Below are 57,671 nucleotides of genomic sequence, written 5' to 3' on the forward strand. Positions count from 1 at the left end.
TCTTTAACAGTATCTTTGCCAACATCATCAAGCGCTCTTTCCGAGGTCAAGCCGTTAAAGTGATGCTAGAAGAGGGACGGGACATTGTCTCACTCAGCTTTTTGGATTACGGAACGCAATTGCCAAATAAACTTTCTCTAAGTCGTCCTGCTAATAACAATGTGGACTTGAGTATCGACAATCTTTCGCAGTTGGTTACGGTGAGTGGAGGGCACTTAGCGGTGTTCACTTCTGATGCGCAGAATAAAATTGAGATTACTTGGCCGATGGCCAAAGAGTTGAGCCATGTTGAGGAAGTTTTACCAGAATTTGTGCCAGAAAACATCGTCGAAGAGAAAGCCAGTCCAGAGAATGAGTGGCTACAAAAGGTTTATCAGTTAGTTGCTGAGCATTACCATGACCCTGATTTTGGTACTGCGACAGCGGCTAAGATGTTATTTATGTCTGAACGTAGTTTACAACGCCGCTTTAAGTCGGCCTCGTCAAGAACGTTAAAAGATTATTTAACGGAGGTACGGTTAGAAACTGCTTGTGAACAGTTACTCGCAGGTGAAAAAATCAGTGAAGTGGCTTTCAACTGCGGTTTCAATGATCCTTCTTACTTCAGCCAGAAGTTCAAGTTACACTTTGGTTTACCTCCATCAAAGTTCGCGATGGAACAAGACAATCACGCAAATTAGCCTCCAATCTTTCGAACATCGTTAATAGTTACAACACGGATGTTATCTAAGTCACCTCCTCTCGTTTAATGGCGTGATTCGTTCTGATACCGCAACTAAACCATTCTAGTCGCCTCGGGCTACGCAGCGTTCTGTTTTTTTGAGTTGTTCTGAGTAAGTAAAGCATCTGTACTTTCTTATGTAGTTCGCAGCACCAAAGAGCTGCAATGCCTTTGTGTTGTTAGGCTAGAGTTTTTTTGCCTAATTTAGGCGTTGTGATAGGTAAGTGAAACATCAATGCACAGCGTTGTAGCAGTTTGTTTTCGCCAAACAGCACATATAAATAGGATATAGAAAGCTTAACTAAAGTGCTTCTAGTTACAGGAGGTTGGTTGTTAAAGGTTTAAATCGGGAGTAGAAAAGAAGTGAAAAAAAATATCGTGGTATAGCCGGGGGGACTATACCACGGGTGTCAATGACACCTTCGCTTGCTGCCGGAGTGACATGTTGCCATGCCACCTCTGGAATTCTTTTAAGAGGTTGCCCTCTCGATGGAATAACTATACGAGACCTTACTTATTTTTCTTATAAAAATAACGACAGGTTGATATGAGAAAAGCGACAATGTTGATTTTTGATTTTAAATTGTTGATTTTAGAAGATAATATTTATTCTGCTTAGGCGGTGTTAAGTTTTTGTTTCTTTTTTATGGTTTTCAAAATGTCGATTTTGACGAAAATGACGAGGTGAAACTTAACGGAGTTAACGTTCAAAATATGAAAGGCAATTATGGAATCTTTGATTTCACACAATGAATGGAAGGGTATAGAGGAGTATTATCGCAGCCTAAATAGTCTTAAATAATAATATTTATCATTAGCAATACTCTTAAGGGCCACTATGAAATTATCAGAAATTAAACCTGGCGATACGGTGACAATTCGTTTGTTAGATGGTCTTTCATCAGATATTAGAAAAAAGCTTATGGTAATGGGGCTACTTCCGAACACAGAAGTTAAGGTGATCAGACGCGCGCCGATGGGAGACCCACTACAAGTTGAGGTACGCGGTGTATCTGTTGCGTTAAGAGAAACCATTGCTCAAAAAATTGAAGTGGAGCGAGTGTAATGCAGTATCAAGTTCTTACCGTAGGTAACCCAAACAGCGGTAAAACCACTCTTTTTAATGGTTTGACTGGTGCCAAACAGCAAGTCGGTAACTGGGCGGGTGTGACTGTTGAGAAAAAAACGGGTCAATTTAAGCACGCGGGTGATGAGTTTTTACTGACGGACTTACCGGGCATTTACTCTCTGGATAGCGGTAACGATAGTAACAGTATCGATGAATCCATCGCTTCTCGTGCGGTGTTGACGCACCCAGCTGATTTGATCATCAACGTGATTGATGCCACCAGCTTAGAGCGCAGTCTATATATGACGCTGCAACTTCGTGAGCTTGGTCGTCCGATGGTTGTTGTTCTCAACAAAATGGATGCGTTAAAGCGTGAACGTCAGATGATCAACATTGCTGAGTTAGAAAAGACGCTAGGTTGCCCAGTGATCAGTTTGTCTGCCACTAATAAAGCACAAGTTGCTGAGTTTAAAGAAAAGCTCCACAAAGCCATAGTTCAGGGTGTTGCGCTAAAAGACCGCTCTTTGAATTACGGCGATAAGATGGAAGCAGCGATCGAGCATATTTCTTCTCTATTTAACGATCAAACCGTTTCTCATCGTGCATTAGCGATCCGTGCTCTAGAAAAAGACACGATGGTTCTCAATAGCCTTTCCGATCTTGATAGAAGCAAAGTACTGGAAGCGATTGCGACTTTAGATTTGGATATTGATTTACACGTTGCGGATACTAAATACACTCATCTGCACGAACAATGCAAAAAAGTTCGCCGCAGTGAAGGCAAACTCAGCCGCAGTGTTACCGAAAAACTTGATCAGTTTATTTTGAACAAGTGGGTGGGGATTCCATTCTTCTTTGTTGTGATGTACCTAATGTTTATGTTCTCGATTAACATTGGTAGTGCATTTATCGATTTCTTTGATATCGGCGTTGGCGCACTTTTGGTTGATGGCGGTCATCACCTATTGGATGGTCATTTGCCAGTTTGGCTTGTGACGGTTATTGCCGATGGTATTGGTGGCGGTATCCAAACGGTAGCGACCTTTATTCCTGTCATTGCGTGTTTGTATTTGTTCCTAGCTGTGCTTGAGAGTTCGGGTTATATGGCTCGCGCTGCGTTTGTACTCGATAAAGTGATGCAGAAAATCGGCTTGCCGGGTAAAGCGTTTGTGCCGTTGGTTCTTGGTTTTGGTTGTAACGTGCCGTCAATCATGGCAACACGCACTCTAGACCAAGAACGTGAGCGTAAGTTAGCGGCATCGATGGCGCCATTTATGTCATGTGGTGCTCGTTTACCTGTATATGCACTGTTTGCGGCGGCGTTCTTTCCTGGTTCTGGTCAAAACATTGTCTTTGCACTTTATCTATTAGGTATTGTGGCTGCGATCTTCACCGGTCTTTTCTTAAAGCACACTCTTTACCCTGGCAGCAGCGATAGCTTAGTCATGGAAATGCCGGACTACGAATTGCCAACATTGCAAAACGTCGTGATCAAAACTTGGCAAAAGCTTAAGCGCTTCGTGCTAGGTGCAGGTAAAACCATCGTTGTGGTTGTTGCTATCCTAAGTTTCCTAAACTCGTTGGGTACAGATGGCAGCTTTGGTAATGAAGACAGTGAAAATTCTGTACTTTCTAAAGCGGCACAAGTGGTAACGCCAGTGTTTGCGCCAATTGGTATTCAAGAAGATAACTGGCCAGCAACAGTTGGTATTATTACCGGTATTTTCGCCAAAGAGGCGGTCGTTGGTACGCTAAACAGTTTGTACACGTCGCCAAGTGATGGTGAAGAAGCAGAGTTCGATCTGATGGGTAGCCTAAAAGATGCGGTAATGAGTATTCCTGAGAACCTTGCGGGCTTGAGTTACTCTGATCCATTAGGCATTGAAGTGGGTGATCTAACAGATTCAAATGCAGTTGCAGAAGAACAAGAAGTGGATGAGTCTATCTTCGGCAACATTAAGTCTCAGTTTGTTTCTGGTCATGCAGCGTTTGCTTACTTGATCTTCATCTTGTTGTACACACCATGTGTTGCTGCGATGGGGGCGTATGTACGTGAATTTGGCCATAACTTCGCACGCTTTATTGCGGTATGGACGATGGGTTTAGCTTACCTATGTGCAACGTTCTACAATCAGTTGACGCATTTCTCTGAAAGCCCAATTACTAGTGGTGTCTGGATGGCAATTATTGTTGCAATCTTCATCGGAACTTATCACGTATTCAAACGTATTGGTAAAAAACAACATGGTGCGTTAGAGGCGCAAGTCGCATGATTTTAAATGAGCTTTATCAATATATTGCAGACAAAGGGACGGTCTCACAGTCTGAGCTGGCTAAGCAGTTTGGAATGAGTGAAGATGGCGCGGATGCAATGTTAAGCGTGTGGATCAAGAAGGGTAAAATTAGCCGCTTGGTTGATACCAATAAAGCTCGAGATGTGATGCGTGTGCGTTATGCCGTGACAAAACAAGACGAGTTGTCACTCACTGTTACTATGTAGTGGCTCATCAACCAAAGTTTACAAATAATAAAGCCGCGTCATTTCTGATGCGGCTTTTTCGTTTCTAATCAATAGCCTTGTCGCTGGCAAGCAAATCTCATAGCGGCTGAATATTAATTAAGCTTTATGGAAGATCGAGCTTAGCGACAATACATTTCCAATACGTTTGAGAATCTCATCTTGTTCTTTTTCGCTACGAAACTCGCCGCTTGTGTTTCCCCAAATCGGCTCTGGCCATGCAACGTCGTCCTTAAAGCGTGCGATATGATGAATGTGTAGCTGCGGCACCATGTTACCAAGTGCGCCAAGATTCAACTTGTCAGGGCGGAAAGTCGCTTCGAGCGCTTGGCTTACCGCTTGTGACTCAAGTAAAAACTGTTGCTGCTCTTTCATCGGTAAGTGGTGCAATTCTTTTAAGTTGGCACGTTTAGGAACTAAGATGACCCACGGCACTGCATTATCTTTATGTAGAAGTGCAACGCAAAGAGGGAAGTGGCCGATTACTGTGGTGTCTTTTGCCAATTGAGGGTGCAGTTCAAAACTCATTGTGGATATCCGATTCATTTCAATTTGAATTAGTATACGTCATATAAAACAAAAGGTTGACGCTTTCACGTCAACCTTTGCAATCATTCAGCTTGTGCTACTTAAGTTATCAACTTAAAAGCGGCTTACATGCGTTCTAGCGTTTCGATACCTAGTAGCGATAAACCTTGCTTGATGGTTTTCGCTGTTAGGGCTGCCAGTTTTAGACGGCTTTGCTTAACGGCTTCATCTTCTGCTACTAGAATTGGGCATGCTTCGTAGAAGCTTGAGAATTGACCCGCTAGTTCAAATAGGTAGCTACACATGATGTGCGGTTGGCCTTCACGAGCAACAGATTGAACGGCTTCTTCAAATTGTAGAAGTTTAGCGATAAGCGCTTTTTCTTTTTCGTCAGTGATTTGGATATCACCTTGAAGTTCATCCATCGCTACACCAGCTTTAGCAAAGATAGAGGCAACGCGAGTGTATGCGTATTGCATGTATGGCGCTGTGTTACCTTCAAACGCTAGCATATTGTCCCAATCGAACACGTAGTCAGTAGTGCGGTGTTTAGATAGGTCAGAATATTTAACCGCTGCCATCGCAACTGTTTTAGAGATCTTCTCTTTCTCTTCAGCATCTAGCTCTGGGTTCTTAGATTCGATCAACTGTGCAGCACGAACTTCGGCTTCATCAAGAAGGTCCGCCAAACGAACTGTACCGCCCGCACGAGTCTTGAATGGTTTACCGTCTTTACCAAGCATCATGCCGAAAGCGTGGTGCTCAAGAGATACAGACTCAGGTACGTAGCCTGCTTTACGAACGATAGTCCAAGCTTGCATTAGGTGCTGGTGCTGGCGAGAGTCAATGAAGTAAAGTACGCGGTCTGCGCCTAGTTCTTCGTAACGGTATTTCGCACATGCGATATCCGTTGTGGTGTATAGGAAGCCGCCGTCGCGTTTCTGAACGATAACGCCCATCGCTTCGCCGTCTTTGTTCTTAAACTCTTCTAGGAATACAACTTGCGCGCCGTCATCTTCAACCGCAAGACCTTGTGCTTTTAGGTCCGCTACGATCTTAGGTAGCATGTCGTTGTACATGCTTTCGCCCATTACGTCATCACGAGTTAGAGATACGTTTAGACGATCGTAGTTGCGTTGGTTTTGGATCATGGTTATGTCAACCAGCTTCTTCCACATTTCTGCGCAGAATTCATCGCCGCTTTGCAGTTTCACTACGTAGTTACGTGCTTTCACCGCGAATTCTTCATCTTCGTCGTACAGCTTTTTAGATTCACGGTAGAAGCCTTCAAGGTCCGCCAGTTCCATAGAAACTTCGCCAGACTCTTGTTGTACACGCTCAAGGTTTGCGATAAGCATACCGAACTGAGTACCCCAGTCGCCGATGTGGTTCGCGCGGATCACTTTGTGACCTAGAAACTCAAGCGTACGTACTACCGCATCACCGATGATGGTTGAACGTAGGTGACCAACGTGCATTTCTTTTGCAACGTTTGGTGCTGAGTAGTCAGCGACGATAGTTTGAGCTTCTTCAGCTGCAACGCCAAGGCGTGAGTCAGCCAGTGCTGCGTCAGCTTGTTTCGCTAGGAACTCTTCGCTTAGGAAAATGTTGATGAAACCAGGGCCAGCGATTTCTGTTTTGCTCGCAATACCATCTAGGTCTAGAACATCCAGTACTTTCTGTGCAAATTCTCGAGGGTTAGTACCCAGTTTTTTAGCAACGCCCATTACGCCGTTTGCTTGGTAGTCACCAAATTGTGGCTTTGCTGATTGACGAACAGCAGCAGGGCTTCCTGCAGGTGCGCCAGCGGCTTCTAGAGCCTGAGATACTTTGTCATTAATAAGTGCTTGGATATTCACACGCGTTTCCTTCAATTCAAGGACGAAGAACTCGGCAAAATAGGCGCCGAGTTCTGTTGGAGTTCACAAAAATGGGGCTAATGATAACAACTTTATTGCTTTTCATACAGAGAGGATTTGGGGAAATTTTTACTTTTTCGATTGAATGGAAATGTCACTTTGTTTGCGTTTACTATTGCGCTCAGAGTAAAGAGATAAATCGCCCCAAAAGAGAACCACAATGACTATTCAACTTGTTGAAAAACGCCTTACGCCTGAACTAATGCTCCAAGACTTAGATGTCTTCATGGGCAAGATTGAAGAGCTTGCAACCCTGTTAAAACTGGATCTGAGCTTTGCTCAAGCTGACCATATTGCATTGCGTATTAATGACCCTGAAACGGCAAAAGCTGCGCATGAGGCATGGAATCAATACGGCAAGGTGATTTCACAAGCGAAAATCAACGGTCGTCCAATTATCGTCATCGAATTCGACACAGCACTCGAAAGCCGCGGCTGGAAGATTGAGTGTCTGGAATTGCCATACCCAGCCGAAGGGAAAACCTATCCAACCGAAAGTTGGGAGCACGTGGAGTTTGTGATTCCATCTCATGCGGAAACCGCAGACGAGTTTTTGGCGGACTTGAAACACACTTATCCAGCGTTTGGCGCGCGTTTTGATGAGTTAGAAGAATTGGGTGTGAAGATCAAATTATCGAGCCCGAAAGGGGAAGGTGAACGCTTGAACAACCCAACCGTGGCGTTTAAGTACCAAGGTATTTGTATCAAGCTGCATCCGCATTCGCTCAAGCGTATAGTGGAGTCTGAGCAGGCGGAATAAGCAAATTTTGAACGACTAGAAAGAAGAAAGGGTTGCAAATGAGCAACCCTTTCTTTCATTCAAATGCGATGAACTTAAAGAATCACCGTCTTATTCCCATAAACAAAAACGTGATCGTTAATTACCTTATTCAGAGCTTTACTCAAAACATTCTTCTCAACATCGCGGCCTGCTTGAGCCATATCTTGTGCGCTGAATGTGTGATCGACTGGAATAACATCCTGCTTGATGATCGGGCCTTCATCTAGGTCGTTTGTCACGAAGTGGGCTGTTGCGCCAATAATTTTTACGCCACGGTCGTAAGCTTGCTGATAAGGCTTAGCACCGATGAAAGCAGGCAAGAAACTGTGGTGAATGTTGATGATCTTATGGCGGTATTTTTCAACAAACGTTGGCGTGAGAACGCGCATGTATTTCGCTAGCACCAAGTAATCTGCATCGTATTGATCGATCACCTCTAACATCTTTTGCTCGTGTTCTTCACGGCTTAGATCTTCGTGCGTCACATAGTGGTAAGGGATATCAAAACGTTCAGTGAGGCCTTGCAACTTATCGTAGTTACCCACCACGGCGGCGATTTCTACATCTAAACTCCCATCGTAATTTTTCATCAGAATATCACCTAAACAGTGTGCTTCTTTTGTTACGAGAATCACGATGCGTTTACGGCGAGAGCCAATGAGAGTGCGTTTTGCACCTTGCGGTAGAGCTTGGTCTAAATCGGCAAGAAACGTTTGGTCGTTGAAGTACCCCTCCAACTCCGTTCGCATGAAAAAGTGCCCACTGGTGTTATCAACAAATTCGTTATTATGAACGATGTTTAGCTGATGTTTGTAACAGATATTAGTAATTTTAGAGATCAAACCCGGTGCGTCAGAACAATGGGTCAACAGTGTTTTCTTTTCCATAAATCAGATACTTCCATGCATTATTTTTCTAGCGTACGAAATATGTGTTTTCCCCAAAAGGGTCAACCGTACAGCAATCTGACTTCATAAATAATCTATTCTTGCCATGGTTTCAACAAATTATCAGTGTTGGGCCGTAAGCTGGCCATCTTACGGGCTGATGTCTCTCCCAAACGTCTGATATACTCACGACAATTTTTCTAACCAGATGTCAGGCATGATCGCAAAAACATTTTCCTCTGATGGCGCTTTAGGTAAAGCGATTCCGGGTTTTCAGGCTCGTCAGCCACAAATAGACATGGCTGAAGCCGTCAGTAGTGCGATCAAAGAACAAAGTCAGTTGGTGGTAGAGGCAGGAACTGGTACCGGTAAAACATTTGCCTATCTTGTCCCAGCGCTGTTGAGTGGGAAGAAAGTCATCATCAGTACTGGCTCGAAAAACTTGCAAGAGCAGTTGTACCATCGTGACCTACCGCTGATGGTCAATGCGCTCGGTTTTTATGGTCAAGTGGCGTTATTGAAAGGGCGTTCCAACTATTTATGTTTGGATCGCTTAAGTCGCCAGATGGTAGAAAGCCACACCAACGAATCCGACCCAACATTGTTGACTCAATTGGTGAAGGTGAGGTCTTGGTCTTCAGAGACAAAAACCGGTGACTTAGGTGATTGTGAAGATTTGCCTGAAGACAGCATGATCATCCCAACGATTACCTCGACAAACGATAACTGTTTGGGGAAAGAGTGTCCCAGCTATACTGATTGCTTTGTCTTGAAAGCTCGTAAACGCGCAATGGATTCTGACATCGTCGTGGTGAACCATCACTTGTTTCTCGCGGATTTAGCCATCAAAGAGACAGGTTTTGGTGAGTTGATCCCAGAAGCCGATGTCTTTATTTTCGACGAAGCTCATCAGCTACCAGACATTGCCAGTGAATATTTCGGGCAATCGGTATCGAGTCGCCAAATTCATGACCTCGCCAAAGACATTGAAATCGCGTATCGCACCGAAGCAAAGGACATGCGTCAGCTGCAAAAAGTGGGGGATAAACTACTTCAAAGTGCGATGGATATGCGCATCGTTCTTGGTGAGCCGGGTTTTCGTGGCAACTGGCGAGAAGCGATGCAGTCTGAATCCATTAAGCGCGAATTGGTTCGTTTAACTGACAGCCTAGATCTGGCGATTGATGTACTCAAATTGGCACTTGGTCGCAGCCAATTGTTGGATACGGCTTTTGAGCGTGCGAACTTGATCAAAGGTCGAATCGATCGTGTGTGTGATGTTGATATCACCGGCTACTCTTACTGGTACGATACGTCACCGCGTCATTTTACTCTGCATATTACTCCGTTATCGGTGGCAGATAAGTTCCATGAACAAATTGAAATCAAGCAAGGTGCCTGGATCTTCACCTCGGCAACGCTTGCGGTTTCTGGTGACTTTAAGCACTTTACCGATCGTCTCGGCTTAAAACCTAAACAACAGTTTTCGCTGCCATCGCCATTTGATTATGAAAAGCAGGCTCGCCTTTGTGTGCCTCGTTATCTTCCTGAGCCAAACAGCCCAGGCTTAGCGGACAAATTGGTGAGAATGTTAGCGCCAGTCATTGAAGAAAATGACGGTCGTTGTTTCTTCTTATGTACTTCTCACAGCATGATGCGTGAGTTGGGAGAGAAGTTCCGTGAGGTGTTGGATCTTCCGGTTCTTATGCAAGGTGAAATGAGCAAGCAAAAGACTCTTGCAGAGTTTATGGAGCTGGGTAACGCTTTGCTTGTGGCGACGGGGGCGTTTTGGGAAGGGATCGATGTTAGAGGTGACGCACTGAGCTGTGTTATCATCGACAAATTGCCGTTTACTGCCCCGGATGATCCGCTGCTAAAAGCCCGAATTGAAGATTGTCGATTGCGTGGTGGTGAGCCGTTTGCTGAAGTGCAAATCCCCGATGCGGTGATCACGTTAAAGCAGGGCGTAGGGCGTTTGATTCGAGATCAGAAAGATCATGGTGCATTGATCATTTGTGACAATCGCCTTGTCACCCGTGACTATGGCGGCACGTTCCTTGGAAGCTTGCCACCGATCCCAAGAACACGAGATTTAGAACGTATCAAAGCGTTTCTTAAAGCAGAATAATTAGTCGCAGCCTGTGCTGTGATGTAACCAAATAAAATAGAGTTTTAGAGAGTTAAATGAGCGCAAAAATTCTTGCTATCGATACCGCAACTGAAAACTGTTCAGTTGCACTACTGGTTAATGACCAAGTGATTTCACGCAGCGAAGTGGCACCTCGTGACCACACGAAAAAAGTGCTGCCAATGGTTGACGAAGTGCTGAAAGAAGCGGGTCTAACTCTACAAGACTTGGATGCACTAGCGTTTGGCCGTGGCCCTGGTAGCTTTACTGGTGTTCGTATCGGTATTGGCATCGCTCAAGGCCTAGCATTTGGTGCAGAACTGCCGATGATTGGTGTTTCAACATTGGCTGCGATGGCACAAGCAAGCTACCGCCTGCATGGTGCAACTGATGTCGCTGTAGCGATTGATGCGCGCATGAGCGAAGTTTACTGGGCACGTTATTCTCGCCAAGAAAACGGCGAATGGATGGGTGTTGATGAAGAATGTGTGATTCCACCAGCTCGTTTGGCGGAAGAAGCACAAGCTGACTCTAGAACGTGGACAACAGCTGGTACAGGTTGGTCTGCGTATCAGGAAGAACTGGCGGGCCTGCCGTTTAACACTGCAGACAGTGAGGTATTGTACCCTGACTCACAAGACATTGTGATTTTAGCTAAGCAAGAACTAGAAAAAGGCAATACGGTTCCTGTTGAAGAATCTAGCCCGGTTTACCTGCGTGATAACGTGACTTGGAAGAAGCTTCCAGGCCGCGAATAATTAGGAAAAAAATAAAGACGGGGCGGTAGCCCTGTCTTTTTATGGAGCGTTATGGCGTCGATTAATGGTTTACCTCCTTCACTGATACCCGGTACCAACCGTACCAATAAAGTGGGTAAAAAAGGGCAGGTAAAGAAAGCTCAAAATAAGCAGTCCGTTGGTCAACCTTCAAAGGTGGCAAACGCAGTCGCGCATTCCATAAAACAAGTTGATGAGTCCCAAATTCATCGTGCTCAAGTACAATATGATTTGCCGGAAGGTAATGCTCGCAAAGCCATGGAGCAGTACATGGATGTCATGAATCGAGCAAAAAAAGAGGAACTGGCTCAACTACTGGGTGTCGATATCTATGTATGAATTTCCTCGAATTGGTATTAGTAGATTAAATGGTGGTTTATGAAGGTTTTTGGACGGTTGTTTTTGGTTTTGGTTGCCGCTTTAGGTTTGTCTGCATGCAGCTCTCTTCCTGAAGAGTTGAACGCTAGTACGGAGCAAGTCGTTACCGACTATAAGGCCTTTGCTGAGTCTCAAGGAGAGCTCACGAATGATGTTCGCCTTGGCGGTATCATTGCGAAAGTGGACAACTTCAAAGACAAAACACGCCTAGAGATCGTCAATCTACCTATCAATAAATCGGGCAAACCTGATATTGACCAAGAGCCTACGGGTCGTTTCGCCGTGTATTTTGATGGCTACTTAGAACCCGTTGCATTTAGCCAAGGCCGTTTGGTGACGATTGTGGGCAAAGGGGCCGGTGAAGAAGAAGGCAAAATCGGAGAGCATGAGTACGTGTTCCCATTAGTAAAAGGGCAGGGGTATCGCCTGTGGAAGATTGAAGAACGAGTGAGAATGTATGACTCTCCTACGTATTTCTATCCATGTTATTCCATCAACTGCCGCATGCTGCGTAATGATTTTCCACAAGATGGCAAAGTAATCAAACAGGTGAAATAAACCAGATGCATGAGCGCCGATTTACTCTCCCAACGGGAGAAATGGCCGCCCTTGAAATAGGTAATGAAAAAACGGCTGACTTGTCAGTCGTTTTTCTTCATGGGTGGTTAGATAATGCCGGAAGCTTCAAAGCGTTGATGGAGCAAATTCATCAATTGAACCCGAAGCTGCATTTGTTAGCTGTCGACCATTTTGGCCACGGCTTATCCAGTCACAAATCCCGCGACAATTATTACCCTTTTCATGATTACATTGCCGATATGTATCAGTTATTGGACGAATTATCGCCAAACAGACTCATGTTAGTGGGGCATTCTCTTGGTGCTTTAATCGCAAGTTGCTATAGTGCAGCGTTTCCTGAACAGGTCGAAGCATTAGTGCAGATTGAAGGTACGGGCCCTTTAACGGAATCTCCTTCAAATAGTTTACAGCGTCTTCGCAATGGTGTGTTAAGTCGAATCCGACAGCAAAACAAACCAGAGCGTGCGTTGGCATCTTTCGATCTGGCGTTAAAATTGCGCATGCAAGCCAACCAATTGAGTGCTGATCAGCTTTTGCCCATTGTGGAGCGAGGGACTGAGTATCGCGACAACAAATGGTACTGGCGACATGATGCCAAGTTAAAGTGTGATTCACTTTACCGCATGGCTCGCGAGCATGCGAATTCGATCACCAGTCAAATACGTTGTCCTCATCTGATCGTATTAGGCGATCAAGGATTTCAGCATTTACCATCTAGCCAAGTTGATTGGGGAGAGAATCCACCGCAAGTGGTTTCTGTCGCAGGTGGTCATCACTGCCATTTAGAGCAAATACTCGAAGTCGCAAAGCGAATTCTTGGTGTAGTTAACAAAATTTAAACAAGTGTTTGAGAGTTGCGTGCTCAAGCACGTTCGCTGTGCTGTAATAGCCCTCAAAATAAAAAGGACGCTATTTTTTAGCCAGTTATAAACGAGGAGTAACATCGTGGATAAACCATGGCTTTCACGTTATCCAAGTGACGTACCTGAAACCATCAATCCAGAGCAATATGAGTCTTTGGTAGAAATGTTCGAACAGTCTGTACAAAAGTATGCAGACCAGCCAGCATTCATGAACATGGGCTCGGTAATGACCTTCCGCAAGTTGGAAGAGCGTAGCCGCGCATTTGCCGCTTACCTGCAAAACGAACTGAAATTGCAAAAGGGTGACCGTGTTGCTCTGATGATGCCAAACCTACTGCAATACCCAGTAGCGTTGTTTGGTATTTTGCGTGCAGGTTGTATCGCTGTAAACGTAAACCCTCTCTACACTCCTCGTGAACTTGAACACCAATTGAATGACTCTGGTGCCACGACGATTGTGATTGTGTCTAACTTTGCCAATACACTAGAGCAAATCGTAGATAACACACCCGTGAAACACGTGGTGCTAACTAGCCTTGGCCAAATGCTGCCACGTGCGAAAGGTACGATTGTCGATTTCGTGGTGAAATACGTAAAAGGCATGGTTCCTAAGTACGATCTACCGGGCGCAATTTCAATGCGTAAAGCGCTGCGCAAAGGTCGTCGTCTGCAATACGTGAAGCCGTTTATGTCTGGTGATGATATTGCATTTCTGCAATACACTGGTGGTACTACGGGTGTCGCAAAAGGTGCAATCCTAACGCATCGCAACATGATTGCGAACGTGCTTCAGGCGAAAGGGGCTTACGGTCCTGTACTTTCTCCAGGTCGTGAATTAGTGGTAACCGCATTGCCGCTTTACCACGTGTTCGCACTGACAGTGAACTGTTTGCTGTTTATCGAAATGGGCGGTCGTAACTTACTGATTACCAACCCGCGTGATATTCCCGGATTTGTAAAAGAGCTGCAAAAGTACCAATTCACAGCGATCACAGGTGTGAACACCTTATTCAATGCGCTAGTGAACAATGAAGATTTCCATGAGTTGGACTTCAGTAACCTTCGCTTGGCTGTTGGTGGCGGTATGGCAGTTCAACGTGCTGTTGCTGAGAAATGGCTGAAGACCACAGGCTGCTACCTGCTTGAAGGCTATGGACTTACTGAGTGTTCACCGTTAGTTGCGGCTTACCCGCATGACCTGGTTGAGTACAACGGTTCTATCGGTCTGCCAGTTCCTTCGACAGAAGTTCGTATGGTTGATGAAGAAGGCAATGTACTGCCAAATACTGGTACAGGTGAGCTACAAGTTCGTGGCCCTCAAGTAATGCAAGGTTACTGGCAACGTCCGGAAGCAACTAAAGACACCATTAACGAAGACGGTTGGCTATCAACGGGTGACATCGTTAAGTTTGATGACGAAGGCTTCCTGCACATTGTTGACCGTAAGAAAGACATGATCTTAGTATCAGGCTTCAACGTTTACCCGAATGAAATCGAAGACGTTGTCGCTCTGCACGGCAAAGTTCTTGAAGTGGCTGCTATTGGTCAACCGCATGAAGTGTCTGGTGAGTTGGTGAAGATCTACGTTGTAAAACGTGACCCGAGCTTAACCAAAGAAGAAGTGATTGCACACTGTCGTCAGCATCTAACGGGCTACAAGGTTCCAAAACTGGTTGAGTTCCGTGAAGACTTACCGAAGACCAACGTAGGTAAGATCTTACGTCGTGTACTTCGTGAAGAGAACGACGCAGAACTGGCAAAGAAAAGCGCGTAAGCCGATTTCGTTGAGTCGCCAGAATTAAAAAATGATAGAATGCCAGCGTTTTGCTGGCATTTTTTATAGCGAGAAGCATGTGAATTATCAGATTATTACTAAAAACAAAGACCTAGAACAAGTTTGTGCTCAAGCAAGAGACGCAGATGTCGTAATGCTGGATACCGAGTTCGTACGTATCAGGACTTTTTATCCGCAACTAGGTTTGATTCAGCTTTTCGACGGCAAGCACTTGTCCCTTATCGATCCGACAGAATTAACGGACATGACATCTTTCATCGAACTATTGAAAGATGCATCGGTACTTAAAGTGCTTCACGCCTGTGGCGAAGATTTAGAAGTATTCCAAAATGCATTTGGTTGTACGCCATTTCCAATAGTCGATACACAGTTAATGGCGGCGTTTCTTGGCCACGGGCTGTCAACAGGTTTCGCAACGCTGGTGGAAGAATACTTAGGTGTTGCGTTGGACAAGAGTGAATCTCGCACCGACTGGATGGCTCGTCCTCTCACGCAAAAGCAACTTGATTATGCAGCGGCAGACGTTCACTACTTGTTGCCACTTTACGAAAAATTGCTCGATAAAGTCACTGAAGCTGGTTGGTGGGAAGCGGTGCAGCAAGAGAGCGACTTGTTGGTTTCCAAACGCATTCGCGAAACCAACGAAGAAAATGCGTACCTTGATATTAAAGGAGCGTGGCAACTTAAACCGTCAGAGTTAGCTGTGTTAAAGCCGCTAGCGACTTGGCGTTATCGTGAAGCAATCAAGCGCGACTTAGCACTAAACTTCATCTTCAAAGAGGGTGATTTGCTAACGGTTGCTCGTTTAGGTTTAACAAGCTTTAAAAAGATGGAAGCGGAAGGGATGGATAGCCGCGCGGTCAATCGTCACGGTACTAAAATTGCGGCCATCGTGAAAAAGGCTAAGCAAACGCCACCAGAAGAATACCCAGCTAAAATTGATCGCCTGATGGATTACCCTGGCTATAAGCAGGTTTTCAAAAACATGAAAGATGTCGTGAAAAGTGCTGCGCAAAAATCAGGGTTAGCGACCGAGTTTTTAGCATCGAAAAAGCAGATTAACCAGCTCATCAGTTGGGTGTGGAAGAAGGATCGTGACCCTGCGCGCTTGCCTGATGTTATGCAAGGTTGGCGTCTAGAGTTATTGGGCGAAAAAATGAATAAGGCGTTGAAATAAGCGCAAACTAAAAAGGTTGACCAAATGGTCAACCTTTTTTCGACACGTACATTGTTGTGCGCTGCGTATTGCGTTGAGAATAAAGCCTTACTTCTCGTCGTCAGGCAGTTTCACGTTGAGCTCAAGTACAGAAATGTCGTCATCCTTATGCTCAAAGGTTAAATCAACCATGTTCGGGTCAATGTCTACGTATTTACTGATCACCTTCAGAATGTCTTCTTTAAGCTGAGGTAAGTACGAAGGCGCAGGGTCATTTTGGCTGCGGCGTTCAGCCACGATGATTTGTAAGCGCTCTTTCGCCAGACTTGCAGACGTTTTTTTCTGCGGGCGGAAAAATTCTAATAATGACATGTCTAGCCTCCGAACAGTCGTTTAAAGAGTCCTTTCTTCTCCTCAGTAAGGAAACGAAATTCAACTTGATTGCCTAGTAAGCGATCAACAGTGTCAGAGTACGCCATGCCCGCATCGGTGTTTTCGTCGAATGTGACCGGCACACCTTTGTTTGATGCGTTAAGTACCGCTTGGCTTTCAGGAATCACGCCCAATAGTGGGATGTGTAGGATTTCTTCCACGTCTTCCACACTCAACATTTCACCTTGGTTTACACGCGTAGGGTTGTAACGTGTCAGTAGAAGGTGTTGCTTCACTGGCTCTAGCCCTTGTTCAGCGCGTAGAGACTTAGAATCTAGGATACCTAGAATGCGGTCTGAGTCGCGTACTGAAGATACTTCAGGGTTAGTCGTTACAATTGCTTCATCTGCGTAGTACAACGCCATGAGCGCGCCTTGCTCGATACCTGCTGGTGAGTCACAGATGATGAAATCAAAGCCCATTTCATCTAGCTCAGTGAAAACTCGTTGCACGCCGTCTTTCGTTAGCGCATCTTTGTCACGAGTTTGGGATGCTGGAAGAATGAAAAGATTGTCTGTGCGCTTATCTTTGATTAGCGCTTGGTTTAATGTCGCTTCGCCGTTAATGACGTTCACAAAGTCATAAACTACACGGCGCTCACAACCCATGATTAGGTCGAGGTTACGCAAGCCGATATCGAAATCGATCACCGCGGTCTTATTCCCTTTCAGAGCAAGACCAGAGGCGATGGCTGCGCTTGAAGTGGTTTTACCAACGCCACCTTTACCAGACGTTACTACAATAATGCGTGCCATTTTTTTTCCTTTTTAGACTAAATCGCGAGTACTTCTAAATGTAATGATTCTTCGGCTTTACTGATCATCACTTTCTTTTGCCAGTACTCACTCTCAATTTGATCGCTTAACCAGTAATCGCCCGCAATGGAGACCAGTTCAGCTTGTAAATCGTGGCAAATAATACGCGCTTCCTGCTGACCACTTGCGCCTGCAATAGCACGGCCGCGCAAGGTGCCATGAATATGAATAGAGCCATCTGCAATCACTTCTGCACCAGCGCTTACGTGCGCCAGTACGACTAAATCACCGTCTTTTGCGTAAATTTGCTGACCAGAACGAACTGGCGTACGCACAACTTTAGTCGGCGCTATTTTCGCTGGAGCTTGGCTAGGTGATTTACTTGCAGACATGATGGCGAAGCCAGCTTCTGAGGCAAGGTTTTGTACACGTTTGTCTTTACTGCCCGTTATACCGACTGGAATAAACCCAGCATCTGCGATGCCTTGTTTAAGCGCAGGGAAATCAATGTCGCCTTGTACTTTTGCTATATTGATTACCAAAGGCGCGGATGCGAAGAAAGAAGGTGCTTGAGAAACTTTTTCTTGCAAAAATTCGACAGTATTTGCGATCTCATTGTCAGAAAGGTGTAAAACTGACAAAGTAAAACTGCTACCTTTAAGGTCTGGTGAATGGGTCATCGTGGACTTCTTGCCTCTGTTGAAAGAGCGTTGCCTTAAACTAGGTCTGTCATGTTATATTTCATCCTTTGACGCAGCAAGTTCTCTAGCAGGCAAATAGGCGAATTAATCTCAAATTTGCAATTAAGTTTGCGAGAATTTTACGTTTTCAACTCAATCCGTATTCAAAGCGGGTAAATCAGCATAAAAGGCGTGTCATGCTTTGTTCTATTTATAAAAGCTCGAAAAAAGAAGGTACTTATCTCTATATCCCGAAAAAGGATGATTTTTCACAGGTTCCTGACACCTTAATGCAGATGTTCGGTAAGCCTATTCCTGTCATGACGATTAAACTTGATGGTCGTAAATTGGCACAAGTAGATATCGAAAAAGTGAAGGCTTCATTACAAAATGATGGCTTCTTTCTGCAGGTTCCTCCACCGCCGGAAAACCTATTAGAAAAGTACAAAGAACAAAAAGCTCAGCAAAAGAACGAACAGTAACTCGGCTTCTTTCTGAGACTTCTGCCTTGCTCAAGGAGGGCAATATGAAAAAAATACTGGCTACAATGCTTAGCGTTGGCGTATGTACCTCAGCCTTTGCAAGTAGCGAGGGTTTTGAAGAATACTTAGATAAATTGCGTGCAGAAGCGCGTAACCAAGGTATCTCAGAGCAGGTAATCAGCGCCGCTTTCGCAAATGTTGAATACAAACCGAGAGCAGTAACAGCAGACCGCAACCAACCAGAGAAAAAACTGACGTTGGATGAATACATTCCTCGTGCAGTCCCTGAGTGGAAAGTAAAGCAAGCCAAAGCACTATACAAAGAGCACTATGCGGAGCTTAAGCGCATAGGCGATCAATACGGCGTGCAACCTCGCTTTATTGTTGCGCTCTGGGGGGTAGAAAGTAACTTTGGCAAGTTTACGGGTAACTTCCGCGTAATTGATGCGTTGTCGACGATGGCATTTGAAGGTCGTCGTGAAGAATTTTTCCGCAAAGAGACCATGGCGGCGTTGCAAATCCTTGATCAAGGCCATATCGAGCTAGATAATTTTAAAGGTTCTTGGGCTGGTGCGATGGGACAGTGCCAATTTATGCCAAGCTCTTTCCTACGTTTTGCCGCCGATGGTAACGGAGACGGAAAAAAAGACATCTGGCAATCAGAAGCGGATGTGTTTGCGTCTACCGCTAACTACTTGAGCGAGTCTGGCTGGGACGATAAGTTTACTTGGGGGCGCCGAGTGAAAGTGCCGAAAGGGATTGATCGTAGCCTAGAAGGACGCGGGGCAGAAAAAGGCAAATATCTTCAGGAATGGAGTAAACTTGGCATCACGAAGTACGATGGCAGTCCGTTACCTAAATTGAATGAAGATATCCAAGCATGGCTTATCATGCCTGACGATGAAAACGGTCGTACGTATCTGGTTTACAATAACTATAACGTACTGATGAAGTGGAACCGCTCTTACTACTTCGCGCTTGCCGTCAGCCATCTCGCTGATCGCATTTCATTCTAGTTCGTTAGTAAATACTGTTTTATAGGGGCTCTTCGGAGCCCTTTGTTTTTCCCACATTCTTATCGAGGTACTGCGTGTTATCTGAACGTGCTGCGCAAATGGTGATCTTTTCTGCATTGATCAAACATAAAAACTTTACTGCGGCGGCGAAAAGCCTTGGAGTGTCAGTATCTCACGTCAGCAAACAGCTTAGTCAGTTAGAGGAATCTCTTGGCATCAAGCTTGTTCAACGCACCACGCGTAGTTTTACGCCTACCGAAGCGGGAAAAACGTTTTATCATCATTGTGAACAAGTGGTGCAGGCGGTGAGTAGTGCGACGTTAGAAATGGAAAGCCAAAGGGATGAAGTGGCTGGGCTGGTTCGCCTCGGGTTATCTCAATCATTTGGAACGCTGCACATCATTCCTGCGATTCAAGAGCTGCGTGAGTTGTATCCACAGCTTCAAGTGGAAGTGCATTTGTTTGACTACAAGGTCGATATGTTGGCGGAAGGGCTCGATCTGTGGGTAACAAACAATGAGCACCTACCAGAGGGCTACATTGCGCAGCGTTTGACGGACTGCCAGTTTGTGGTGGCAGCATCGCCGGATTATTTGCTTAAGTATGATACTCCGACTGAGCCGAACGACTTGTCTTTGCACAACTGCTTGATCTATCGCAGTTGGGAGCGTGATTACACAGGATGGGCATTTACCAAGGGACAACAAGAGCTAAACGTAAAAGTCTCCGGAAACTACTCTGTCGATTTAGCAGAAGCTGTCCGCGACGCCGCGATTGCTGGATGGGGGATTGCGTATCTCGCAACGTACTTGCTTGGCGATGAGTTCAGAACGGGTAAGTTGATTCAACTATTGCCAGACTGGAAAGCGAGCCAGTCGATGCCATTTTATGCGGTGTACCCGAGTCGTCAGCACATGCCGAAAAAAATATCAGCCGTTATCAACTTTATTAAACAGAAAATTGGCACCCCGTGTCACTGGGATCAGCGCCTCGCACCTTACATCTCTATTCCCAAGTAGATTCGTTAATAACGTTCAAGAGGTGTTTCTGGTCGATTTTTTCTAAGCAAAACATTTTTCGACTATTCAGTGGATGTATAAGGTGATTTGTCTCACAAAATTTTTCCAAACCTAGAAACATCTTTTCCATATGGAAATAATAAAAACAAGCAAACGTTTATCTATAATAAATTCAATTAGTTATTTGTGTGGTCAATTATTGTTCGCTTGAACTTTTCACACTGTTAACATCCTCAACTTGCGCCATTTTGAGTCCGCTATACAATCCGGTGCCTTCCATATCCCCCTTCTGTCGGATTCATTTTATGAACTCAATTATTGGTATCGTAGCCATACTATTCGTAGCATGGCTACTTTCTACAAATAGAAAAAATATAAAGCTGAGAACAGTGGCGTTTGCGTTTGCTTTACAGGTGCTGTTTGCATTGTTGGTTTTATATGTACCAGCAGGACGAGATGCGCTGAATTCAGTAAGCAGCGTCGTGTCGAATTTGATCAACTACGGTCAAGAAGGCATCGCGTTTTTATTCGGTAATTTGGCGACAGGGGGCTTCACCTTTGCGATCAATGTACTGGGTATCATCGTTTTCTTCTCCTCTCTTATCTCCGGTCTTTATCACATTGGTGTGATGCCAAAAGTTATCAACTTCATTGGTGGTGGTATTCAAAAGCTTCTTGGCATTGGTCGTGCTGAGTCTTTGTCTGCAACGGCGAACATTTTTGTCGGCACTATCGAAGCGCCACTTATGGTGAAACCCTACCTAAAGCACATGACTGATTCGCAGTTCTTTGCGGTAATGACAGGTGGTTTGGCATCAGTAGCTGGTGGTACGTTGGTAGGTTATGCCTCGTTGGGTGTTGATCTTAACTACCTTATCGCTGCTGCCTTTATGTCTGCGCCCGCAGGATTGTTGATGGCAAAAATTCTCATGCCAGAAGATGTGAACAAAGCACCAGATATCGACATTAGTCAAGTGGAAATTCCACGCGCAACTAACGTGGTTGAAGCGTTAGCCGATGGCGCAATGGCGGGTGTTCGTATCGCTGTGTCTGTAGGTGGTACGTTGTTAGCGTTCATCAGCGTAATCGCGTTGTTGAACGGGATGCTAGGTTGGGTTGGAGACCTTATTGGCACGCCACTAAGCTTTGAGCTTATCTTAGGCTACGTATTTGCACCTGTCGCATGGTTGTTAGGTGTGCCATGGGAAGAGGCGACTACGGCGGGCTCGCTTATTGGTAACAAGATTGTGGTGAACGAGTTTGTTGCTTTCATCCAACTAGCAGAAGTGAAATCTCAGCTAAGTGCTCAATCTCAAGCTATTGTGACTTTCGCACTGTGTGGTTTTGCAAACATCTCTAGTATGGCAATGCTGATCGGCGGATTGGGTTCTTTGGTTCAAGAGAAGCGTGCATTTGTTTCTAAGCATGGTTTCCGCGCGATTATTGCCGGCGTTATGGCGAACTTGATGAGTGCTTCTATTGCGGGTGTGATTTTAAGTCTGTAATTGAAATAGATATCTAAAATTAGCAAAAAGGCTCCTTGCGGAGCCTTTTTCGTACCTCAAGATTGATGTTATTGTTCAGTATGGAACTGCTCGCAAGCCAACATCGTGTTCTCAATCAAGCTTGCTACGGTCATTGGGCCAACACCACCAGGAACCGGAGTAATGAAGCTCGCGCTTTCGCGTGCTTTGTCGTATTCCACATCGCCCACTAGCTTGCCTGAATCAAGACGGTTAATGCCTACATCGACAACCACTGCGCCTTTTTTAATCCACTCGCCAGGGATGAAGTTTGGCTTACCTACCGCGACCACAACAACGTCAGCTTGACGTACGTGGCTTTCTAGATCTTTGGTAAAGCGGTGGCATGTCGTTGTTGTACAACCAGCAAGCAGCAGCTCAAGCGTCATTGGACGACCAACAATGTTTGATGCGCCAACCACAACCGCATGTTTACCACGAAGCTCGATGTTGTAACGGTCGAGTAGGGTAATGATGCCTTTAGGCGTACAAGAGCGAAGCTTAGGAATACGCTGCGCAAGACGGCCAACGTTATATGGGTGGAAACCATCAACGTCTTTTTCTGGATGAATACGCTCTAGAACGTGTGTAGTATCAATACCAGCAGGAAGTGGTAACTGAACTAAAATGCCGTCAATTTCATTGTCGTTGTTCAACTCATCGATAAGAGCAAGCAGCTCCTCTTCAGATGTTGAAGCCGGAAGGTCAAACGACTTGGATACAAAGCCAACTTCTTCACATGCACGGCGTTTGCTGCCTACGTAAACTTGAGATGCTGGGTCTTCACCAACCAGAACAACTGCTAGGCCAGGAGCACGTAAACCTGCTGCGACGCGAGCTTTAACACGTGCTGCAACTTCAGATCGAACAGTTTGGGAAATGAGAGTTCCGTCTATATTTTGAGCAGTCATGACTTTCCTTATAAATTAAGAAGGCAAATTATCTGCGGCGCATTGTCGCAGAAATTCTAATTAACATCCATACGCAAACGTTTGCCTTGTGGTGTTTTTGAACATTAAGTGTTTTAATGGACTTTTTTTAGGCATTCAGATCAGAATGTTATGAAAACCCGTTGATTTACCCGTTTGAACTCGTATAATCCTGTCCCTGTAGCGCGCCCTTAGCTCAGCTGGATAGAGCACGTCCCTTCTAAGGATGTGGTCATTGGTTCGAATCCAATAGGGCGTGCCATTTATTCAAAAGCCCCGATAACTCTTTGAGTTGTCGGGGCTTTGTCGATCTTGTCTTAAACTTATTAACTTAGCTCTCTTACACTAGCTTTATTTTTGATGCTCCAACTCATGAAAAAACTAATTTTTACTGCATTGATTGTTACTCTTTTAAGTGGATGTGTTACACGCAAAGTTCGTGTTTTACCCCAAGCAACAAATATCACCCCAATTACTGATATTGCAATTAAAAACCTTAATTGCAGAATGGTTGACTCTTACACGATCGAGGATGTTCATCCAAACAATGTGGATCGTATGCTTAAGAATCAAACTTACGCTTCTGGCGGAAACCGATACCATATTGCAACCGTTCTAGATACTAGCCGTGGACGCCCATCTAGTGTTGTTGCAGAGCTTTATGATTGTCAGGTTGCCAACATCAGCTCAGAAGCTGAGAAAGTTAAACTACTACCGGGTGCAAATGAAGTTCAACCCATCTCGTTTGCTGAAGTCGAAAACAATGAATGCAAAGTGATTGGAAACAAAGTTGTATCAGAAAGCCAGAAGGGCTCTCTTTTTGATGAGTTGTCTAACCAAGTCTACATGGCGGGTGGCAATCGATATCATGTGACTAATATTATTGAGTCTGAAGGACAAACTCCAACATCTGTTTCTGCTGATATCTATCGTTGTAAGCACCGTTCAGTTGCCTTCAACTAACAAAAAAGCGCTGGTTAACCAGCGCTTTTGCATTTACTAAGGGCATTACATCTTTTTAAAGATGATGGAGGTGTTGATGCCGCCAAAGGCGAAGTTGTTACTCATCAAATATTTCACGTCCAGCTCTCGGCCTTGTCCGGCAATGTAGTCTAAATCGCCACATTGCTCGTCGAGGTTTTCTAGGTTGAGCGTTGGGTTGAACCAACCCGTGTGCATCATTTCTAAACCTAGCCACGCTTCAATCGCGCCACAGGCGCCTAGTGTGTGGCCAAAGTAGCTCTTGAGTGAACTGATTGGCACTTTGCCTAGAGCATTCGCTGTTGCGTTGCTTTCTGCAATATCACCGCGGTCGGTGGCAGTGCCGTGAGCAGATACATAATCGATCTTCTCAGCAGGAATGCCCGCGTTTTGCAAAGCCATTTCCATACAGATTTGCATGGTTTCCATCTGTGGTTGAGTGACGTGTGCGGCATCACAGTTGCTGGCAAAACCGATGATTTCTGCATAGATTTTCGCGCCACGAGCGACGGCGTGTTCGTACTCTTCCAGAACCAGCGTTCCCGCACCTTCACCAATCACCAAACCATCGCGATCGGAGTCATAAGGTCTTGGTGTGCTTTTCGGGTCTTCATTCTTCAGACTGGTGGCAAAAAGGGTATCGAAGACAGCGGATTCCGTTGGGCACAATTCTTCTGCGCCACCAGCAACCATGACCGTTTGGTAGCCGTGTTTGATCGCTTCGTAGGCGTAGCCGATTGCTTGGCTGCCAGAGGTACATGCACTGCTGGTTGGGATCACTCGGCCTTTCAAACCGAAAAATAGACCAACGTTCACTGCCGTGGTATGCGGCATCATCTGCACGTAAGTCGTTGCGGTGATCGCTTTGGTGGTTTTCTCATTCAGCATGACACCAAATGCACCGATTGCGTCAGTACTGCCTGTTGATGAGCCGTATGCGATACCCGTTTGGCCATTGGTGAGTACGTCGTTACCAATCAAACCTGCTTGGCTCAGTGCGTTTTCTGTTGCGACGGTCGCCAATTTAGAAACGCGCCCCATGCCGCGTACTTGCTTGCGCTTGTAGTGCTTTGGCAGTTCAAAATCTAAAATTGGTGCCGCGAGCTTGGTGTTCAAACCATCATACTGTTCGTAAGAAGGCATGTATTGCGTTGCGTTCTGGCAGTCACGCAGTTTCGGCTCGACAGATTGCCAATCGTTACCAAACGCAGTCACGCCCGACATTCCGGTTACAACGACTCGACGGTTCATACTAGGCCTCCGTTTACTGAAATGACTTGGCGAGTTACATAGCCTGCGATGTCGGACATAAGGTAACTGACTAAACCAGCGACTTCTTCTGGTTCTCCCATGCGGCGCAAAGGAATTTGCGGCATCGCGTGTTCTTTTACGTGTTCGTCTACCATGCCTGTGTCGATAAGTCCCGGTGCAACGCAGTTAACGGTGATTTTGCGTTTTGCCAGTTCAAGTGCGAGTGATTTTGTTGCACCAATTACGCCCGCTTTTGCTGCGCTGTAGTTGGTTTGACCACGGTTACCCATCAGGCCAGATACTGAGGCAAGGGTAACAATTCGACCACCTTTACGCTTTTGCACCATTGGCATAACACAAGGGTGAAGAACGTTGTAGAAGCTATCTAGGTTGGTATGAATCACGCCATCCCATTCTTCTTCGGTCATCGCAGGGAAAGCGGTATCTTTTGTGATGCCAGCGTTGTTCACGACGCCATAGTAAGCGCCGTGGGCGACGATATCGGCTTCTAGTTTCTCACGGCAATCTGCGCGGTCACTGATGTCGAATTGGATAAGACGACCGCTACCCCCATGTTGTTCGATGGTGTCTAGGGTATCTTGCGCGCCTTGTTGATCGCCCATGTAATGGACAATGATTTGGAAACCATCTTTGGCTAATTGAACGGCAATGGCTTTACCGATACCTTTGCTGGCACCTGTAACGAGGACTTGTCGGGTCATTGTTGACTCCTGATTTTCATTTCTTGTAATTTTTCTTCTGATGGAACGTAAACGTTCAATTGGCAAGTCGCTACAACAGTTCCTTGTAGCTCAATACGGGCAGAAAATACCGCCATACCGTTATCTTCCATGACTTTTTCGGCATACACATCGAGCATTTGTCCGCGAGAAAACGCATCGCATTCAGACGTGTATCGACGGCTACCAAGCAAAAAGCCAATTGGTGGCGCTTGTTCTTTCATTAATGCGTGGTAACCAGACCACGCCGCGACCGATTGCGCCATAAACTCAATGCCAACGTAAGCTGGCACGGTGTGTGATGCCGAGTCGAAGAACGGGTTGTGTTCTGCGATATCAACCTGGCAGTGAATCGTATCTTGTTGAATATCCATAGCACGATCAACCAAGATCATTGGTTTGTCGTGTGGCAAAAGTTGTTCGATGGGGGGAAGTTTAGTCATGAGCGTAACCAAAAATAAGACTAATATTGTTGCCACCAAAAGCAAAAGAGTTACTGAGAATCGCTTTGTTGCCAAGTTTGGTTGGCGTCTCAACTAACGATATATGGATATCGTCTGCCTTGGTTTCGCAGTGTTGCATTGGCAAGTCAAGGTTGTACTTGAGAATATGCCAAGCGATAGCGGCTTCCGTTGCACTTGCTGCACCTAATGTGTGTCCGGTAAGTGGCTTTGTAGAGCTAACAGGAACGGAGTCACCAAAGCAGCGGTGAATGGCTTTGCTTTCCATCGCATCGTTTAACGGCGTTGCTGTGCCATGCGCGTTGATGTAACCAATGTCTTGTGCTGTTAGTCCTGCATTGGCCAACGCTTTTTTCATCGCTTCTTCTGCGCCTACCCCTTCTGGATGTGGTGCGGAAATGTGGTGCGCGTCTGAGCTATCGCCAGCTCCGAGAAGGGCAACAGGCGCGGGTGTTTTGCTTAGCAACATTAATGCTGCGGCTTCGCCGATATTGATGCCGTTGCGATGTTGGTCAAATGGTTTGCAAAGAGTATCGGATAGGGCTTCTAAACCGTTAAAACCGTTTAGCGTTAGGCGACAAATGGTATCCACGCCACCCACAATGACGGCATCAACAATGCCCGAGCGAATCAGGCGTTGCGCGGTTAAAAAGACACGACCACTAGAAGAACAGGCGGTTGAAACTGAGTAATGTGGGCCGCTCAAATCAAAGTAGGCGGCAATAAAATCGCTGCAGTTGCCAAGCTCTTGTTTGGTGTAATGGTAGTCGGCAGGAAACTCGCCGTTTGCCAGCTTCTCTCCAAACGCGATTTCGCCATCTGAAATGCCAGATGTGCTGGTGCCGATCACGACTGCGATACGGTCACGACCATATTCAGCAATGGCGTTATGCACGTCGCCTTGTTTCTCGTATCAAACCGGCTGAAAGCTGATGGTAATTGCAGTAACGGCTGTGCAATTCGACCGATTACTGTTTGTCGGCCTGAATTCAAAATGTCTTGGTCAACCACCATGTTGGATGGTTTCGCTCCCGATAAACACTGGTGGATGATGGCGTCATCTTGTCCCATTGCGGAGTGGAAACCACAGGCCTGAATATACAAAGGTTGAGGAGAGCGATTAGGCATATTGTTGTTCTAAATTGTTCTTAGTTAATCTGATGTTGCAGTGTCTGAATAGAAATTGAAAACTGATGCTTGAGGTGGTGAAAGTCAATCTTACCCTCTAATTTGTTAGAAGAACTGTATTGAATCTCAATGATCTTTTCACCGTCGCTATCAAAGATGACGCGAGAATTATTTTTATCAATCATTTGCCACCTTACCTCATTTAACGATCCTTCCCAAGCGGAACTCGGCCAGAGCGTGATCATCAGGTTAAATAATACCTGTTCTGGCTGCGGTAGCGTACCTTGCAAACCGTTGAGTACTTCGGTTTGGATTTGTTCTCCATCGTAAGACAACGAGAGCACTCGCGTCCCCCAAGATGAGAAGCCTGCCAGTACCACTTCGTTGCTAGTCACTTGCAGTTGCACCGGAAGTTGCTCAGATGTGGGTTTGTCGTCAATTACCCAAGAGGCCGTAATCAATTGGCTGGCCGTCAACTGATAGCCCAAGCTGGCTGGAGTCGGTAAGTTAACTTGGGTGTTCTCAGCAATATCGACTTGAGGTGTCGATTGGTGAGGTACCAAGCTGCATGCACTTAAAAACAGACTCAGTACGATTAACGTCGCGCAGCGAAAAGCATGGTTAAAAATCATGACGTCGTTTCCTCTGTTTTAATCGCAATCGGAGAGAGCAGCCAAGCAACAAAAATACCACTTAACACCGTAATGCCGAAACTGTGAATCGCGTGAGTTTGGCTGAGTGACAGCAACCCAAATGACAGCACAGTGGTTATTGCCGAAAGGGTGATCGCCAATAGTGTGCTCACGCTGCGGGCTTTCTCGGCAAAGAACAGAGTGTAATCGATTCCGATACCAAGAATGAGCACCAAGCCAAGCAAGTTGAACAGGTTTAATGTTGTTCCCATCGCGACAGCAGTTGCCAGACCGCACGCGCAAGCAATCAATGATGGCAGTAAAACTCGCCAACTGTGTTGCAGACCGTACCGCTTGATTAACACCAGAAAGATCACAGTACTGGCGGCTGCCAACAGCTCCATGATTTTGATTCGGTATTCACCAAATAGGGCGGAAATTTCTTCTGCTTTGTTTAGGTAGACAAGGTCAGGCTGCGATTTGGCAAAAGACTTAACAACGGCGGAGTCTTGCAATTGGTTTAACACCACTACCGTTGCCGATTTTCCTTTAATTTTACCCAAATGGAGAAAACGCACAGGCGCTGATACTGGGTTTTGCAAGTACTGATCAACCGTGACAGGGATAAAGTCGGCGTCCATTTTCGGCTTTTTATTTAAGCGCAGTCCGGATGCGAGTGGGCTGGATTGTGTCGCGTAAAGATCGCGAATCAATTGATAGTCTTGTTGCTGACGCTCCACTGAGCTCAAGTAGCGACTCAGACTCTGGTAGCTTTCGATGGTGCTGTCCGCTTTCCACGCTTCTAATGTTGGCGTTAAAGACTCCAGCTTTTTCATTAGGTTTTCGTCATCGTCGGCGGTAACGACCAACATTTGCTGCGAAGATTGCATGCCACTGAGCGTCGTAATCAAGGTTTCTTGCTGCTTGAGATCTTTCGGCATCGTTTGCAGCAGACGAATGTCGTCATCGTAGTTCAATTGCAGCAAGAAAATGCCACTCGCAACCACACATAACATCGGTAATCCGACTTTAATTCGAGGTTGATTCCAAAGCGTTAACCATTTCGCCAACAATGATTGTCCCGGTAAAGTCGAAATGGTGCGCGATGGGTTACGAGCCAGTATCGGATACCAAGCCACCACGGTGATGTAAGCGGCAATCAGACCAATGGATGAAAACAGCGCAAGCTGCTGCAAACCAGGAAACGGTGCCACTAACATGCCCAAATAGCCGATCAAACTGGTGATTAAGCCAAGTGTGATAGCTATGAAAATATGCTTTAACCCTTGCTCGCTATCCCATTCATTTCCCGCCGCAAGACGTTCGGTTAGGTAGTGGAATGCGTAGTCGATAGACACGCCGATCAAACTTGCGCCAAACACTAAGCTGAACAGATGGACTTTTCCAAAAATCCACGTCGTAACGGACAACGCAACGAGCAAACCAATGGTGATGGAAAGCAGTGCGAGAGACAGTGGCATCACACTACGAAAGACCAACACGAACAATGCAATGATACCGAGCAGAGAGAACACACCGATGGTACTGATCTCCGATTTGGCACTTTGCGTACCAAAGTCGGCGTAAAATAGAACGCCAGTATGTGAGACTTCAGCACCATATTTCTGCGCGACGCTTTGTTCTAGCGATTGAATATCAGGGACTGCAAGCTGCCCCGTTAGGCTATAAGGCGAGTCTTTTAGCTCAGCAGTAATAAGCAAGTATTGAGCACCGTCTTTTTCGACGGACAGATAGCCGTTATCCAATCGGAAAGAGGACGATTGCTGGGTAACTTGGCTTAAATAATCACGAAATAGCAAGAAAGGGTCACTTTGTAACTCTTGCCCGGTCACTCCAGAAAACGGGTTGTACAGCGACTGAATCACACGCTGCACTTGCTGTTCTGGATTTTGGCTTAAACGTTCTCGTTGTTCAGGTGTCAGCAATTGGAAGCGGTGCTTAAAGTAGTAACTCGCCCAAGCTTGCTGTTCTTGAGGTGAGATTTTCCCTACCACATCGCGAAAATGATTACTTTGGCGTAACCCCTTATCAAATTCAGCGGCCGCTGCAAAAAGGGCATTTTTGTCCGGCGCTGTGATCACGAAAATGACTTTGTCGCTCATACTTGCCGAGACCGACTCAAAGGCTTGCTCAGCCACCGGGTTTTGTTGGTTCTTCGGCAGCAGTTTTAAAATGTTGGTCTCAATCGGAGATTCTGCACTCCAAACCCATTGTTTGAGTAGCAACGCGCCCGCTAAAACAACGAGATTGAGCCAAACAATAGCAAAGGTGTGAGTGCCGAGACTGAGTTTAGAAACGGAATTGAGCGTCTTCGGCATCCGTGAGTTCCTGAGGTAGAGAGGTCTGGTTCGTAAACGTGATTTCGGTTTTATCGCCGCGCAGCTCTTGTAGGGTTAGGCGATCAATGTGCGTTTTACCGGAAAGAGTGATGGATTGAAACACCGCATTTAATGGCGACTGTTTTGGCACTAAAACGAGCTGCCATTGATTGTTCTCAACTGAAAAATCGAGTGTGAATTGTTCTTGCAGTGCAGAAGTATCCCCGTGGAACACGGATAAAAACACATGGCTAAAGTAGAACGCCATTGGGTTTTCTTCTGCAGAGATCGTTTTCGGTGCTTGGTCGGCAAAAGTCTGACGAAGTTTGTTTTCCGTCAATACCAAATTGACTGCGAAAGGTTCTGCTTGTTGCCACAACAAGCCATGTGTTTTGCTCAGTGTGAACTGACCTTTAGAGGTTAAAGGTTGACTAAACATTTCCAGATGACGCTGCTGTGTAAAATCTCCGCGTACGATTTCATGCTGAGACAACTGCTGTTGAAGCGATGCCAAATCCGTTACATTTGCTGTAGGTGTGGCCAGTGCTGGAACAGAAAATATCAGCAAAAAAGAGAGTAACCACTTTTGCATTAGTTCAGGCTCCCATGGTTGTGCCATTGCTCTACTTTATCTAAAAAGACTGCTGGAGACACAAAGCACATCTCTTGCTTTTCAATGGATACGGCGACTTGCGTTGTATGCGCTTTGCACATACGTTGATTCGTTTCGGCGTCGTAAATCACGTAATCCACACGTAAGCGGTTTTCCCACTCCGTGAGTTGCGCGGTAATACGAATGGTGTGATTAAACGGAATCGCCTTCACATATTTAACGCGCGTGTCGATGATCGGCCACATGTACCCAGAGTCTTGCATATCGCGATAGCTGTATTGGATCTTCTCCATCAGCACACGACGCGCTTCTTCAAAATATCGAAAGAAGTTGCCGTGATAAATCACGCCCATCGGGTCAGCATCTTGAAAAGAGGTGACCATAGTCACCTCCGCTTCTAATGGGTAGAGAACCTGCTCTTGCATTATACCTCCACGTAGAGTGGCCAATGACGTTGCTGAATGCGTTCAATGAAATGACGCAAATCTTGTTCCAATGGGCGATCTTCAATCACAAATTCAAACTCGCTCAGTACGGCGTCACGAATTACTCGCAAACTCTGACTCATGTGGTGTTCGTCCAATTCGTTATGACGGCGACGAATCTCAACCGCTTGAACGCTTGCTAGGAGTGAAGCCGCAGCAACTTGCTCTGTTAACTCAAGTACGCGTAGGCAATCACGAGCCGCAATGGTGCCCATGCTCACTTTGTCTTGGTTGTGACATTCGGTTGAGCGAGAAAAAACGCTCGCTGGCATGGTGTTTTTCAACGCTTCTGCCGTCCAAGCTGAGATACCAATCTGAACCGCTTTAAAGCCGTGGTTGATCGGTTTACGCTTGCCTTCTGCACCGGTTAAGTTAAACGGTAGGCCGTTATTGAACTTGTAATCCATCAATTGCGCCATCTGACGATCCAGCAAATCAGCTAAGTTGGCAATGTTCACTTTCAACGTATCCATCGCCATTGCGATATGACCACCGTAGAAGTGACCGCCGTGCAGAACGCGCTCGTTGTCGCCATCGATAATTGGATTGTCGTTGGCACTATTTAGTTCATTCTCGATCAATTGACGTAGCCAAGGCAGTGAGTCTTGCACCATGCCAATTACGTGTGGCGCGCAACGCAGCGAGTAACGATCTTGCAGTCGGTCGCTATTGCGTGGCGGACGTTCAGCATTGAGATCATCACGCAGCCAAGCCGCAACTTGCTGTTGACCAGGGTGAGGTTTTACCGCAAACAACGCTTCATCAAAGTGGAAGTCATTACCTTGCATACCCACAGAGACCATCGCGGTAATCTTGGTGCAAAGCTGCGCTAGGTATTCTGCGCGTTTGTAGGCAAGACAGGCGAGGGCAGTCATCACGGATGTACCGTTCATTAACGCCAAACCTTCTTTTGGTTTTAGGCGAATTGGCTCAATGTCCAGCTCTGCAAATACTTCTTGTGTTGGTCGCACATCGCCTTTGTAAAGCACTTCACGCTCGCCAATTAAGGTCGCCGCTAGGTAAGACAGAGGCGTTAAATCGCCGCTTGCGCCCACCGAGCCTTCTTGTGGAATACGCGGCGCAATATCGTGATTGATAAGCGTAACGATTTGGTTCAACAGATCGTGAGACACGCCAGATACGCCTTGCGACAATGAACATAAACGGGTTGCCAGCACCGCGCGAGCTTGCTCATGAGAAAGGATTTGACCTAAGCCACAGCCATGGAAGCGCGTAAGGTGCAACGGAAGTTCATCCACAAGAGCGGGTGGAATCGCCACAGTACATGAATCGCCGTAACCCGTAGTCACGCCGTAAATAACGCCTTCTTCTTTCAGTAATCGTTCCAGAAACGCCACGCCACGATCAATTTTCGCGGTAAATTCTGGCGAGGTGTTCATGTTTGCCTTTGCACCTTGAGCAATGGCAACGACATCTTCGATGGTTAAAGATTGTGCACCAAAAGTGATGTTGTGATTATTGTTGTTTGTCATGTGGCTGATTACTTAAAGTCCAGAAGTTAAAAAAGTTGTACCACTGTAACGGCGCTTGCAGTGTGTGGTGTTCTAATCTGTGTGCGTACTGTTGAACAACGTGTTCTAGTGCCTGCTGACGCTCCTTGCGCGGTAGCGTGATTTGGTCACTAAAGTGTTCAAAGTACACATTAAAATGCGGAGTGTTTGCTTCATCGTCGCGTAGGCCGAAGAGTAGATAAACCGGCGCTTTTAATACCGAGGCCAGCATGAATGGGCCTTGCGGAAATGGCGCTGGTTTACCAAGAAAATCTGCCCAAACGACACGATTTTCTTTGCTGGTAGAAGTGCGATCGCCAACGATCACCACCCATTCGCCTTGCTCGATTTTTTGTTGAAGCAGAATCGCGGTGTCTGGTCCCATTGAGCTGACTTGAATCAAATTCAGTTCCGAGTTTGGGTTTACCGCCTTCATTACCGCATTAAATTGTTCAGCGTGTTGGGTAAATACCAAGGCGTTGATTTTGACATGAGAGTGTCGACGACCAAGCGCGCGGCAGAGTTCGATATTGCCAAGGTGTGAGCCCAAAATGACCACGCCTTGTTTTTTCTGCGCCATCTCTTCGAAATGATGTTGGCCGTGAATGGTTAGGTTGTCGACATTAAAGTCACCTTGCCATGCTGCTAGTTTGTCGAGCATGGTTCGCCCAAAAGAAAGCAGATGATGATAGCTGTCCAACTGTTTTGGCAGTGCGATGTTCTGCTGCGCTGCGTAGCGCTGCAAGTTTTGCAGGTAAATCTCAGACGCTTCGCGGGCAGATTTACCCGTGAAGTGGTAGTAGCGCATGACTAGCTTTAAAATCAGGTCGAACGCTTTTCTGCCGAACAAGCGGTAAACCGCGAGCAAGGTTTTGATGCCTAAAATCGTGCCTTGTTCTTTTCGTTTCGACCAGTGGGCATTGCTGTCGTCTGTGTGACGGCGCTTTCTGGCGAGTAGCGAGGGTATACGCGGCAACATGCCAAAAAATAGGCGAGTGTGCATCCAGCTTATCTTGACGTTATCCCACAATGCGTCGAAGTGGGAAATGCCACCTTCAGGGTAGATCACGCGCGTTGGAACAAAATCAATATCGACGCCTTCCCAGTACATTCGCACCAGAATTTCGATATCAAAATCCATGCGTTTGCCGATGTTGTACTTGTTCAACACGGCGACCGTTTTCGCCACTGGGTAGGCGCGAAAACCGCACATACTGTCTTTGATAGATAGTGACAAGGTTTCTATCCACACCCAAACGTGCGTAGCGTAGCGACCATACAGACGGGCTTTAGGTACGCTCTCGTCGTATATCGGTTGGCCAGAAATCAGGTTATCTGGTTTTGTTTCGCTGGCGCTGAGCAATTTCGGCAATGCTTCTAGGTCGTGTTGACCGTCTGCGTCGATTTGAATGGTGTGCGTAAAACCAAGCTGGTGAGCTTGATGTAGGCCAGCCATCACCGCTCCACCTTTGCCTTGGTTTTCACTCAAACTAATCAGTTTTATCAGCCCTTGCTCACTCAACGCTGAAAGCGCTTGTTTGGTGTCTTCATTACTGCCGTCGTCCACGACCAGCACTGGCAAATCGAAAGCGGATAACGACGCCACCACGTCTGCAATTGTGCTGCCGTGGTTGTAGCAAGGAATTAAAAAGCAGGGACGGTAATCACTCACGTGACTCACCCAGTTTCATTTTGCCTGAAGAGTGAGTCACCAAGGTTTCACCGTTTTTCGATGTGTACTTAAAGGTCAATTTCTCGCGCTCATTGTCCCAAGAGAGTGAGAGACAAACGTCGGCGTTTGGCAGAATCGGCTCTTGAAATTTGATGACTTCCATTCCTTTAAATACCTTGGGAGTGTTCAAATATTGAACGGCGTAGAACAACGCCCAGTCAATTTGAGTGACGCCGGGTAAAAGAGGAAAGTGACTGAAATGACCTTGGAAATCTAAGATGTCAGCATCCACACGCAGCGAAAGCTCCGCGGTGTGGTCACTCACTTCAATATTCTGAATGGTTGGTTTTCTTTTATCCATGTTACTAGCTTTATTGGAATAGTTTTTCAATTTCAGCAACTTGGCGTTTGCCTTGGCTGTTCAATGGAATTTCGTCGACCACTCGGAATTTTCTCGGGATAGCGATCGGTTCTAGCCAATTGCGCAGTGCCTTGCGAAGCTCAAGCCAAAATTTGCCTTTACCAAGTTCATTAAGCACATCGCTGCCTTTATCGTTAAGTACGATGATCGAGACTAACGTGAGGCGACCAGATTCTTCCATTGGGATCACCACGCTTTCTTGAACCCACGGCAATTGCTCTAAACGTTTTTCCACTTCGACAAGGGAAATACGCTTTTCTTCGACTTTGACGATTCGGTCAGTGCGTCCACGCAATTCAAAAGAAATACTATCATGGAAATAGCATTCATCCGCAGTTTGGTACCAAGTGTTTTCATCAATGTGTGGCGAGCGGAGCTTTAAACAATTCTCATGGTTAAGCTCGGCTTCAACACCAGGGAATAACGTCCAAGGAGTGCTGGCTACGTGTTGCTGACGGTAGGCGATGCCGCCGGTTTCTGTGCTGCCAAAAACTTCAATAGGAAGTGACCCAAACAACAGTTGGCTGTGTTGCGCGGCTTGGTTTGGCAGGGGGCCACCAGAAGAAAATACGCACCGAATCGCAACCGGATTATGCTCTTCATTGAGTCGTTTTAGTAACGCAGGGCTGCTTACTAGCATGGTGTCAGCATCGGCGTGATGGACAATTTGCTCAGGAAATTCGAGGTTGCGTGCTGAAAATGGACGTGCAGAACACAAAGGCCACAATACGCGAAACAGCAAGCCGTAAATGTGTTGATGAGAGACGGTGCTTTCAACGCGTGTGTTGGCAACCGTGTCGCCCCACAGGTTGTCTAGAATAGCAACTTCGATATCGAGCTGTTTCAGCGTTTTTGCAATGGCTTTTGGTTTGCCGCTTGAACCAGAAGTAAATAGCGTTACTGGTATTTTTGCCAGATTCAATTCGCGCCAAACAAAAGGTTGGTCTACCTGTTGCTCGTGAATCAAGGTGATGCCTACCAATGATTGAGCTTTTACTAGGAGTGAACTCACCTGTTCTGGAACAGAGACATCGGCATCATGCAACAATAAATCGTAGTGCTCGCTGAGTTCTTTGAGTGCTTCTAGTTGGTAGCTACCAGGCAATACAATGGATTTTCCTGCGTGACAACAAGCAAAAAAGCCAACGGCAAATAGGTAGCTGTTGCCAAAACACAACGCAATGTTTTGCGTTGGCTGGGTTTCTAACTGCTGAGCAAGCGTTGCGACGTGCTTCTGGAAATCACCCCAAGTGATAACTGTGTCGCGATCGTAAGAGACAGGGGATTGCTCATACCTCTTTGTGCTAAGCAATGTCGCCAGTGAGGTAAAGCTCGAATACGTTGTATTCATACGATTAGTGTTCCTTTCGAACAAATTGACGCACGATCCACTCTCCGGCGAACAAGCTACCAGCAAGTAAGTAGCTAATCAGACCGTTATACAGCGTCCATACTTTTACTGGCAGGAAACAGGTATAGAGGGCAAAAGCTGCATTCAGTACAAAAAAAACGCACCAAACCATCGTCACTTTGCGAGTGTAAGCAACGCCGCTTGGCGGTAGTTCTGGTTCTTGTAAACGCGCGAGCCTTTCAATGATCGATTGAGGCTGTTTGAGACTATAAGCGAACACGCACAACATGCATACGTTCACAACCACAGGGTAAAACTTAAGCCACCCGTGTTGTTTAAACACCATGCCAAGCGTAACAAGAAGAATGCCGACAGCGCCCGTGGTGAGCGCTAGGAATTTAAACTCTTTAAGTGGGGTCTTATTTGCGACGAATAAACGCAAAAGCAACGCAGCAATTAACAAGCCCCCAACTAAGTTCAAGCCAAATTTATCTATACCGAAGTAAACGGCGAAGGGGTAGGCAAACAGTACAATTGCAGACAGACCAGTCAGCAATTGGCGCATTAACTTTCCTTCAATAGCTCAGTGACTGCGTTAACGACATCGTCAACGGTTCTTACTGTACTAAATTCAGCAGGTTTGATTTTTTTACCAGTGACATTCTGTAGGTGCACGACCAAATCAACCGCGTCAATGCTATCTAGATCGAGATCTTGATATAAGTGCGCGTCAGGTTGGATGTCGTCTGCGTCGATTTCGAACAGCTCAACAAGCGCATCTTTAACTTGTTCAAATACTTGATCTTTATTTACATCAGTCATGAATATACCTACAACTTATTCATTAGTTTGAGAAGAAACGTATTTCGCTAGGTTTGCTACAGAAGCAAAGTGTTCGCGCGTATTTGAGTCGTCAGCATCGATGACGATGTTGTATTGCTTTTTAATTGCTAATCCAAGCTCAAGTGCGTCGATAGAGTCTAAGCCAAGTCCATCACCAAAAAGTGGCGCATCCGTTTCAATATCGTCTACGGTTAAATCTTCAAGGTTCAAAGCATTAATAATAAGTTGCTTAATATCGTTGTGTAACTGTTCCACTGGGACCTGCTTATCAATAAAAGTTTTCTGGAAAAATGTTGTCAGCTAAGTGCTGTTGTAAGCGTCGAGCCGCTATCGTTGGTGACGTAGTTTGCTTTATAAAGGGCTCAATCTCAACTTTATCCTTAACTTCAATTTTGAAAAAGGGCTTTGTTGTTGGCACCTGATACCATTTTTTCTCTTTTGTGAGAAAGCTCGGTGTCACCGTAATATGTACGACTCTTAAATCTCGTTCTGTTCTTACTGCAATTTGCGCCGCGCCACGTTGCAACTTAGGTTTTATGCCTGGTGTTGTTCTTGTGCCTTCCGGAAATATAAGCAACACGTTGCCTTTATTAAATCGTTCTTCACAAAGTGCTAATAAATCATCTGGCGCTTCGTTTGGAATATATCCGGCCGCTTTTACAATATGCTTCATAAAAGGATTCGACCAAATTGCCGACTTTACTAAACAATCACAGCGATTTAATTGTGAGGCGATTAAAACGTAATCAATTAAACTCGGATGATTGGCAACAATTAAACAATTTCGGTCTTGTTGAAGAAGGTCTGCGCCAATAATTTCATAATCAATCGCCCCGCTGAACTTCATTAATTTACAGAATGTGTTGAAAGAATATTGAATCGCGCCTTGAACTTTATATTCACGTTCGGTTTGGTCAGAGACAAAGATACGAATAGTTGGAATTACGATAAAGCTAAGCGCTAAACCACCCAAACCAAATACCGAAAAACAGAAACCCGTGGCGAGCACGCGCCAATACTGATTTAAGCGATTCATTTTTTGCGCCATTCCCAAGCTTGCTGTGGGGCATGAATGGTCCACTGAGTTTCGTCTGACAAGTAGTGCTGCAAAAACGCTAAGCCTTGTGGCAAAAGGTGGTCTTGTGTTTCTACGCTGTGGCTGCTGCGCAACGTAAAATCATCACCGTTTGATAGCACCAAACCTAAGCCAAAGCCCGGATATTGCTGCTGTTCAAATTCGGTGTAGGAGTCAGGTAAAGGTTCATCAAAGTCGACAAGCAGAACTTTCTTATCTGGATTGTCTGCTAAAAATAGCCACGCTTCTAATATCGCGCTTTGGAATGTATTTTCCGATGCCGCAATCGAAGTGAGAGGGATTGGCTGCTTGGTTGCGATGGTCGCTAAACCTGCCGCGGTATTGTGCACTGATTGAGAGAACGCCATTGGAGAGGCTTCTTCGCCACTGATGATGTCTGCAACCAGCGCGACACTGCGATGCAGTTCGCCATGACGGCTAGAAAACACCAGATAATCGACCTGATGTTGCTTTAATAATTCGATGGCCGTTTGCACCGCAAGTTTACTTAATGGACTCATTCTTCGGCGCATCATTGCAGGAATATCCGCCACATTTACTTTGCCATCTTGTGGCCAATTTCCGCTTGCAGCCCATTCTTTCCATTCATCAGGTTGAGATAAACCTAGTGAATTCGCTGTCCACGCATCAATATTGAACGAAATTTTGATCTTCGAGTTTGGCATATTTGGTTAAATTGTTTATTTTACAGCTCGATACAATTTGGGCTTCACCCGAATTCATAATAAAAAGGAAATTCTTATGTCGCGCTTTAAGCTGTACATCTCATTATTATTAACTTTGCTTCTTGTCGGTTGTGGACGTGTACAACCTGTATTGAGTGTGGAGGATACTCCAGTTGCGTATGATCTTCAAAATAAACAAGTAAAAATGGCGATTGTGCAATCCGCAACTAACCGTGGTTGGACGATTGAAGAAGTTAGTCCGGGTGTATTAATTGCGAAAATTCACGTTCGTACACACTCTGCTGAAGTAAAAATTCCATACAACAACAAATATTATTCAATTATTTATCTCAACTCAGTAAATCTCAAAGCAAGTGATGGCAAAATTCACCGCAATTACAATCGTTGGGTAAACAATTTAAATGTTGATATTCAGCGAGCACTTGCGTTGTTGGGCACTCAGTCTCAGCAATAAAAATTATTAAATGCAGTTAGGTTTTTTCGTGTTAAATCAAAATAATGATCCTTTTAATGCTTTTGAAGCAAAAACAGAAGCTCAAAAATTATCTTTTGCCCCTATCGTTTTCCATACCGCGAGAACGCTCAGAGATTTGGGTATATTAGCGGCGCTCGATAGCGCTGGTTCAACAGGCATGAGCGCCATTGATATCGCCGAAAAAACAGGCGTGTCAGAATATGGTGTCAAAGTGCTGCTAGACATGGCGATAAGTGCGCACATTGTTTTGTGGGAAAAACCTAACTACTCACTGGCCAACCTCGGGTTCTACTTGTTGTACGATGGCATGACCCAAGCAAACATGGATTTCACGGCCGACGTTTGTTATGCCGCGATGATGCACCTGACTGAAGCAATCAAAGACGGCAAACCAGCTGGACTGAAAGAGCTGGGCGATTGGGAAACCATCTATCAAGGGTTGTCGACATTACCTGAGCAAGCTAAGCAGAGCTGGTTTAAGTTTGATCACTTCTATTCGGATCGTTCTTTCCCATTGCTGCTTAAAGAAGTGTTTGCCAATGAGCCAAAACATATCGTCGATATCGGTGGCAATACGGGTAAATGGGCAATGCAGTGCTGCAACTACGATAAAGATGTGCATGTGACCATTGTTGATTTGCCGCAGCAATTGGAAGTCGCGATGTCTAACGTGGCAGAGAATCAGCTCAGCGAGCGCGTGCATCCGTATCCTGCCAATATGCTTGATAAAGCCCAAACATTGCCTGATCATGCCGATATTTGGTGGATGAGCCAGTTCTTAGATTGTTTCTCTCCAATTGAAATTTTAAATATTTTGAAGAAAGTGAAGGCGCAGTTGAGCGCGGGCGATACCGTTTACGTTCTCGAACTGTTTTGGGATGCGCAGAAATACGCGGGCGCGTCATACAGCTTAAATGCTACCTCGCTTTACTTTACCTGCCTAGCCAATGGTAATAGCCGTTTCTACCGTAGTGATGATTTCCTAGAAATTGTTGAAGCAGCAGGTCTCTCTGTTGTGGAAAGAACGGACAACATTGGCCTCGGACATACCTTATTAAAACTCCAAGCAAGCTAGTATAAAGAATGAAAACAGAGCACAAGCAAGTTGTCGTCGTTGGCGCAGGTCCTTCGGGTTCCACCGTTTCTGCGTTGCTAAAATCCCGTGGTATTGATGTTGTCGTGATCGAAAAAGCGACGTTCCCTCGTTTCTCAATTGGCGAAAGCTTACTTCCAGCTTGTATGGAGGTGGTTGAACTTGCCGGAATGACAGAGGCGGTGAAGCAGCATGGCTTTCAATTCAAAGATGGTGCGGCGTTCCGTCGTAATGGGGTCTACACCCACTTTGATTTCACTGACAAATTTACCGCAGGACCAGGCACCACATTTCAGGTTCAACGCGCCAGCTTTGATAAAGTGCTCGCTGACAGCGCCGCAGAACAGGGCGTCGACATTCGTTATCAGCATGAGCTGGTTAGCTTGGCGTTTGAAGGCAAAAAATCGCGCTTAGAAGTGGTTGGACCCGACAAGCAGGCGTATCAAATCGAAGCCGATTTTGTTTTGGATGCGAGTGGTTTTGGCCGAGTGCTACCGCGTTTGCTGGATCTGGAAGAACCTTCTTGCCTTCCACCAAGAAAGGCGATCTTTACGCATATCGAAGATCATATTTCACCACAAGAGCCAGAGTACGATCGCAACAAAATTCTGATTTCAGTCCATCCTGAAAATCACGACGTATGGTACTGGCTAATTCCATTCTCGAATGGTACGTGTTCGTTTGGTGTGGTGGGTGAGCCTGAGTTTTTCGAGCAATACCCAGAAGATAAGCTTGCAGCTTTGCAGCAGTTGGCTAATGAAGAGCCGGGTTTGGCGTCTTTATTGCGAAACGCGAAGTACCCAAATCCCGTAGGTGAGTTGGGGGGCTATTCAGCGAACGTCAAACGCTTAGCCACAGAACACTATGCGCTTCTTGGTAACGCGGGCGAATTTTTGGATCCGGTATTCTCATCGGGTGTCACTATCGCGATGAAGTCGGCTCAATTTGCTGCTGATTGCGTTGTGCGTCAATTGAACGGCGAAATGGTTGATTGGCAAGAAGAGTACTCAGAACGCTTGATGGTTGGTGTCAACACGTTCCGCACTTATGTGGAAGGATGGTACAACGGCACGCTTCAAGACGTGATTTTCTACCAAGCTCCAAATCCACGCATTAAACAGATGATCAGTGCAATATTGGCTGGTTACGCGTGGGATACCGAGAACCCATACGTCAAGCAAAGTGAGCAACGCTTGTCGACGCTGGCTGAGTTAGTACGTGGCGAAGGTTTTTAAATTACTAAGAAAAAACCATTAAAAACATCTCATTAGCCCCATCTGTGATTCATAGGTGGGGCTTTTTATTGCCTTGATTTTAATAAGGTTATTTCTTTTTTGGTGGGTTATTGAACGTTGAGATTGCGCTAAAAGTGACCTTAGTCACATAAATGTTTGTTGTAGCTGATATTTCTATAAAATTTGTAGGAAATGGATTACATTTTGGGAGTGTTCCCTCAACTTGGTTATGTCGTGAAAAAGGTATTTAAGCGACTGTATAGATTAGTAAAGTTTAAAAAACGGCAGCCACTCAAAGCTGTATTGTTTTCCTTTACTTCCATGTTGAAGGGCAGGCAGCAGCGCCTCATTAAAAAGCTTCCTTTTTATCCCCAACGTTCCCATCGATGTATTTTTTCTCCCGAGCCATTTCAAGAGCCTTCTGAGCATGTTTTGGCGTGGGGACAGCGAGTCAGCCCAGCATTCAAAAGCAAAGTGGTCGAAATTTGCTCTGAGCTAGAAATCAACCCGAATCATCTAATGGCTTGTATGGCCTTTGAGACGGCTGAAACGTTCAGCCCTAGCATTAGAAACGGCTCTGGGAGTGGGGCGACAGGTCTGATTCAGTTCATGCCCGCAACCGCGAAAAACTTGGGGACGAGTACTAAGCATCTCGCCATGATGAGCGCCGTTGAACAGCTCGATTATGTGAAAGCTTACTTTTGGCCTTATCGACACCGAATGTCTTCGTTGGAAGATGTTTACATGGCGATTCTCTACCCCGCGGCAATCGGGAAATCACCCTCACACGTGCTGTTCAAACAAGGTTCGATCGCTTACCGACAAAATGCAGGCATCGATCGTCACAGCAAAGGGAGCATTACGTTGAGTGACGTCTCTTACAAAGTTAGGCAGAAGCTGGCGAAAGGTTTGCAGCCTAACTTTATGGGTTAGCGTCGCCATCGTTGGTGTCGGTGGTTGTTTCCGACTCTGTCTCTCGGCTCACTTTAACTTGCACAATCCGGTGATGCTTGACGTTTAACACCTCAAACTGCCAGCCCTCATAGTCGACCAACTCTCCTGCATGTGGAAGGCGTCCTAGCCACCAAGTTAAAAAGCCATTGAGGGTTTGAAAACCTTCACTCTCTTCGCCTTCAATTGTGGTCAATCCCAGTTTGTATTTGAGTTCGTTGAGAGGAATCAGCGCATCCATCAGCCAACTGCCGTCTTTTTGCTGCTTCGCCCAGATTTGTTCTGGTGCCATTCCTAATTCGCCAGCGATGGACTTGAGCAAATCGTATAAGGTGACTAAGCCTTGCACGTCACCATATTCATCAACAATAAACACCATCTCTGCGCTGGTTTGTTGCATGTAGTTCAGCAGAGGCAAGCCTTTCATCGATTCCGGTACAAAGCGCGGATGTTTGAGCAGTTTACCGAGTCTCGAAACAGACAGATGGTCGTACTCATCAAGCAATACTTTTGAGGAGATGGTACCGATGATGTTATCTAAACCGCCTTTGCACACAGGCCAAACTGAGTGTTGAGTTTGACGTAGGTGTTTGAGAATCGCATCCAGCGGCAAGTTGGTGTCCAAAAAATGGATGTCGCAGCGCGGCGTCATTAAAGACAGGGCTAAACGATCATTGAGGTGCAGTAGCTTGCGGATCATCAGTTGTTCTTGCGGTTCGATGGCTCCTGATTCCGAACCTTCATTGACGACGGCAAAGATGTCTTCTTCTGTGACGATTTCGCCTTGGTTTTCGTTTTGGCGCAGAAGTTTAAGTAACGCGTCTGTCGACACCGTAAGTAAGAACACAAAAGGTCTGGCAAGTTTGGCTAACCAATGAATCGGATAGGCGACCACAATTGCGATGCTTTCCGCGTTGTTTTGCGCAAAACGTTTTGGCACGAGCTCACCGATGATGATCGCGAAGTAAGTGATCAAAATAACAACGCTGGTGGTCGCAAGAATGGTGGCGACTTCGCGCTCTAGCCCTTGGGCAACGAGCCAGTGTTCAAAAGGAATGGACAGCGTCGCTTCACCAAAAATGCCACTGAGTAGACCGATGGCAGTAATGCCGATTTGGATAGTCGAAAGAAACTGGGTAGGGTTGTTTTTTAGTTCTAAAGCGAGCGCAGCAGGTGCGTTGTCTTCGGCCATCATTTTTAGTCGGCCGCTTTTCGCCGCGACTAACGCGATCTCAGACATAGCGAAAATGCCGTTTAGTGCGATCAATCCAACAAGCAATAAAATGTCCATGGAGCCTTCCAGTAATGCACACGTTAGCAGCATAACGAGATTCTCTCGCGAGAAACGTGAGGCTGTGAATAATTCAACGCGTCATGCCAACAGAATGTCTTATTAAAAGGATAGAGTTCATTTGTTGAATGTGGTTTTCGCGTCCAGACGAATGATTCTGTTACTTGACTGGGATTCTGATAAACTACGCGCCCATTTCCTCTTTAGAGACGTTTCTATGCCATTTTCTAAGCTTGGTTTAAGCGCACCAATTACGGATGCCGTAACGGCGCTGGGTTACGAAAAATAAGCTTGGTTTAAGCGCACCAATTACGGATGCCGTAACGGCGCTGGGTTACGAAAAACCGACTTCTATCCAACAAAAAGCGATTCCAATTGTGCTGCGTGGCAGCAACTTGATCGCGGCTGCGCAAACAGGCACGGGTAAAACCGCCAGCTTTGTGTTGCCAATCTTAGAAAAGCTCAGCCAAGGTGAGACGCAACGTAAAAAACGCGCTCGTGCCATCATTCTTACGCCAACGCGCGAACTGGCTCTGCAAGTGCATCAAAGTATTGAAGCGTACGGGAAGAACTTGCCACTGCGCTCAATGGCGATGTTTGGTGGCGTGGAATATGCGCCGCAGAAGCAAGCGCTGATTGAAGGCGTAGATATTGTGGTGAGCACACCAGGACGTCTGATTGATTTATACGGCCAGCGTGCGATCCATTTTGATGAAGTGGAAATGCTGGTACTGGACGAAGCCGATAAGATGCTTGATATGGGCTTTATCGACTCGATCGATAAGATCATCGATTGCATGCCAGAAGATGTTCAAAGCTTGCTGTTCTCGGCTACGTTGTCGAACCCAGTTCGTGATTTGGCCAAAAACGCGATTGTAGATCCTGAAGAGATTACGATTGCAAAACACAGCGCATCTAAGTCGAACATCAAGCAGTGGATCACCACCGTCGATAAAGACATGAAGTCATCGCTTTTGAGCCACATGTTGAATGAAAACGACTGGTCGCAAGTGCTGATCTTTATTGAAACAAAACACGGTGCGGCCAAATTGGTTAGCCAGCTTGAGAAGCGCGGTATTGTGGCTGAAGCGTTCCACAGTGGTCGCAATCAGCGTGTTCGTCAGGAACTGATTGAGAAGTTCAAGGCGGGTGAAATTCAGTATCTGGTTGCAACTGGCGTTGCCGCGCGTGGTATTGATATCGACAACTTACCAGTAGTGATTAACTACGATTTACCATTCCCTGCGGATGAGTACGTACACCGCATCGGGCGTACTGGCCGTGCTGGCGCGCAAGGTGAAGCGATCTCTTTGGTGTCGAAGGATGATTTCAAAAACCTGTGCATGATTGAAAGCCGTCTGGGTCACTTGCTTGAGCGTGTTGAAATCGAAGGTTTTGCTCCAAGAAAGCCAGTGCCGATTTCGATTTTGAATTACGTACCTAAGAATAAGCGTAAACCACAAGACAATCGTCCGCGTCGTGAGAATTCTGAACAGCGTGACGCAAAATAGTCTGCTGACACATTGAAAGCAAAGCCGCATTCGTGCGGCTTTTTTGCGTTTAGAACCGCCGAAAATACGATGGATTTTGTCTGGTTTGTCGGTCGTGATGAGGAAAAAAGTTAAATCGTGTCATACGCTTAACACTCAAAATGCAAATAACTGCGTAAATGTTTTGTCAAATTTCTGTCCTCATATTTGCAGAAGGGCAGGAATAGGCGCAGACTTTCGCGCTTGCTAATGAATGCATAAATGAGGCACGAATGAAAACAGGTGATAAGCAATTCGCTGTTATTGGTCTTGGCCGATTTGGTTTGGCGGTATGTAAAGAATTACAAGATTCTGGGTCACAAGTCTTAGCGGTCGACATCAATGAAGATCGAGTGAAAGAAGCTGCAGGTTTTGTGAGTCAGGCCATTGTGGCAAATTGTACTCATGAAGAAACGGTCGCAGAGCTCAAGCTCGATGATTACGACATGGTGATGATTGCCATTGGTGCGGACGTGAATGCCAGTATTCTTGCTACTCTGATAGCAAAAGAGGCGGGTGTAAAATCGGTATGGGTAAAAGCTAACGACCGATTCCAAGCTCGCGTTCTGCAAAAAATTGGCGCAGACCACATCATCATGCCAGAGCGCGATATGGGCATTCGTGTGGCGCGCAAAATGCTGGATAAACGCGTACTCGAATTTCATCCATTGGGCAGCGGATTAGCAATGACGGAGTTTGTTGTTGGCTCGCGTTTGATGGGTAAAACGTTAAGCGATTTGGCGCTGTGCAAGGTCGAAGGCGTGCAAGTGTTGGGCTTTAAACGTGGCCCTGAAATCATCAAAGCGCCCGATATGAGCACCACGCTTGAAATCGGCGATCTCATTATTGTGGTTGGCCCGCAAGACAAGTTGGCAAACAAGCTGAAATCATTATGACGCAATTTCATCAGAGAGGCGTTTTTTACGTCCCAGACGGCAAACGAGATAAAGCGAAAGGTGGCGAACCGCGCATTATATTGCTGAGCTTTCTCGGAGTGTTATTGCCTTCTGCTGTTCTGCTTACGCTACCGGTTTTTTCGGTTTCAGGTCTGTCTATTACTGACGCGTTGTTTACCGCGACTTCAGCCATCAGTGTGACTGGGTTGGGTGTGGTCGATACCGGCCAACATTTTACGCTCGCGGGTAAAATTCTTCTGATGTGTTTGATGCAGATCGGCGGCTTAGGGCAAATGACCTTATCTGCGGTGTTGCTCTATATGTTTGGGGTGCGCTTGAGTCTACGTCAGCAAGCGTTAGCCAAAGAAGCTCTTGGCCAAGAAAGGCAAGTCAACCTGCGTCGTTTGGTGAAAAAGATCGTCACATTTGCGCTGGTGGCAGAGGCGATTGGTTTTGTTTTCCTCTCGTATCGTTGGGTGCCAGAAATGGGGTGGCAGACGGGCATGTTCTATGCGCTGTTTCATTCTATTTCGGCTTTCAACAATGCTGGCTTCGCTCTCTTTTCTGACAGCATGATGAGTTTTGTCAACGATCCGTTAGTGAGTTTCACCTTAGCTGGTCTGTTTATCTTTGGCGGCTTGGGTTTTACTGTGATTGGTGACGTTTGGCGACATTGGCGTAAAGGTTTCCACTTCTTACATATTCACACCAAAATCATGCTGATTGCCACGCCGTTACTGCTGTTGGTGGGAACGGTGCTGTTTTGGCTTTTGGAACGTCACAACCCCAACACCATGGGGTCACTCACTACTGGCGGGCAATGGTTGGCTGCTTTCTTCCAATCAGCCAGTGCGCGGACAGCGGGTTTTAACAGTGTTGATTTAACGCAGTTCACGCAACCGGCATTACTCATCATGATCGTTTTGATGTTGATTGGTGCGGGTTCGACCTCTACGGGTGGCGGTATCAAGGTGTCTACTTTTGCTGTCGCGTTTATGGCGACGTGGACGTTCTTGCGTCAAAAGAAACACGTGGTGATGTTTAAGAGAACGGTAAACTGGCCAACGGTAACAAAGTCACTGGCAATCATTGTGGTGAGCGGAGCGATTCTTACCACTGCTATGTTTTTGTTGATGCTGACGGAGAAAGCTTCTTTTGACAAAGTGATGTTCGAAACGATTTCTGCTTTTGCAACGGTTGGGCTTACTGCAGGTTTGACGGCAGAGCTTTCAGAGCCTGGAAAGTACATCATGATCGTCGTGATGATCATTGGCCGTATTGGGCCTTTGACGCTCGCATATATGTTAGCGAGACCAGAGCCAACCTTGATTAAGTACCCAGAAGACACGGTTCTTACTGGTTGATTTGTCAGTAATAAGCAAAATGAACGTAAAATAACGCTTTGAATTTACAGTGATATTTTGACTTTTTTGAGCGTCGATTGGTCATCGGCGCTCAAACATTTATAAATAACGTGGTCTTCTGCTCAAATTTTCTTTTTGATCCCCTTGTCAGCATTCCCTTATCCTTTCATTTCTGTACCATTCATTCACTTAGTTTATATCTAATGCGTAAATAACCATCAGGTAACCGCTCATTAAATTGATGGGTATCTGAGTTCGTTTTACGCATAGTGAATTGAAAAGATGGAGCCGTACTTTGAAATTCCACACCCTTGCCTTGACCATGCTGACTGCACTTGTTGCCGGAAACAGTATGGCAACGACACCACCATCGCCAATTTGGCATCCGATCACGCTGAGTGACGGAAGCAATAGCGAGGCGATTTTACGCGGAACTGCTGATTTCCATTGGTTTGAAGACAAACAAGGCAATGCCTTGATTCAGGAAGATGGTGTTTGGTTTTTTGCTCAGATCCAGCGTAATTCAGACACCCCTGAGTTGCTCTCGACTGGTATTGAGAAAACCCAATCCAGTGATGCGCCTGATTCAGCGAAGTTTCGTCCGGACGTGCAAGTTAAGCCGGAGCTGTCTTCGTTAAAAGCGATTGAACCTATGGCTCGCCAAAACTTATTGCGCACGGCACAAGGTTATCAGGCGATGAGCAGCTCGAGCGTGAAACAGCAGCCTCTGTTGGTTGTGCAGGTTTCTTTTAACGATCAAGCGATGGTGCACAATTTCGAGCAACGTGTTTTCGACACGAATGGCCAAAGCGTTGTGGATTACTTTGATAAAAACTCTCAAGGTAAATTTAAAGTCGTCCCAGCTATCGAGAGTTACGGCACCGCGAATGATGGTGTGATCAATGTGACTGTGGCGCAAAGCCACCCAAATTGTCACTCTAGTTCTAGCGACACCACATGTACGGCCAAGCTGAACGCCGTGTTTACAGAGGCCTACCAAAAACTGGATCCGTACTTCAATCTTTCTGCTTACGACAGTAACCAAGATGGAACCGTTGAACCTTCAGAGTTGTCAGTGATGTTTATCTTTGCTGGTGGCGACCGTTCAACCGGATTCCTTGACCGTCCTGCTATCTGGCCACACAAATTCTCTCACAATGATGTCACGCTAGATGGCAAAAAGATCACTGACTACTGCGTGTTTGCTGACTACCAAGTTGATCATCAAGCGACGTTGGGTGTGATCGTACATGAGCTTGGCCACTTAATGCTTGGCTTGCCGGACTTGTACGCAAGGAACAGTGATGCCTCGATTGGTTCTTGGGGCGTGATGGGTGCTGGTTCATGGGCGAAGAAACCGGGTGATTCGTACTCAGGTGATACGCCCGTTAACATGAGCGCATGGAGCAAACACGCGGCTGGTTTCGTTGTACCAACGATCACTCATGAAAGCCCGACGCCTATTTCCGTGAATAACGACGACGTCAAATTGGTGTATCTCGACCCATACTTAAAAGAGTTTGGCCCACGCGTGTATTTGGAAAACCGTACCTTTAGCGGTTACGACCGAGCATTGGCGGCAGAAGGGGTATTAGCGACGTCTGTGAACGTCCAGAACCGCTTTAACGATGTTGGCGCGATGCAGGTTCAAATCATGCAGGCTGATGGTCTGAATGAGTTAGAAAATGATGGAAGCAGTGATGCTGGCGATTTGTATCCTAACGGTGGCACTGAGATTTCCGACACTTCTAATCCAGGACTTCAAGCAATTGCTGGGTTTGAAACTGGTGTTCGTATTTCTAACATTGCTAGCAGTACGAATGGCGGCAGTTTCTCCCTTGAGCAAGCGAGCGAGCCAAACAAATCGGCTTGGCTGAACTCTCTCTATCAAGGTTATGTGTTTGCTAGTAGCACAAATACGCTGGCGGTTTCACTAGATTTAAATAACGCTACAGAACTGGATGGTATTCAGCTGTACGCGCAAAGAAGCAGCCTTCAAAGTGACATGACTTACCGAGTATGGCGATTCCCATTCTCAGGTAATGCGGGTTACCGTTTGGTGTTAGACCAAGACAGCGCTGAACTGCTACAACAAGGTTCTTTCCAAAAATCATCACGAATCTTATTCCCTCAGCCAAGTCAACTAAGTGCTGGTCAGCATCTGTTGGTGGTGGAATTGGAAGGCGGTGAGTTTGAAGCGAACTTTGATTTCGGTCGTGTTCTAAAAACAGAAAAATCCTCTTTACCTGTGATGTGGACAGGCAGCAATAGCGACATGTACACATTTGGTTTGAATCAGACAGGCTTCTCTTTCGTGCCGTTTGCCGCGCTGCTGAATGTGGATGCGAGTCATGTCGTTGAGGCAAAAGCAGACTCATTGCAAACCGATAAGAACAAGTCAATCGAACTGAACTTGATGGACAATGACTTTATGGCCGTTGGTTATCAGTTCAATGTGGACATCGTTCAACAACCAGAACATGGCACCATTTCGGGTAATCAGTACCAACCTGAAATGAACTTTGTTGGTTTGGATCGTTTTCAATATCGTTTGTTGTCGATTGATGGTGCCTACTCATCTTCAATCGTGAATGTTCAGGTGGAAGTGCTTGGCAGCAACGAAGCGCCAGTTGCCGTGATTAATGTTGATAATCAAGACATGACGGTTGGGCAGCGAGTCACGCTGTCTGCGTTAAATAGTACGGATGCCGATGGTGACGTGTTGAGTTATCGATGGGAGCAGTTGGCTGGCACTTCAGTTTCTCTTGGCAATGCAACCAGTGTTAGCGCAAGCTTTACGGTGCCTCAAGGTGCTAAAGCGGGTGAGGTTCTAACATTCCGTCTTACGGTGGCGGATCCAAGTAACGAAACTTCCAGTGTGACCATCGATTTAACCGTGCAAAACTCAGCTCCAATTACGCTAGCGGATACGGCGACAGTCGCCGTCGGTGAAAGCATTGTGATTGATGTAGCGAGCAATGATTCGGACGTGAACGGCGATAAACTGGTTGTACAAAGTGTACAAAACTTAACGGGCGTAGGAATCGCGAGTGTAGAGAACGGAAAAATCCGCTTTCAAGCACCGGATAGTCCGGCTGACGGCATCAAGCTGCAATACACGGTTTCGGATGGCAAAGGTGCTACTGCAACGGGTGAAGTGACCGTGACGGTTGTTGCTTCTTTGAAAACAACGACGTTTAAAAACTCGGAGGGTGGCGGCAGTGTTTCTTATTGGGCTCTGATGTTACTCGCTGTATTGGGCTGGCGACGCCGCGTCTAAAACGGTATTAAATTTACGGTATAAGCCACTCGCATCGAGTGGCTTATTTTTTGTGTCTGATTTATTTCGACTTTGCTCTCATTATCTTATGAGATGTGTTTCTCATTATTTTTAAAGCGATTTTTCTACTCTGCGGTTACCCTAAGGGCAGATTTTTACAAATTAAGGATGTTGTATGTCAACCGAGGACTTTTCTGTTTCGGCAGTATGCCGAGAAGCGGCAGTGATGGTCAGAAGGAACCTACTCGCAATTGTCATTGCTTGTATTCCATTAATCATCGTGCACTCAATTTTTGTGTTTATGTATCCTGAAATGACGGGGCAAGATCAAGCGAGCGTCCAAGAAGGAAACATCACGGGATTTTATTTCGTCACAATCGTTTTATACCCACTTGTTGCTGCGATGGCTGCTGTGCGTGTGCACCGGATTTATTTGGTTGGCGATTACATGCACTCGGCGTTGGATGTGTTTCGTTTGTCTGCCCGAGAATTCCGTTTCATTGGCTGGTGGATATTGTTTGGATTGATGATGATGCTCGTCATTGGTATCCCAATCTTTGTATTGTCGTTTATCTACATTGCAGAAAGCGGTGAACCCGACTTTGTCGCCATGGCGTTTATCACAACAATTGCAAGCATTCCTGGCTATTGGGTGATGGCGCGTTGGTCGTTTGTGCTGCCTGCGACCGCAATGGATCATCAGCCGCGCAGTTTGCGTCGTTCATGGAACCAAAGCAGACCATACAACAAGCAAGTATTCATTTTGATGGGACTAATTCCATTAGGTGCAGGATTGCTCAGTCAGCTCATCTTTAGCCACTTTACGAATTTCTTCATGCTGGGTTTTGTTGGTGTGGTCTATGGCATTTTCGGCGCGTACCAGCTGGCATTGTTATCGTTGAGCTATAAAACGGTAGTGGATATCGAACGCGCTCGTTTTGATACGCCACCAGAGCCACCAAAAACGGGTGAAGAATTTTCCGCTTAATCAATTTGATCGTTTTTACATACCACCTCCGTTTGTGAGGTGGTATGTAGCGGGTGAATACCTTTCCTGCCGTCTTCGCGTTATCCACGCAAAATACCCATGCCCATTTCATGGCTGAATGACAGTGACGTTCACACGTATACTGACAACAGTACTTCTTTTTATTAAGGAACCCCACATGTCCATTTGGCAACGGGTCAGTTTCACCCATCGCTTTAGTCAATTACCGTCAGCTTTCTATACTTTGGTCGAGCCACAACCCTTGGATAATACTCGCTGGGTTGCTTGGAATGGTGAGTTTGCGCAGCAGTTTGGTTTACCAGCAGCGCAAAACGATGAGCTATTGGCGGTTTTTTCTGGGCAAAGCGAATTCGAACAGTTTCGTCCTCTGGCGATGAAATACGCAGGGCATCAGTTTGGCGTCTACAACCCAGACTTGGGCGATGGACGTGGATTGCTGTTGGCGGAAATTGAGCATCAAAATGGCACTTGGTTTGATATTCACCTTAAAGGCGCGGGGCTAACACCCTACTCGCGAATGGGGGATGGCAGGGCAGTGTTGCGCTCAACCATCCGTGAGTATCTATGTAGCGAAGCCATGGCGGGGCTTGGGATCCCGACGACTCGTGCTCTTGGCATGATGGTTAGTGACACGCCTGTTTATCGCGAGAAAACAGAATTCGGCGCAATGTTGATTCGTATGGCGGAGACCCACGTGCGTTTTGGCCATTTCGAGCACCTTTTCTATACCAATCAATTGGCAGAGCAAAAGTTGCTGGCGGACAAAGTCATTGAGTGGCACTTTGCTGATTGTGCGTCGGCAGAGAAGCCATACGCTGCAATGTTTGGTGAAATTGTTCAGAAAACAGCGGACATGATTGCTTACTGGCAAGCGTATGGGTTTGCTCATGGCGTGATGAACACCGATAACATGTCAATTCTCGGGCAAACCTTTGATTACGGGCCATTTGGTTTTCTCGACGATTATGAACCGGGGTACATTTGTAACCATTCTGATTATCAGGGGCGTTATGCGTTCGAGCAGCAACCGCGAATTGCCCTGTGGAATCTTTCTGCTTTGGCACATGCCTTATCACCGCTCGTCGAACGAGAAGATTTAGAAAAGGCACTGAGCCAATTTGAAGGGCGTTTAAGCCAGCAGTTTAGCCGCTTGATGCGCAGTAAGCTGGCTTTGAAAACAAAAATTGCAGAAGACGGACGTTTGTTTGAGTCGATGTTTGAACTGCTTAATCAGAATCATACCGACTACACGCGATTCTTTAGAGCGTTGTCCAACCTCGATAAACAGCCAGCGCAAGAGGTCATCGATTTGTTTATTGATCGGGAAGCCGCCCAAGCTTGGCTTGATTTGTATTTGGCTCGATGTGAGCTGGAGGTAGATGAAATTGGTGAGCCGATTTCAGCCGAGCAGCGTTGTGAACAGATGCGCCAAGCCAACCCGAAATACATTCTTCGCAACTACCTTGCGCAATTGGCTATCGATAAAGCTGAGGAAGGTGATTTCAGCGAAGTTCACCGTCTTGCTGAGATACTTCGCCATCCATACGATTCGCAACCAGAGTTTGAAGCGTATGCCAAACTGCCGCCAGAGTGGGGGAAAAAGATGGAGATCAGCTGCTCCTCATAAATGGGTCATTTCCCACCCATATCCTTTGGGTTTGTGGGTGGATTTCCCTCCTTTTGGCTCTCGCTTGTCAACTTTAATATTTTAATGGATTGATTTTAAATAAAAAAATAGTTGGTATGTTAATTGCTCTTTGATGAACATCCGTACCCATCACCTTAACTTCATGGACGGGATGGGATGTGATTTATCAAGGAGAATAATAATGTTAAAGCCTCTAACCCTACTATCTGTCTCTGCTCTTGCTGTTACCAGTTTTAATGCCGCTGCGAATTGTGACCCAGGTGAAACGGTCATCAAATTCAGCCACGTGACTAACGCGGACAAACACCCAAAAGGCATTGCTGCTTCGTTGCTTGAAAAACGTGTCAACGAAGAAATGAACGGCAAAGTGTGCATGCAGGTGTTTCCAAACTCAACGCTTTACGATGATGACAAAGTGTTGGAAGCTCTTCTAAATGGTGATGTTCAACTCGCTGCTCCTTCTCTTTCTAAGTTTGAGAAATTCACCAAGAAGTATCGCCTTTTCGATCTGCCTTTCTTGTTTGATGATGTCGCTGCGGTTGACCGCTTCCAAAACTCTGAAGCGGGAGAGAAGCTGAAAAACTCAATGAAACGTCGTGGTCTACAAGGCATTGCGTTCTGGCACAACGGTATGAAGCAAATGTCTGCCAATAAACCTCTGATGGTGCCAAGCGATGCGAAAGGACTTAAGTTCCGCGTCCAAGCTTCTGACGTTCTTGTTGCCCAGTTCGAGCAACTTGGCGCAAACCCTCAAAAAATGTCCTTCAAAGAAGTTTACGGCGGTCTACAAACGAAGGTTATCGATGGTCAAGAGAACACTTGGTCAAACATCTACGGTAAGAAGTTCTTCGAAGTTCAAGATGGCATCACGGAAACCAACCACGGTATTTTGGATTACCTCGTTGTGACGTCGAACGATTTTTGGCAGAAGCTACCAGAAGATCAGCGTGAACAGCTCAATACCATCATTCAAGAAGTGACGGTTGAGCGTAACGCGGAATCGACCAAAGTGAACTTGGCGAATAAAAACAACATCATCGAAGCGGGTGGTGTGGTTCGTACGCTAACGCCAGAGCAGCGTCAAGAGTGGGTGACGGCTCTGCAACCAGTGTGGAAAAAGTTTGAGAAAGACATTGGTTCTGACCTGATTGAAGCGGCTTTGGCTTCAAACCAACAATAACAAAAACGATATCCATTCGCCCTCGGACTCTCTCTAAGCCGAGCTGAGGATGAGGGCTTTTTCCCTTTACTGATGACGTGATGTAATTATGGAACCGACTTTTTTTGCCAAGGCTGGACGAATCACCGATGCCATTGAAGAAACCTTGATTGCTTTCTTCTTAGGTGCGATGACATTGCTGACGTTTGCTAATGTCATTTTTCGCTATGTCTTTAACGATAATATTCTCTGGGCGTTAGAGCTCACCGTATTCATGTTCGCGTGGATGGTTTTAGTTGGCGCTTCGTACGGTGTGAAAAAACACTTTCACATTGGCGTGGATGTCATCATCAATATCGTACCTGAAGGGCGCCGTAAACTCCTTGCGCTAGTCGCAGCGGCCTGCTGCCTAACCTTTTCGATTCTGCTTTTGATTGGTGCTTGGAATTATTGGTATCCCTTTGCGACAGAGCGCGCATGGTATGAAACCGACGATATCCCAATGCCTGAGTTTTTACAGTTCTTAGCGGATTGGCTTAATGAAGGCGAGCGCTACGAAAAACTGCCACGCTTTATTCCTTATTTCGCTTTGCCGCTTGGTATGGCGATGCTCACTTTCCGTTTTTTACAAGTCACTTGGCAGATCGCTACAGGCAAGCTGGATCGCTTGATTGCAGGTCATGAAGCTGAGGAAGAACTGGAAGCCTTAAAAGAAGAAATGAGTGAAGCTGGCGATGCCATGACTCCTCGTTCCTCGAACGATTCTGAGCACAAGGAGCGCTAAGCCATGGATATTTTACTACTGTTTTTAATGGTGATTGGCTTCATGCTCATTGGTGTGCCAATCGCAATTTCTCTGGGTCTTTCCAGTGTACTTTTCTTAATGCTGCATTCCGATGCTTCTTTGGCGTCAGTTGCTCAAACGCTGTTTAACGCCTTTGCTGGTCACTATACATTGTTGGCGATACCTTTCTTCATTTTGGCCTCAAGTTTTATGTCGACAGGTGGCGTTGCAAAGCGAATCATCCGATTTGCGATTGCCATCGTCGGTTGGTTCCGTGGTGGTCTCGCCATGGCTTCTGTTGTGGCATGTATGATGTTTGCAGCACTGTCTGGCTCTTCACCAGCAACCGTGGTCGCTATCGGTAGTATCGTCATAGCGGGGATGATCAAAAACGGTTACTCGAAAGAGTTTGCTGCGGGTGTTATCTGTAACGCAGGTACTTTGGGGATCTTGATTCCGCCATCGATCGTGATGGTGGTGTATGCGGCTGCGACCGATGTGTCAGTAGGGCGTATGTTCCTTGGGGGTGTGATCCCGGGTTTGCTGGCTGGCGTGATGTTGATGATCGCTATCTACATTGCGGCGAGGATTAAGAATCTACCTAAGCAACCATTTGTGGGATGGAAAGAAACGTTTGATGCCGCCAAAGATGCGAGTTGGGGCTTGCTGCTGGTGGTGATCATCCTTGGCGGTATCTATGGCGGTATTTTCACACCAACAGAGGCTGCGGCAGTTGCGGCGGTGTACTCATTCTTTATCGCGAACTTTATCTATAAAGACATGGGACCATTTGCTGATAAGCAAAACACCAAACCAGCGATCGTCAAAGTGATTCAGACCTTTGTCCATGAAGACACTAAGCATACCTTGTATGAAGCGGGCAAGCTTACCATCATGCTGCTGTTTATCATTGCTAATGCACTGATCTTAAAACACGTACTGACTGAAGAACGTATCCCTCAGATGATCACGGAATCGATGCTGTCTGCGGGGCTTGGGCCAATTACGTTCTTGATAGTTGTAAACTTGTTGCTCCTGATCGGTGGTCAGTTTATGGAGCCTTCGGGCTTATTGATCATCGTTGCTCCTTTGGTGTTCCCAATTGCCATTGCGCTGGGCATCGACCCAATTCACCTCGGTATCATGATGGTAGTGAACATGGAAATCGGCATGATAACGCCACCAGTCGGGTTGAACCTGTTTGTAACGGCTGGGGTGGCAAGAATGTCGATGATGAATGTTGTAAAAGCGGCATTGCCATGGGTGGGCGTCATGTTCTTGTTCTTGATAATTGTGACTTATGTGCCTTGGGTATCAACCTGGTTACCAACGACCTTGATGGGGCCAGAAATAATCACTAAATAACACATTTTCCGAATTACATTCACGCAACCAAAAAGAGGTGTGAGCTATCACACCTCTTCGTCTATGGATTTAAAATCTTGTTTTCTCGGATCGGGATGGACTCTGCGCTCATAGCCGTGCCACTTCTTTTTGTTTTTACGTCGGTCTTCACCGGAGCGCCTTTCTTCTTGATACTGGCCGTCTACCACCACTGTATCGGTAATGATCGGTATCCTCACTTTTTCATTCATATCCATATGAGCCCAATAATTGCCTTAGCAAAATTATGATTCAAGTTGGATATAATACCAATCGTGCGAACCGGTTTTATTTATAGAGCTCTTTATCTATCTGATAGCGTTGCATTTTGTCATACAGCGTTTTTCGAGGCACATTCAACTGTTCCATCGTTTGTTTGATGCTGCCATTGTTTTCTAGTAGCGCATTTTCTATCGCTGCCTTTTCAAAC

Annotated in this window: 57 protein-coding genes, 1 tRNA gene and 1 pseudogene (2 of these 59 cut by a window edge); 32 read left to right on the plus strand and 27 right to left on the minus strand. The window is 46.1% G+C overall.

The window, feature by feature from the left end; genetic code table 11:
* The 4 genes from OU793_RS08170 to OU793_RS08185 all read left to right on the plus strand — a co-directional run.
* Positions 1-680, plus strand: partial view of an AraC family transcriptional regulator gene (locus OU793_RS08170; RefSeq protein ID WP_193237408.1) — the end only. It extends 2,692 nt beyond the left edge of the window; the window shows 680 of its 3,372 coding nt (coding positions 2,693-3,372); the start codon falls outside the window, past its left edge; it ends in the stop codon at positions 678-680.
* Between the two features lie 879 nt (positions 681-1,559).
* Positions 1,560-1,787 (plus strand): FeoA family protein, encoded by a 228-nt coding sequence (locus tag OU793_RS08175; RefSeq protein ID WP_005455496.1) that lies wholly within the window; start codon positions 1,560-1,562, stop codon positions 1,785-1,787.
* A complete protein-coding gene (gene feoB, locus OU793_RS08180) occupies positions 1,787-4,063 on the plus strand; it encodes a Fe(2+) transporter permease subunit FeoB (protein WP_015296399.1) in 2,277 nt (758 codons plus the stop codon). The genes OU793_RS08175 and feoB overlap by 1 nt, the downstream gene beginning before the upstream one ends.
* Positions 4,060-4,290, plus strand: coding sequence for a FeoC-like transcriptional regulator (locus tag OU793_RS08185; RefSeq protein WP_005455490.1), 231 nt, complete (start codon positions 4,060-4,062; stop codon positions 4,288-4,290). Before feoB ends, OU793_RS08185 begins: the two co-directional genes overlap by 4 nt.
* A gap of 117 nt (positions 4,291-4,407) precedes the next feature.
* Here OU793_RS08185 and OU793_RS08190 read toward each other — a convergent pair whose 3' ends face one another.
* Positions 4,408-4,836 (minus strand): HIT domain-containing protein, encoded by a 429-nt coding sequence (locus OU793_RS08190; protein WP_193237407.1) that lies wholly within the window; start codon positions 4,834-4,836, stop codon positions 4,408-4,410.
* 125 nt (positions 4,837-4,961) lie between these two features.
* A complete protein-coding gene (gene argS / locus OU793_RS08195) occupies positions 4,962-6,695 on the minus strand; it encodes an arginine--tRNA ligase (RefSeq protein ID WP_047733901.1) in 1,734 nt (577 codons plus the stop codon).
* 220 nt (positions 6,696-6,915) lie between these two features.
* On the opposite strand from argS, the gene OU793_RS08200 reads away from it, so the two are divergent.
* Entirely contained in the window at positions 6,916-7,515 is a 600-nt protein-coding gene (locus OU793_RS08200) for a VOC family protein (RefSeq protein ID WP_023624131.1), read from the plus strand.
* A gap of 74 nt (positions 7,516-7,589) precedes the next feature.
* Here OU793_RS08200 and purU read toward each other — a convergent pair whose 3' ends face one another.
* Positions 7,590-8,423, minus strand: a complete 834-nt coding sequence (gene purU / locus OU793_RS08205) for a formyltetrahydrofolate deformylase (RefSeq protein ID WP_005478783.1) — start codon at positions 8,421-8,423, stop codon at positions 7,590-7,592.
* Positions 8,424-8,640: 217 nt separating this feature from the next.
* On the opposite strand from purU, the gene OU793_RS08210 reads away from it, so the two are divergent.
* From OU793_RS08210 to rnd, 7 genes are all read left to right on the plus strand, one after another.
* Positions 8,641-10,551, plus strand: coding sequence for an ATP-dependent DNA helicase (locus tag OU793_RS08210; RefSeq protein WP_017448734.1), 1,911 nt, complete (start codon positions 8,641-8,643; stop codon positions 10,549-10,551).
* Positions 10,552-10,607: 56 nt separating this feature from the next.
* A complete protein-coding gene (gene tsaB / locus OU793_RS08215) occupies positions 10,608-11,309 on the plus strand; it encodes a tRNA (adenosine(37)-N6)-threonylcarbamoyltransferase complex dimerization subunit type 1 TsaB (protein ID WP_159404165.1) in 702 nt (233 codons plus the stop codon).
* Positions 11,310-11,360: 51 nt separating this feature from the next.
* A complete protein-coding gene (locus OU793_RS08220; RefSeq protein ID WP_005478797.1) occupies positions 11,361-11,666 on the plus strand; it encodes a hypothetical protein in 306 nt (101 codons plus the stop codon).
* Between the two features lie 39 nt (positions 11,667-11,705).
* Entirely contained in the window at positions 11,706-12,263 is a 558-nt protein-coding gene (locus OU793_RS08225; protein WP_005478780.1) for a Slp family lipoprotein, read from the plus strand.
* Between the two features lie 5 nt (positions 12,264-12,268).
* Positions 12,269-13,123, plus strand: coding sequence for an alpha/beta fold hydrolase (locus OU793_RS08230; protein ID WP_053315501.1), 855 nt, complete (start codon positions 12,269-12,271; stop codon positions 13,121-13,123).
* Positions 13,124-13,229: 106 nt separating this feature from the next.
* The gene (gene fadD / locus OU793_RS08235; protein ID WP_005455511.1) at positions 13,230-14,921 is read left to right on the plus strand and encodes a long-chain-fatty-acid--CoA ligase FadD; all 1,692 of its coding nucleotides are present in this window, start codon (positions 13,230-13,232) and stop codon (positions 14,919-14,921) included.
* 79 nt (positions 14,922-15,000) lie between these two features.
* A complete protein-coding gene (rnd, locus tag OU793_RS08240) occupies positions 15,001-16,119 on the plus strand; it encodes a ribonuclease D (protein ID WP_031831962.1) in 1,119 nt (372 codons plus the stop codon).
* A gap of 87 nt (positions 16,120-16,206) precedes the next feature.
* Here the strand turns inward: rnd and minE are convergent, their stop codons facing one another.
* Genes minE through minC form a run of 3 tightly spaced genes read right to left on the minus strand, consistent with a single transcriptional unit; the run spans position 16,207 to position 17,965 of the window.
* Positions 16,207-16,470, minus strand: a complete 264-nt coding sequence (gene minE, locus OU793_RS08245; RefSeq protein WP_005458079.1) for a cell division topological specificity factor MinE — start codon at positions 16,468-16,470, stop codon at positions 16,207-16,209.
* 2 nt (positions 16,471-16,472) lie between these two features.
* The gene (gene minD / locus OU793_RS08250) at positions 16,473-17,285 is read right to left on the minus strand and encodes a septum site-determining protein MinD (protein ID WP_005458081.1); all 813 of its coding nucleotides are present in this window, start codon (positions 17,283-17,285) and stop codon (positions 16,473-16,475) included.
* Positions 17,286-17,302: 17 nt separating this feature from the next.
* The gene (gene minC / locus OU793_RS08255) at positions 17,303-17,965 is read right to left on the minus strand and encodes a septum site-determining protein MinC (RefSeq protein WP_140081633.1); all 663 of its coding nucleotides are present in this window, start codon (positions 17,963-17,965) and stop codon (positions 17,303-17,305) included.
* A gap of 197 nt (positions 17,966-18,162) precedes the next feature.
* Between minC and OU793_RS08260 the strand changes: the two genes are divergently transcribed.
* The 4 genes from OU793_RS08260 (at position 18,163) to OU793_RS08275 (ending at position 21,987) form a co-directional block, all read left to right on the plus strand.
* Positions 18,163-18,447: a YcgL domain-containing protein gene (locus OU793_RS08260; protein ID WP_005460544.1), complete on the plus strand. Its 285-nt coding sequence runs from the start codon at positions 18,163-18,165 to the stop codon at positions 18,445-18,447.
* A 44-nt stretch (positions 18,448-18,491) separates the two neighbouring features.
* Positions 18,492-19,463 (plus strand): lytic transglycosylase domain-containing protein, encoded by a 972-nt coding sequence (locus OU793_RS08265; protein ID WP_140103101.1) that lies wholly within the window; start codon positions 18,492-18,494, stop codon positions 19,461-19,463.
* Between the two features lie 74 nt (positions 19,464-19,537).
* Positions 19,538-20,482 carry a LysR family transcriptional regulator gene (locus OU793_RS08270; protein WP_025558127.1) on the plus strand — a complete coding sequence of 315 codons (945 nt, stop codon included), beginning with the start codon at positions 19,538-19,540 and terminating at the stop codon, positions 20,480-20,482.
* Between the two features lie 305 nt (positions 20,483-20,787).
* A complete protein-coding gene (locus OU793_RS08275) occupies positions 20,788-21,987 on the plus strand; it encodes a NupC/NupG family nucleoside CNT transporter (protein ID WP_159404164.1) in 1,200 nt (399 codons plus the stop codon).
* Between the two features lie 68 nt (positions 21,988-22,055).
* Here OU793_RS08275 and folD read toward each other — a convergent pair whose 3' ends face one another.
* On the minus strand, positions 22,056-22,916 hold the full coding sequence (gene folD, locus OU793_RS08280; protein ID WP_005460545.1) for a bifunctional methylenetetrahydrofolate dehydrogenase/methenyltetrahydrofolate cyclohydrolase FolD: 861 nt from the start codon (positions 22,914-22,916) through the stop codon (positions 22,056-22,058).
* Positions 22,917-23,119: 203 nt separating this feature from the next.
* On the opposite strand from folD, the gene OU793_RS08285 reads away from it, so the two are divergent.
* Positions 23,120-23,196: transfer RNA gene (locus tag OU793_RS08285), tRNA-Arg, on the plus strand.
* 110 nt (positions 23,197-23,306) lie between these two features.
* A complete protein-coding gene (locus tag OU793_RS08290; RefSeq protein WP_023624128.1) occupies positions 23,307-23,897 on the plus strand; it encodes a membrane lipoprotein lipid attachment site-containing protein in 591 nt (196 codons plus the stop codon).
* A 45-nt stretch (positions 23,898-23,942) separates the two neighbouring features.
* Here the strand turns inward: OU793_RS08290 and OU793_RS08295 are convergent, their stop codons facing one another.
* The 17 genes and pseudogenes from OU793_RS08295 to OU793_RS08375 form a co-directional block, all read right to left on the minus strand.
* Entirely contained in the window at positions 23,943-25,166 is a 1,224-nt protein-coding gene (locus OU793_RS08295) for a beta-ketoacyl-ACP synthase (RefSeq protein WP_021452981.1), read from the minus strand.
* On the minus strand, positions 25,163-25,888 hold the full coding sequence (fabG, locus tag OU793_RS08300; protein WP_005496037.1) for a 3-oxoacyl-ACP reductase FabG: 726 nt from the start codon (positions 25,886-25,888) through the stop codon (positions 25,163-25,165). Before fabG ends, OU793_RS08295 begins: the two co-directional genes overlap by 4 nt.
* A complete protein-coding gene (locus OU793_RS08305) occupies positions 25,885-26,349 on the minus strand; it encodes a hotdog family protein (RefSeq protein ID WP_025542250.1) in 465 nt (154 codons plus the stop codon). Before OU793_RS08305 ends, fabG begins: the two co-directional genes overlap by 4 nt.
* Positions 26,342-27,495 (minus strand): annotated as a pseudogene (locus OU793_RS08310) (beta-ketoacyl-[acyl-carrier-protein] synthase family protein). The gene OU793_RS08305 and the pseudogene OU793_RS08310 overlap by 8 nt, the downstream one beginning before the upstream one ends.
* A gap of 20 nt (positions 27,496-27,515) precedes the next feature.
* Positions 27,516-28,127 (minus strand): DUF3261 domain-containing protein, encoded by a 612-nt coding sequence (locus OU793_RS08315; protein WP_025787156.1) that lies wholly within the window; start codon positions 28,125-28,127, stop codon positions 27,516-27,518.
* Positions 28,124-30,466: an MMPL family transporter gene (locus tag OU793_RS08320; protein ID WP_065870420.1), complete on the minus strand. Its 2,343-nt coding sequence runs from the start codon at positions 30,464-30,466 to the stop codon at positions 28,124-28,126. Before OU793_RS08320 ends, OU793_RS08315 begins: the two co-directional genes overlap by 4 nt.
* Positions 30,438-31,058, minus strand: a complete 621-nt coding sequence (locus tag OU793_RS08325; protein WP_074530704.1) for an outer membrane lipoprotein carrier protein LolA — start codon at positions 31,056-31,058, stop codon at positions 30,438-30,440. Before OU793_RS08325 ends, OU793_RS08320 begins: the two co-directional genes overlap by 29 nt.
* Positions 31,058-31,504: a thioesterase family protein gene (locus OU793_RS08330; protein WP_005388315.1), complete on the minus strand. Its 447-nt coding sequence runs from the start codon at positions 31,502-31,504 to the stop codon at positions 31,058-31,060. The genes OU793_RS08325 and OU793_RS08330 overlap by 1 nt, the downstream gene beginning before the upstream one ends.
* Positions 31,504-33,057: a histidine ammonia-lyase gene (gene hutH / locus OU793_RS08335; protein ID WP_140183815.1), complete on the minus strand. Its 1,554-nt coding sequence runs from the start codon at positions 33,055-33,057 to the stop codon at positions 31,504-31,506. The genes OU793_RS08330 and hutH overlap by 1 nt, the downstream gene beginning before the upstream one ends.
* Positions 33,041-34,747 carry a glycosyltransferase gene (locus tag OU793_RS08340; protein WP_193237406.1) on the minus strand — a complete coding sequence of 569 codons (1,707 nt, stop codon included), beginning with the start codon at positions 34,745-34,747 and terminating at the stop codon, positions 33,041-33,043. The genes hutH and OU793_RS08340 overlap by 17 nt, the downstream gene beginning before the upstream one ends.
* The gene (locus OU793_RS08345) at positions 34,740-35,108 is read right to left on the minus strand and encodes a hypothetical protein (protein WP_021449611.1); all 369 of its coding nucleotides are present in this window, start codon (positions 35,106-35,108) and stop codon (positions 34,740-34,742) included. Before OU793_RS08345 ends, OU793_RS08340 begins: the two co-directional genes overlap by 8 nt.
* 10 nt (positions 35,109-35,118) lie before the next feature.
* Positions 35,119-36,519 carry an AMP-binding protein gene (locus OU793_RS08350; RefSeq protein ID WP_193237405.1) on the minus strand — a complete coding sequence of 467 codons (1,401 nt, stop codon included), beginning with the start codon at positions 36,517-36,519 and terminating at the stop codon, positions 35,119-35,121.
* Between the two features lie 4 nt (positions 36,520-36,523).
* On the minus strand, positions 36,524-37,084 hold the full coding sequence (locus OU793_RS08355; protein ID WP_159404162.1) for a hypothetical protein: 561 nt from the start codon (positions 37,082-37,084) through the stop codon (positions 36,524-36,526).
* Positions 37,084-37,341, minus strand: a complete 258-nt coding sequence (locus OU793_RS08360) for an acyl carrier protein (RefSeq protein ID WP_005460583.1) — start codon at positions 37,339-37,341, stop codon at positions 37,084-37,086. The genes OU793_RS08355 and OU793_RS08360 overlap by 1 nt, the downstream gene beginning before the upstream one ends.
* A 15-nt stretch (positions 37,342-37,356) precedes the next feature.
* The gene (locus tag OU793_RS08365; protein ID WP_005457487.1) at positions 37,357-37,617 is read right to left on the minus strand and encodes a phosphopantetheine-binding protein; all 261 of its coding nucleotides are present in this window, start codon (positions 37,615-37,617) and stop codon (positions 37,357-37,359) included.
* A 13-nt stretch (positions 37,618-37,630) separates the two neighbouring features.
* Positions 37,631-38,398 carry a 1-acyl-sn-glycerol-3-phosphate acyltransferase gene (locus OU793_RS08370; protein WP_015296424.1) on the minus strand — a complete coding sequence of 256 codons (768 nt, stop codon included), beginning with the start codon at positions 38,396-38,398 and terminating at the stop codon, positions 37,631-37,633.
* A complete protein-coding gene (locus OU793_RS08375; RefSeq protein WP_140054936.1) occupies positions 38,395-39,123 on the minus strand; it encodes a beta-ketoacyl synthase chain length factor in 729 nt (242 codons plus the stop codon). Before OU793_RS08375 ends, OU793_RS08370 begins: the two co-directional genes overlap by 4 nt.
* A gap of 76 nt (positions 39,124-39,199) precedes the next feature.
* On the opposite strand from OU793_RS08375, the gene OU793_RS08380 reads away from it, so the two are divergent.
* The 4 genes from OU793_RS08380 (at position 39,200) to OU793_RS08395 (ending at position 42,880) form a co-directional block, all read left to right on the plus strand.
* Positions 39,200-39,598 carry a lipoprotein gene (locus tag OU793_RS08380; protein ID WP_005460588.1) on the plus strand — a complete coding sequence of 133 codons (399 nt, stop codon included), beginning with the start codon at positions 39,200-39,202 and terminating at the stop codon, positions 39,596-39,598.
* 10 nt (positions 39,599-39,608) lie between these two features.
* Positions 39,609-40,694: a methyltransferase gene (locus tag OU793_RS08385; protein WP_159404161.1), complete on the plus strand. Its 1,086-nt coding sequence runs from the start codon at positions 39,609-39,611 to the stop codon at positions 40,692-40,694.
* A gap of 8 nt (positions 40,695-40,702) precedes the next feature.
* On the plus strand, positions 40,703-41,947 hold the full coding sequence (locus OU793_RS08390; protein ID WP_140050608.1) for an NAD(P)/FAD-dependent oxidoreductase: 1,245 nt from the start codon (positions 40,703-40,705) through the stop codon (positions 41,945-41,947).
* A gap of 192 nt (positions 41,948-42,139) precedes the next feature.
* Positions 42,140-42,880 (plus strand): transglycosylase SLT domain-containing protein, encoded by a 741-nt coding sequence (locus OU793_RS08395; RefSeq protein WP_159404160.1) that lies wholly within the window; start codon positions 42,140-42,142, stop codon positions 42,878-42,880.
* Here the strand turns inward: OU793_RS08395 and OU793_RS08400 are convergent.
* Entirely contained in the window at positions 42,870-44,189 is a 1,320-nt protein-coding gene (locus tag OU793_RS08400) for a hemolysin family protein (protein WP_005488844.1), read from the minus strand. The genes OU793_RS08395 and OU793_RS08400 overlap by 11 nt on opposite strands.
* 151 nt (positions 44,190-44,340) lie before the next feature.
* Between OU793_RS08400 and OU793_RS08405 the strand changes: the two genes are divergently transcribed.
* The 10 genes from OU793_RS08405 to OU793_RS08450 all read left to right on the plus strand — a co-directional run bounded on the left by OU793_RS08405 (position 44,341) and on the right by OU793_RS08450 (position 57,223).
* The gene (locus OU793_RS08405) at positions 44,341-44,478 is read left to right on the plus strand and encodes a hypothetical protein (protein ID WP_274647755.1); all 138 of its coding nucleotides are present in this window, start codon (positions 44,341-44,343) and stop codon (positions 44,476-44,478) included.
* Positions 44,479-44,497: 19 nt separating this feature from the next.
* Entirely contained in the window at positions 44,498-45,700 is a 1,203-nt protein-coding gene (locus tag OU793_RS08410) for a DEAD/DEAH box helicase (protein ID WP_274647756.1), read from the plus strand.
* 251 nt (positions 45,701-45,951) lie between these two features.
* Positions 45,952-46,614: a TrkA family potassium uptake protein gene (locus OU793_RS08415; RefSeq protein ID WP_005460581.1), complete on the plus strand. Its 663-nt coding sequence runs from the start codon at positions 45,952-45,954 to the stop codon at positions 46,612-46,614.
* Positions 46,611-47,978 carry a TrkH family potassium uptake protein gene (locus OU793_RS08420; RefSeq protein WP_005460587.1) on the plus strand — a complete coding sequence of 456 codons (1,368 nt, stop codon included), beginning with the start codon at positions 46,611-46,613 and terminating at the stop codon, positions 47,976-47,978. The genes OU793_RS08415 and OU793_RS08420 overlap by 4 nt, the downstream gene beginning before the upstream one ends.
* A gap of 295 nt (positions 47,979-48,273) precedes the next feature.
* A complete protein-coding gene (locus OU793_RS08425; protein ID WP_029999306.1) occupies positions 48,274-51,258 on the plus strand; it encodes a M6 family metalloprotease domain-containing protein in 2,985 nt (994 codons plus the stop codon).
* Between the two features lie 175 nt (positions 51,259-51,433).
* Positions 51,434-52,246: a hypothetical protein gene (locus OU793_RS08430; RefSeq protein ID WP_053315512.1), complete on the plus strand. Its 813-nt coding sequence runs from the start codon at positions 51,434-51,436 to the stop codon at positions 52,244-52,246.
* Positions 52,247-52,424: 178 nt separating this feature from the next.
* The gene (locus tag OU793_RS08435; RefSeq protein ID WP_140103110.1) at positions 52,425-53,894 is read left to right on the plus strand and encodes a protein adenylyltransferase SelO; all 1,470 of its coding nucleotides are present in this window, start codon (positions 52,425-52,427) and stop codon (positions 53,892-53,894) included.
* Between the two features lie 202 nt (positions 53,895-54,096).
* Positions 54,097-55,095, plus strand: coding sequence for a TRAP transporter substrate-binding protein (locus OU793_RS08440; protein ID WP_005479018.1), 999 nt, complete (start codon positions 54,097-54,099; stop codon positions 55,093-55,095).
* 88 nt (positions 55,096-55,183) lie between these two features.
* Complete coding sequence (locus tag OU793_RS08445) at positions 55,184-55,858, plus strand: TRAP transporter small permease (protein ID WP_005479032.1); 675 nt, start codon at positions 55,184-55,186, stop codon at positions 55,856-55,858.
* A 3-nt stretch (positions 55,859-55,861) separates the two neighbouring features.
* On the plus strand, positions 55,862-57,223 hold the full coding sequence (locus tag OU793_RS08450; protein WP_005495990.1) for a TRAP transporter large permease: 1,362 nt from the start codon (positions 55,862-55,864) through the stop codon (positions 57,221-57,223).
* 47 nt (positions 57,224-57,270) lie between these two features.
* On the opposite strand, the gene OU793_RS08455 is transcribed toward OU793_RS08450, so the two are convergent.
* Together OU793_RS08455 and OU793_RS08460 are read right to left on the minus strand one after the other, a co-directional pair.
* Positions 57,271-57,453, minus strand: a complete 183-nt coding sequence (locus OU793_RS08455) for a hypothetical protein (RefSeq protein ID WP_031832147.1) — start codon at positions 57,451-57,453, stop codon at positions 57,271-57,273.
* A 76-nt stretch (positions 57,454-57,529) separates the two neighbouring features.
* Positions 57,530-57,671, minus strand: partial view of a sigma-54 dependent transcriptional regulator gene (locus tag OU793_RS08460; RefSeq protein ID WP_025622393.1) — the 3' end only. Its footprint extends 1,196 nt past the window's final position; the window shows 142 of its 1,338 coding nt (coding positions 1,197-1,338); its start codon lies beyond the right edge, outside the window; its stop codon occupies positions 57,530-57,532.

This window comes from Vibrio sp. VP6 (genome assembly GCF_028823755.1).
Classification (GTDB): Bacteria; Pseudomonadota; Gammaproteobacteria; order Enterobacterales; family Vibrionaceae; genus Vibrio; species Vibrio parahaemolyticus.

What these genes read in the sequence shown, in the direction of transcription:
- OU793_RS08175 (WP_005455496.1), top strand. Translation starts at nt 1,560, where the DNA reads ATGAAATTATCAGAAATTAAACCTGGCGATACGGTGACAATTCGTTTG.
- feoB (WP_015296399.1), top strand. Translation starts at nt 1,787, where the DNA reads ATGCAGTATCAAGTTCTTACCGTAGGTAACCCAAACAGCGGTAAAACC.
- OU793_RS08185 (WP_005455490.1), top strand. Translation starts at nt 4,060, where the DNA reads ATGATTTTAAATGAGCTTTATCAATATATTGCAGACAAAGGGACGGTC.
- OU793_RS08190 (WP_193237407.1), bottom strand. Translation starts at nt 4,836, where the DNA reads ATGAGTTTTGAACTGCACCCTCAATTGGCAAAAGACACCACAGTAATC.
- OU793_RS08200 (WP_023624131.1), top strand. Translation starts at nt 6,916, where the DNA reads ATGACTATTCAACTTGTTGAAAAACGCCTTACGCCTGAACTAATGCTC.
- purU (WP_005478783.1), bottom strand. Translation starts at nt 8,423, where the DNA reads ATGGAAAAGAAAACACTGTTGACCCATTGTTCTGACGCACCGGGTTTG.
- OU793_RS08210 (WP_017448734.1), top strand. Translation starts at nt 8,641, where the DNA reads ATGATCGCAAAAACATTTTCCTCTGATGGCGCTTTAGGTAAAGCGATT.
- tsaB (WP_159404165.1), top strand. Translation starts at nt 10,608, where the DNA reads ATGAGCGCAAAAATTCTTGCTATCGATACCGCAACTGAAAACTGTTCA.
- OU793_RS08220 (WP_005478797.1), top strand. Translation starts at nt 11,361, where the DNA reads ATGGCGTCGATTAATGGTTTACCTCCTTCACTGATACCCGGTACCAAC.
- OU793_RS08225 (WP_005478780.1), top strand. Translation starts at nt 11,706, where the DNA reads ATGAAGGTTTTTGGACGGTTGTTTTTGGTTTTGGTTGCCGCTTTAGGT.
- OU793_RS08230 (WP_053315501.1), top strand. Translation starts at nt 12,269, where the DNA reads ATGCATGAGCGCCGATTTACTCTCCCAACGGGAGAAATGGCCGCCCTT.
- minE (WP_005458079.1), bottom strand. Translation starts at nt 16,470, where the DNA reads ATGTCATTATTAGAATTTTTCCGCCCGCAGAAAAAAACGTCTGCAAGT.
- minD (WP_005458081.1), bottom strand. Translation starts at nt 17,285, where the DNA reads ATGGCACGCATTATTGTAGTAACGTCTGGTAAAGGTGGCGTTGGTAAA.
- minC (WP_140081633.1), bottom strand. Translation starts at nt 17,965, where the DNA reads ATGACCCATTCACCAGACCTTAAAGGTAGCAGTTTTACTTTGTCAGTT.
- OU793_RS08260 (WP_005460544.1), top strand. Translation starts at nt 18,163, where the DNA reads ATGCTTTGTTCTATTTATAAAAGCTCGAAAAAAGAAGGTACTTATCTC.
- OU793_RS08265 (WP_140103101.1), top strand. Translation starts at nt 18,492, where the DNA reads ATGAAAAAAATACTGGCTACAATGCTTAGCGTTGGCGTATGTACCTCA.
- OU793_RS08275 (WP_159404164.1), top strand. Translation starts at nt 20,788, where the DNA reads ATGAACTCAATTATTGGTATCGTAGCCATACTATTCGTAGCATGGCTA.
- folD (WP_005460545.1), bottom strand. Translation starts at nt 22,916, where the DNA reads ATGACTGCTCAAAATATAGACGGAACTCTCATTTCCCAAACTGTTCGA.
- OU793_RS08290 (WP_023624128.1), top strand. Translation starts at nt 23,307, where the DNA reads ATGAAAAAACTAATTTTTACTGCATTGATTGTTACTCTTTTAAGTGGA.
- OU793_RS08295 (WP_021452981.1), bottom strand. Translation starts at nt 25,166, where the DNA reads ATGAACCGTCGAGTCGTTGTAACCGGAATGTCGGGCGTGACTGCGTTT.
- fabG (WP_005496037.1), bottom strand. Translation starts at nt 25,888, where the DNA reads ATGACCCGACAAGTCCTCGTTACAGGTGCCAGCAAAGGTATCGGTAAA.
- OU793_RS08305 (WP_025542250.1), bottom strand. Translation starts at nt 26,349, where the DNA reads ATGACTAAACTTCCCCCCATCGAACAACTTTTGCCACACGACAAACCA.
- OU793_RS08315 (WP_025787156.1), bottom strand. Translation starts at nt 28,127, where the DNA reads ATGATTTTTAACCATGCTTTTCGCTGCGCGACGTTAATCGTACTGAGT.
- OU793_RS08320 (WP_065870420.1), bottom strand. Translation starts at nt 30,466, where the DNA reads ATGCCGAAGACGCTCAATTCCGTTTCTAAACTCAGTCTCGGCACTCAC.
- OU793_RS08325 (WP_074530704.1), bottom strand. Translation starts at nt 31,058, where the DNA reads ATGCAAAAGTGGTTACTCTCTTTTTTGCTGATATTTTCTGTTCCAGCA.
- OU793_RS08330 (WP_005388315.1), bottom strand. Translation starts at nt 31,504, where the DNA reads ATGCAAGAGCAGGTTCTCTACCCATTAGAAGCGGAGGTGACTATGGTC.
- hutH (WP_140183815.1), bottom strand. Translation starts at nt 33,057, where the DNA reads ATGACAAACAACAATAATCACAACATCACTTTTGGTGCACAATCTTTA.
- OU793_RS08345 (WP_021449611.1), bottom strand. Translation starts at nt 35,108, where the DNA reads ATGGATAAAAGAAAACCAACCATTCAGAATATTGAAGTGAGTGACCAC.
- OU793_RS08350 (WP_193237405.1), bottom strand. Translation starts at nt 36,519, where the DNA reads ATGAATACAACGTATTCGAGCTTTACCTCACTGGCGACATTGCTTAGC.
- OU793_RS08355 (WP_159404162.1), bottom strand. Translation starts at nt 37,084, where the DNA reads ATGCGCCAATTGCTGACTGGTCTGTCTGCAATTGTACTGTTTGCCTAC.
- OU793_RS08360 (WP_005460583.1), bottom strand. Translation starts at nt 37,341, where the DNA reads ATGACTGATGTAAATAAAGATCAAGTATTTGAACAAGTTAAAGATGCG.
- OU793_RS08370 (WP_015296424.1), bottom strand. Translation starts at nt 38,398, where the DNA reads ATGAATCGCTTAAATCAGTATTGGCGCGTGCTCGCCACGGGTTTCTGT.
- OU793_RS08375 (WP_140054936.1), bottom strand. Translation starts at nt 39,123, where the DNA reads ATGCCAAACTCGAAGATCAAAATTTCGTTCAATATTGATGCGTGGACA.
- OU793_RS08380 (WP_005460588.1), top strand. Translation starts at nt 39,200, where the DNA reads ATGTCGCGCTTTAAGCTGTACATCTCATTATTATTAACTTTGCTTCTT.
- OU793_RS08385 (WP_159404161.1), top strand. Translation starts at nt 39,609, where the DNA reads ATGCAGTTAGGTTTTTTCGTGTTAAATCAAAATAATGATCCTTTTAAT.
- OU793_RS08390 (WP_140050608.1), top strand. Translation starts at nt 40,703, where the DNA reads ATGAAAACAGAGCACAAGCAAGTTGTCGTCGTTGGCGCAGGTCCTTCG.
- OU793_RS08395 (WP_159404160.1), top strand. Translation starts at nt 42,140, where the DNA reads ATGGATTACATTTTGGGAGTGTTCCCTCAACTTGGTTATGTCGTGAAA.
- OU793_RS08400 (WP_005488844.1), bottom strand. Translation starts at nt 44,189, where the DNA reads ATGGACATTTTATTGCTTGTTGGATTGATCGCACTAAACGGCATTTTC.
- OU793_RS08405 (WP_274647755.1), top strand. Translation starts at nt 44,341, where the DNA reads ATGATTCTGTTACTTGACTGGGATTCTGATAAACTACGCGCCCATTTC.
- OU793_RS08415 (WP_005460581.1), top strand. Translation starts at nt 45,952, where the DNA reads ATGAAAACAGGTGATAAGCAATTCGCTGTTATTGGTCTTGGCCGATTT.
- OU793_RS08420 (WP_005460587.1), top strand. Translation starts at nt 46,611, where the DNA reads ATGACGCAATTTCATCAGAGAGGCGTTTTTTACGTCCCAGACGGCAAA.
- OU793_RS08430 (WP_053315512.1), top strand. Translation starts at nt 51,434, where the DNA reads ATGTCAACCGAGGACTTTTCTGTTTCGGCAGTATGCCGAGAAGCGGCA.
- OU793_RS08435 (WP_140103110.1), top strand. Translation starts at nt 52,425, where the DNA reads ATGTCCATTTGGCAACGGGTCAGTTTCACCCATCGCTTTAGTCAATTA.
- OU793_RS08440 (WP_005479018.1), top strand. Translation starts at nt 54,097, where the DNA reads ATGTTAAAGCCTCTAACCCTACTATCTGTCTCTGCTCTTGCTGTTACC.
- OU793_RS08445 (WP_005479032.1), top strand. Translation starts at nt 55,184, where the DNA reads ATGGAACCGACTTTTTTTGCCAAGGCTGGACGAATCACCGATGCCATT.
- OU793_RS08450 (WP_005495990.1), top strand. Translation starts at nt 55,862, where the DNA reads ATGGATATTTTACTACTGTTTTTAATGGTGATTGGCTTCATGCTCATT.
- OU793_RS08455 (WP_031832147.1), bottom strand. Translation starts at nt 57,453, where the DNA reads ATGAATGAAAAAGTGAGGATACCGATCATTACCGATACAGTGGTGGTA.